The 56,221-nt window shown below is 64.2% G+C and carries 51 protein-coding genes and 2 tRNA genes (1 of these 53 cut by a window edge); 29 read left to right on the top strand and 24 right to left on the bottom strand.

Going from position 1 to position 56,221, the window contains the following annotated elements:
• The 3 genes in view from OIN59_RS08425 to OIN59_RS08415 are tightly spaced (at most 34 nt apart) and all read left to right on the top strand, a layout consistent with a single transcriptional unit that may run on beyond the window.
• Positions 1-469, top strand: partial view of a Bug family tripartite tricarboxylate transporter substrate binding protein gene (locus OIN59_RS08425; protein ID WP_274109190.1) — the final stretch only. Its footprint begins 518 nt before the window's first position; the window shows 469 of its 987 coding nt (coding positions 519-987); its start codon lies beyond the left edge, outside the window; the stop codon is at positions 467-469.
• 34 nt (positions 470-503) lie between these two features.
• Complete coding sequence (locus OIN59_RS08420; RefSeq protein WP_274109188.1) at positions 504-2,066, top strand: amidase; 1,563 nt, start codon at positions 504-506, stop codon at positions 2,064-2,066.
• A gap of 15 nt (positions 2,067-2,081) precedes the next feature.
• Complete coding sequence (locus tag OIN59_RS08415) at positions 2,082-3,227, top strand: NAD(P)/FAD-dependent oxidoreductase (protein WP_274109187.1); 1,146 nt, start codon at positions 2,082-2,084, stop codon at positions 3,225-3,227.
• Positions 3,228-3,252: 25 nt separating this feature from the next.
• Here OIN59_RS08415 and OIN59_RS08410 read toward each other — a convergent pair whose 3' ends face one another.
• From OIN59_RS08410 to OIN59_RS08400, 3 genes are all read right to left on the bottom strand, one after another.
• Positions 3,253-3,468, bottom strand: a complete 216-nt coding sequence (locus OIN59_RS08410) for a YjfB family protein (RefSeq protein ID WP_274109185.1) — start codon at positions 3,466-3,468, stop codon at positions 3,253-3,255.
• Positions 3,469-3,560: 92 nt separating this feature from the next.
• A complete protein-coding gene (locus tag OIN59_RS08405; RefSeq protein ID WP_274109183.1) occupies positions 3,561-4,976 on the bottom strand; it encodes a dihydrolipoyl dehydrogenase in 1,416 nt (471 codons plus the stop codon).
• 153 nt (positions 4,977-5,129) lie between these two features.
• On the bottom strand, positions 5,130-5,723 hold the full coding sequence (locus OIN59_RS08400) for an IMPACT family protein (RefSeq protein WP_274109181.1): 594 nt from the start codon (positions 5,721-5,723) through the stop codon (positions 5,130-5,132).
• 226 nt (positions 5,724-5,949) lie between these two features.
• Between OIN59_RS08400 and OIN59_RS08395 the strand changes: the two genes are divergently transcribed.
• Complete coding sequence (locus OIN59_RS08395) at positions 5,950-6,153, top strand: hypothetical protein (protein WP_274109179.1); 204 nt, start codon at positions 5,950-5,952, stop codon at positions 6,151-6,153.
• Between the two features lie 108 nt (positions 6,154-6,261).
• On the opposite strand, the gene OIN59_RS08390 is transcribed toward OIN59_RS08395, so the two are convergent.
• A complete protein-coding gene (locus tag OIN59_RS08390; protein WP_274109178.1) occupies positions 6,262-7,242 on the bottom strand; it encodes a bifunctional helix-turn-helix transcriptional regulator/GNAT family N-acetyltransferase in 981 nt (326 codons plus the stop codon).
• A gap of 189 nt (positions 7,243-7,431) precedes the next feature.
• Between OIN59_RS08390 and OIN59_RS08385 the strand changes: the two genes are divergently transcribed.
• A complete protein-coding gene (locus tag OIN59_RS08385; RefSeq protein ID WP_274109176.1) occupies positions 7,432-9,843 on the top strand; it encodes a YgiQ family radical SAM protein in 2,412 nt (803 codons plus the stop codon).
• A gap of 19 nt (positions 9,844-9,862) precedes the next feature.
• Here the strand turns inward: OIN59_RS08385 and OIN59_RS08380 are convergent, their stop codons facing one another.
• The 4 genes from OIN59_RS08380 to OIN59_RS08365 all read right to left on the bottom strand — a co-directional run bounded on the left by OIN59_RS08380 (position 9,863) and on the right by OIN59_RS08365 (position 15,161).
• Entirely contained in the window at positions 9,863-12,373 is a 2,511-nt protein-coding gene (locus tag OIN59_RS08380; RefSeq protein WP_274109174.1) for an EAL domain-containing protein, read from the bottom strand.
• Positions 12,374-12,899: 526 nt separating this feature from the next.
• Complete coding sequence (locus tag OIN59_RS08375; protein WP_274109172.1) at positions 12,900-13,361, bottom strand: hypothetical protein; 462 nt, start codon at positions 13,359-13,361, stop codon at positions 12,900-12,902.
• 204 nt (positions 13,362-13,565) lie between these two features.
• The gene (locus OIN59_RS08370; protein WP_274109170.1) at positions 13,566-14,255 is read right to left on the bottom strand and encodes a cold shock and DUF1294 domain-containing protein; all 690 of its coding nucleotides are present in this window, start codon (positions 14,253-14,255) and stop codon (positions 13,566-13,568) included.
• Positions 14,256-14,270: 15 nt separating this feature from the next.
• Positions 14,271-15,161, bottom strand: coding sequence for a CoA transferase (locus OIN59_RS08365; protein WP_274109168.1), 891 nt, complete (start codon positions 15,159-15,161; stop codon positions 14,271-14,273).
• A 176-nt stretch (positions 15,162-15,337) separates the two neighbouring features.
• Here OIN59_RS08365 and ygiD point away from each other — a divergent pair, with 176 nt between their 5' ends.
• Complete coding sequence (gene ygiD / locus OIN59_RS08360; protein WP_456057489.1) at positions 15,338-16,201, top strand: 4,5-DOPA-extradiol-dioxygenase; 864 nt, start codon at positions 15,338-15,340, stop codon at positions 16,199-16,201.
• Between the two features lie 105 nt (positions 16,202-16,306).
• Here ygiD and OIN59_RS08355 read toward each other — a convergent pair whose 3' ends face one another.
• Together OIN59_RS08355 and OIN59_RS08350 are read right to left on the bottom strand one after the other, a co-directional pair.
• Positions 16,307-16,909, bottom strand: coding sequence for a nucleotidyltransferase family protein (locus OIN59_RS08355; protein ID WP_274109166.1), 603 nt, complete (start codon positions 16,907-16,909; stop codon positions 16,307-16,309).
• Position 16,910: 1 nt separating this feature from the next.
• Positions 16,911-18,107, bottom strand: coding sequence for an amino acid aminotransferase (locus tag OIN59_RS08350; protein WP_274109164.1), 1,197 nt, complete (start codon positions 18,105-18,107; stop codon positions 16,911-16,913).
• A 105-nt stretch (positions 18,108-18,212) separates the two neighbouring features.
• Between OIN59_RS08350 and uvrB the strand changes: the two genes are divergently transcribed.
• The 16 genes from uvrB to OIN59_RS08270 all read left to right on the top strand — a co-directional run bounded on the left by uvrB (position 18,213) and on the right by OIN59_RS08270 (position 30,647).
• Complete coding sequence (uvrB, locus tag OIN59_RS08345) at positions 18,213-20,303, top strand: excinuclease ABC subunit UvrB (RefSeq protein ID WP_274109162.1); 2,091 nt, start codon at positions 18,213-18,215, stop codon at positions 20,301-20,303.
• Positions 20,304-20,544: 241 nt separating this feature from the next.
• Positions 20,545-21,081, top strand: coding sequence for a Fe-S cluster assembly transcriptional regulator IscR (iscR, locus tag OIN59_RS08340; protein ID WP_015013980.1), 537 nt, complete (start codon positions 20,545-20,547; stop codon positions 21,079-21,081).
• A gap of 114 nt (positions 21,082-21,195) precedes the next feature.
• On the top strand, positions 21,196-22,416 hold the full coding sequence (locus OIN59_RS08335; RefSeq protein WP_274109156.1) for an IscS subfamily cysteine desulfurase: 1,221 nt from the start codon (positions 21,196-21,198) through the stop codon (positions 22,414-22,416).
• A gap of 39 nt (positions 22,417-22,455) precedes the next feature.
• Positions 22,456-22,857: a Fe-S cluster assembly scaffold IscU gene (gene iscU, locus OIN59_RS08330; protein ID WP_056063045.1), complete on the top strand. Its 402-nt coding sequence runs from the start codon at positions 22,456-22,458 to the stop codon at positions 22,855-22,857.
• 25 nt (positions 22,858-22,882) lie between these two features.
• Positions 22,883-23,206, top strand: a complete 324-nt coding sequence (gene iscA / locus OIN59_RS08325; protein WP_056063043.1) for an iron-sulfur cluster assembly protein IscA — start codon at positions 22,883-22,885, stop codon at positions 23,204-23,206.
• Between the two features lie 85 nt (positions 23,207-23,291).
• Positions 23,292-23,810 carry a Fe-S protein assembly co-chaperone HscB gene (hscB, locus tag OIN59_RS08320; protein WP_274109153.1) on the top strand — a complete coding sequence of 173 codons (519 nt, stop codon included), beginning with the start codon at positions 23,292-23,294 and terminating at the stop codon, positions 23,808-23,810.
• Positions 23,811-23,892: 82 nt separating this feature from the next.
• Complete coding sequence (hscA, locus tag OIN59_RS08315) at positions 23,893-25,764, top strand: Fe-S protein assembly chaperone HscA (protein ID WP_274109151.1); 1,872 nt, start codon at positions 23,893-23,895, stop codon at positions 25,762-25,764.
• Between the two features lie 42 nt (positions 25,765-25,806).
• Entirely contained in the window at positions 25,807-26,145 is a 339-nt protein-coding gene (gene fdx, locus OIN59_RS08310; RefSeq protein WP_056744679.1) for an ISC system 2Fe-2S type ferredoxin, read from the top strand.
• Entirely contained in the window at positions 26,145-26,858 is a 714-nt protein-coding gene (gene dnaQ, locus OIN59_RS08305) for a DNA polymerase III subunit epsilon (RefSeq protein WP_015013987.1), read from the top strand. Before fdx ends, dnaQ begins: the two co-directional genes overlap by 1 nt.
• Before the next feature lie 37 nt (positions 26,859-26,895).
• Positions 26,896-26,970: transfer RNA gene (locus OIN59_RS08300), tRNA-Val, on the top strand.
• Positions 26,971-27,021: 51 nt separating this feature from the next.
• A tRNA-Val gene (locus tag OIN59_RS08295) sits at positions 27,022-27,096 on the top strand.
• Positions 27,097-27,252: 156 nt separating this feature from the next.
• Positions 27,253-28,290: a histone deacetylase family protein gene (locus tag OIN59_RS08290; RefSeq protein WP_274109146.1), complete on the top strand. Its 1,038-nt coding sequence runs from the start codon at positions 27,253-27,255 to the stop codon at positions 28,288-28,290.
• Between the two features lie 37 nt (positions 28,291-28,327).
• Positions 28,328-29,425, top strand: a complete 1,098-nt coding sequence (locus OIN59_RS08285; protein ID WP_274109870.1) for an NAD(P)/FAD-dependent oxidoreductase — start codon at positions 28,328-28,330, stop codon at positions 29,423-29,425.
• A 143-nt stretch (positions 29,426-29,568) separates the two neighbouring features.
• On the top strand, positions 29,569-29,871 hold the full coding sequence (locus tag OIN59_RS08280) for a DUF883 family protein (protein WP_008904788.1): 303 nt from the start codon (positions 29,569-29,571) through the stop codon (positions 29,869-29,871).
• 45 nt (positions 29,872-29,916) lie between these two features.
• Positions 29,917-30,312: a phage holin family protein gene (locus OIN59_RS08275; RefSeq protein ID WP_274109139.1), complete on the top strand. Its 396-nt coding sequence runs from the start codon at positions 29,917-29,919 to the stop codon at positions 30,310-30,312.
• Positions 30,309-30,647 (top strand): hypothetical protein, encoded by a 339-nt coding sequence (locus OIN59_RS08270; RefSeq protein WP_274109137.1) that lies wholly within the window; start codon positions 30,309-30,311, stop codon positions 30,645-30,647. The genes OIN59_RS08275 and OIN59_RS08270 overlap by 4 nt, the downstream gene beginning before the upstream one ends.
• A gap of 126 nt (positions 30,648-30,773) precedes the next feature.
• Here the strand turns inward: OIN59_RS08270 and OIN59_RS08265 are convergent, their stop codons facing one another.
• Positions 30,774-31,826: a quinone-dependent dihydroorotate dehydrogenase gene (locus OIN59_RS08265; RefSeq protein ID WP_274109135.1), complete on the bottom strand. Its 1,053-nt coding sequence runs from the start codon at positions 31,824-31,826 to the stop codon at positions 30,774-30,776.
• A gap of 36 nt (positions 31,827-31,862) precedes the next feature.
• On the opposite strand from OIN59_RS08265, the gene rpiA reads away from it, so the two are divergent.
• Complete coding sequence (gene rpiA / locus OIN59_RS08260; RefSeq protein WP_274109133.1) at positions 31,863-32,552, top strand: ribose-5-phosphate isomerase RpiA; 690 nt, start codon at positions 31,863-31,865, stop codon at positions 32,550-32,552.
• Between the two features lie 132 nt (positions 32,553-32,684).
• Here the strand turns inward: rpiA and OIN59_RS08255 are convergent, their stop codons facing one another.
• From OIN59_RS08255 to OIN59_RS08235, 5 genes are all read right to left on the bottom strand, one after another.
• Entirely contained in the window at positions 32,685-33,341 is a 657-nt protein-coding gene (locus OIN59_RS08255) for a glutaredoxin family protein (RefSeq protein WP_274109131.1), read from the bottom strand.
• A gap of 59 nt (positions 33,342-33,400) precedes the next feature.
• Positions 33,401-35,446: a M3 family metallopeptidase gene (locus tag OIN59_RS08250; RefSeq protein WP_274109129.1), complete on the bottom strand. Its 2,046-nt coding sequence runs from the start codon at positions 35,444-35,446 to the stop codon at positions 33,401-33,403.
• 69 nt (positions 35,447-35,515) lie between these two features.
• Positions 35,516-36,370, bottom strand: a complete 855-nt coding sequence (folD, locus tag OIN59_RS08245) for a bifunctional methylenetetrahydrofolate dehydrogenase/methenyltetrahydrofolate cyclohydrolase FolD (protein ID WP_274109127.1) — start codon at positions 36,368-36,370, stop codon at positions 35,516-35,518.
• A 73-nt stretch (positions 36,371-36,443) separates the two neighbouring features.
• Complete coding sequence (locus OIN59_RS08240; RefSeq protein ID WP_007848524.1) at positions 36,444-37,070, bottom strand: response regulator transcription factor; 627 nt, start codon at positions 37,068-37,070, stop codon at positions 36,444-36,446.
• Positions 37,067-39,628, bottom strand: a complete 2,562-nt coding sequence (locus tag OIN59_RS08235; protein ID WP_274109111.1) for a PAS domain S-box protein — start codon at positions 39,626-39,628, stop codon at positions 37,067-37,069. Before OIN59_RS08235 ends, OIN59_RS08240 begins: the two co-directional genes overlap by 4 nt.
• Before the next feature lie 167 nt (positions 39,629-39,795).
• On the opposite strand from OIN59_RS08235, the gene aceE reads away from it, so the two are divergent.
• The 5 genes from aceE (at position 39,796) to OIN59_RS08210 (ending at position 47,996) form a co-directional block, all read left to right on the top strand.
• Positions 39,796-42,516: a pyruvate dehydrogenase (acetyl-transferring), homodimeric type gene (gene aceE, locus OIN59_RS08230; protein WP_274109109.1), complete on the top strand. Its 2,721-nt coding sequence runs from the start codon at positions 39,796-39,798 to the stop codon at positions 42,514-42,516.
• A 19-nt stretch (positions 42,517-42,535) separates the two neighbouring features.
• Entirely contained in the window at positions 42,536-44,209 is a 1,674-nt protein-coding gene (gene aceF, locus OIN59_RS08225) for a dihydrolipoyllysine-residue acetyltransferase (RefSeq protein ID WP_274109107.1), read from the top strand.
• 19 nt (positions 44,210-44,228) lie between these two features.
• Positions 44,229-46,088 (top strand): dihydrolipoyl dehydrogenase, encoded by a 1,860-nt coding sequence (lpdA, locus tag OIN59_RS08220; RefSeq protein WP_274109105.1) that lies wholly within the window; start codon positions 44,229-44,231, stop codon positions 46,086-46,088.
• Positions 46,089-46,134: 46 nt separating this feature from the next.
• The gene (locus tag OIN59_RS08215) at positions 46,135-46,359 is read left to right on the top strand and encodes a DUF3079 domain-containing protein (RefSeq protein WP_274109103.1); all 225 of its coding nucleotides are present in this window, start codon (positions 46,135-46,137) and stop codon (positions 46,357-46,359) included.
• A gap of 215 nt (positions 46,360-46,574) precedes the next feature.
• Complete coding sequence (locus OIN59_RS08210; RefSeq protein ID WP_274109102.1) at positions 46,575-47,996, top strand: aspartate kinase; 1,422 nt, start codon at positions 46,575-46,577, stop codon at positions 47,994-47,996.
• Positions 47,997-48,080: 84 nt separating this feature from the next.
• Here the strand turns inward: OIN59_RS08210 and OIN59_RS08205 are convergent, their stop codons facing one another.
• The 7 genes from OIN59_RS08205 to OIN59_RS08175 form a co-directional block, all read right to left on the bottom strand.
• Positions 48,081-49,430 (bottom strand): four-carbon acid sugar kinase family protein, encoded by a 1,350-nt coding sequence (locus tag OIN59_RS08205; RefSeq protein ID WP_274109100.1) that lies wholly within the window; start codon positions 49,428-49,430, stop codon positions 48,081-48,083.
• Positions 49,431-49,433: 3 nt separating this feature from the next.
• Complete coding sequence (locus tag OIN59_RS08200) at positions 49,434-50,714, bottom strand: ribulose-bisphosphate carboxylase large subunit family protein (RefSeq protein ID WP_274109098.1); 1,281 nt, start codon at positions 50,712-50,714, stop codon at positions 49,434-49,436.
• Positions 50,715-50,801: 87 nt separating this feature from the next.
• Positions 50,802-51,344, bottom strand: a complete 543-nt coding sequence (locus OIN59_RS08195) for a VOC family protein (protein WP_274109096.1) — start codon at positions 51,342-51,344, stop codon at positions 50,802-50,804.
• Between the two features lie 96 nt (positions 51,345-51,440).
• On the bottom strand, positions 51,441-52,235 hold the full coding sequence (locus OIN59_RS08190) for a transporter substrate-binding domain-containing protein (protein WP_274109094.1): 795 nt from the start codon (positions 52,233-52,235) through the stop codon (positions 51,441-51,443).
• Between the two features lie 56 nt (positions 52,236-52,291).
• Positions 52,292-53,080 carry an amino acid ABC transporter ATP-binding protein gene (locus OIN59_RS08185; protein WP_274109092.1) on the bottom strand — a complete coding sequence of 263 codons (789 nt, stop codon included), beginning with the start codon at positions 53,078-53,080 and terminating at the stop codon, positions 52,292-52,294.
• Between the two features lie 14 nt (positions 53,081-53,094).
• The gene (locus tag OIN59_RS08180; RefSeq protein ID WP_274109090.1) at positions 53,095-53,784 is read right to left on the bottom strand and encodes an amino acid ABC transporter permease; all 690 of its coding nucleotides are present in this window, start codon (positions 53,782-53,784) and stop codon (positions 53,095-53,097) included.
• On the bottom strand, positions 53,781-54,464 hold the full coding sequence (locus OIN59_RS08175) for an amino acid ABC transporter permease (RefSeq protein ID WP_274109088.1): 684 nt from the start codon (positions 54,462-54,464) through the stop codon (positions 53,781-53,783). The genes OIN59_RS08180 and OIN59_RS08175 overlap by 4 nt, the downstream gene beginning before the upstream one ends.
• Positions 54,465-54,734: 270 nt before the next feature.
• Here OIN59_RS08175 and OIN59_RS08170 point away from each other — a divergent pair, with 270 nt between their 5' ends.
• Positions 54,735-55,802: a LacI family DNA-binding transcriptional regulator gene (locus OIN59_RS08170; protein WP_274109086.1), complete on the top strand. Its 1,068-nt coding sequence runs from the start codon at positions 54,735-54,737 to the stop codon at positions 55,800-55,802.
• A 175-nt stretch (positions 55,803-55,977) separates the two neighbouring features.
• Here the strand turns inward: OIN59_RS08170 and OIN59_RS08165 are convergent.
• Positions 55,978-56,221: hypothetical protein (locus OIN59_RS08165; protein WP_274109084.1), on the bottom strand; the 244-nt coding region annotated here is incomplete at its 5' end.

The following is a 56,221-nucleotide window of genomic DNA, read 5'->3' as shown; positions in this document are numbered from 1 at the left end:
CGAGATGTTCTTCCATGCGGCGGGTCTCAAGATCCAGCATGTGCCTTACAAGGGCAGTGCGCCTGCGATGACCGACCTGCTCGGCGGGCAGATCCCGTTCACGGTGGACACCGTCTCGGCCGCGCTGCCACAGCTCAAGGACGGGAAGATCAAGGCCATCGCGGTGACCTCCGGCAAACGCTCGGCCTTGCTGCCCAAGGTGCCTACTTTGGCCGAGAGCGGCTATCCGGGCCTGGAGATGGACACCTGGCTGGCCATGGTGGCGCCTCGTGGGCTGCCACCGGCCGTGAAGGCGCGGCTGGAGCTGGCGCTGGCCCAGGTGGTGTCGGACCCCGAAACGCGTGACAAGATGATCGCGGTGGGGTTCGAGCCGTCCTATGCTTCGTCCAAGGTGTTGGCCGAGCTGATCGACAAGGAGCTGCCGCTGATGCGCGCCATTGCACAGCGCGCTGCTATCACCGCAGACTGAACCCGTGTGACCAGAACAAGGAGACAAGCCCGAGATGACCACAACAAGCCCCCAAGCCCTGGTTGAGCTGACCGCCAACGAACTGCGCCATCACATCGGCACGCGCGAGATTTCGCCGGTAGAACTGCTCGATGCCTGCATCGAGCGCATCGAGGCGGTGAACCCGCAGGTGAATGCCGTCACCGCCACCTGCTACGACCGTGCCCGCACCGAAGCCAAAGCGGCCGAGCAGGCGGTGCTGCGCGGCGAGCCGCTGGGCCTGTTGCACGGCCTGCCCATGGGCGTGAAGGACCTGGAGGCCACGGCTGGGTTGCTGACCACCTATGGGTCGCAGATTTACCGCGATCACATTCCTGCCGAAGACAACGTGCTGGTGGCGCGCTTGCGCGCGGCGGGCGCCATCGTGGCGGGCAAGACCAACATCCCCGAGATGGGCGCGGGTGCCAATTCGCGCAACACCGTGTGGGGCGCCACGGGCAATCCGTTCAACCCGAACCTGAACGCCGGGGGCTCGTCGGGCGGCTCGGCCGCTGCGCTGGCGTGCGACATGCTGCCGGTGTGCACGGGCTCGGACACAGGCGGGTCGCTGCGCATTCCGGCATCCATTTGTGGTGTGGTGGGCTTCAGGCCCTCGCCCGGCGTGGTGCCCAGCTCGCGCAAGCTGCTGGGCTGGACGCCGATTTCGGTGGTGGGCCCCATGGGCCGCACGGTGGAAGAGGCCTGCCTGCAACTGGCCGCATCGGCGGGCATGTCGCCCGGCGACCCGCTGAGCTACCCGCTGGACCCGATGAGCTTCTTGCTGCCCGAAGCGGTGGACCTGAGCCGCCTGCGCGTGGCCTACACCGAAGACTTTGGTGCCTGCGCGGTGGACAACGGCATCCGCGCCGTGTTCCGCCGCAAGGTACAGGCCATGAAGCACTTGTTTGCCCGATGCGATGCCGTCGATATCGACCTGGGCGATGTGCACCGCTGCTTTGACGTGCTGCGCGCCGAAGCCTTTGTGGCCAGCACGCGCGAGGCCTACGAGCGCGACCCCGCCAGCCTGGGGCCCAACACCCGCGCCAACTACGAAATGGGCGCCGCCATGACGCTGCTGGACAGCGCCTGGGCGCAGGCCGAGCAGACGCGCATCCTGGCGCGCTTCCAGAAGCTGTATGAACAGTACGACGTGATCCTGGCGCCCACCACGCCCGTGTCGCCGTTTGCGTGGACCGAGCTGTTCGCCAGCCATATCAACGGCGAGCCGCAGGCCAACTACTACCGCTGGCTGGCGCTGACCTATGTGACCACGCTCACCACCCACCCGGCGCTCAGCCTGCCTTGTGGGCTGGACGATGCGGGCTTGCCATTTGGCCTGCAGATCGTGGGCCGGTTCCGTGCCGACCGCCACACGCTGGGCGTGGGGCATGCGCTGGAGCAGGCGTTCAAGGGCGTTGCAGGGCTGGCACGGCCGCGGCCCGACATCGCCAAGCTGGTGCAGACGCGCGCCGAGCCCGCGCTGACCTCCATCGTGACCATGGCACCGGACTCCCGCGACGCCCGCAGCCTGCCGCGCGACGACCGTGCGGCATCGGCTGCGCAGGTTTCGGCGGTTTAGAAGGAGACATAGACCATGCAAACCGTGGACACCATCGTGATCGGCGCAGGCATTGCCGGGGCCTCCCTGGCTTGGCAACTGGTGCAGCCCGGCGCCGCAGAGCAGGGCGCCAGCGTGCTGCTGCTGGAGCGCGAATCGCAGCCCGGCTACCACACCACAGGCCGCTCGGCAGCGCTGTACATGGCGACCTATGGCACGCCCAACATCCAAGCGCTGACGCGGGCCAGCCGTGCGTTTTATGACGCACCGCCGCCGGAGTTTGGCGACAGCCCCATCCTCTCGCCCCGGGGCGTGGTCTATGTGGCGGGGCCAGACCAGCTGGATCTGCTGAAACAGACCTTCGACGAAGCGCACGCCGCCTCGCCCAACGTGCAATGGGTGGAGCGGGCCGATTTGCTGGCGATGCTGCCCTGCCTCAAACCCGAGGCTGTGGCCGCAGGCATGAGCGAGCCCGAGGCGGCCGATATTGACGTGAATGCTCTGCACCAGGGCTACCTGCGTGGCCTGCGCCAGCGTGGCGGCCAGGTGCTGACGCATGCCGAGGTCACGGCTGTAAGACGCGAGGGCAACGGGTGGCAGGTGACGCTGGCCGACGGGCGGGTGTTTGCGGCCCCGACCATCGTGAATGCTGCGGGCGCCTGGGCCGATGTGGTGGCGGGCCTGGCGGGCGTGCCGCCCATCGGGCTGGAGCCGCGTCGGCGCACGGCGTTTACCTTTCCCGTGCCCGAAGGCATGGACGCCACCCACTGGCCCGCCGTGATCGGCATTGACGAAAGCTTTTACTTCAAGCCCGATGCGGGGCAACTGCTGGGCTCGCCAGCCAATGCCGACCCCACGCATCCGCACGATGTGGTGCCCGAGGAGCTGGACGTGGCCACCGGCATTTATCACATCGAGGAAATGACCACCTTCCAGATCCGCCGCCCGTCGCATACCTGGGCCGGGCTGCGTTCGTTTGTGCCCGATGGCGACATGGTGATTGGCTGGGACAACCATGTGCCCGGCTTCTTCTGGCTGGCCGGGCAGGGCGGGTATGGGATTCAGAGCGCGGCGGGCGCCTCGTTGCTGGCGCGGCAGCTGTTGCGGGGCGAGCCGCTGGCCGAAGAGCTGGTGCGTGAGGGCGTGCGGCTGGAAGGGCTGTCGCCCGCGCGTTTGCGCTGAGCCGCGCAAGCGGAGGCTTAGCCCCTCAGGCGAAAGTATTGACGTTGGTGCCCAGCGTGCCGCTAGTGGCCAGTGCGGGCTGCGGCATGGACTGCTGCATGGCGTCGATCATGGTGGCGGCAGAGACGGCCTGCATGTCGAGCGCCTTTTTCAGCACCACCATATTCAGGGCGTCCGACGTCTTGGCGCTGGCCAGATTGGTAGCGGTGTTGACGATGCTGTTGGTCAGGGCGACGTCCATGGGGACTCCTTGGGGCAATGGTAGGTTATCGGCATGCCAGCACGAGGCTTGAGCGTTGTTACACGTTCAGTGGTCTCTGGCTCTGGCGTCAGTTAGTCCAGCGCTGGCACACCAAGGGCTGCGCAGGCGGCCAGGTCGGAGGCGCGGGCGTGAGGCAGTTGGCGGGCGGCGTCGCGCAATGCGGTACGCAGGCCTTCTTCCAGGGTGGGGTGATAGAAAGGCATGCCCAACAGGTCCTGCACCGTCAGTTGCTGCTGCACGGCCAGGGCCAGCAGGTGTGCCAGGTGCTCGCCATCAGGGGTACACAGCTCGGCGCCCAGCAGGCGACCGCTGGCATGGTCTGCATAGACGCACAGGCGCCCGTGGTTGCGCTGGGCGGTGCGGGCGCGGCCTTGGGTTGCGTAGCTGGCGGTGCCGGTGACGGTGCTGTGCGGGTCCATGTCGGCCACGCGCGGCCCCACGACGGCGACGTTGGGGTCGGCAAAAACGATGGACAGCAAGGTGCGGCGCCGAAAGCGTGTGGGTGTGGTGGCCAGGGCGTTCATGCCCGCAATATGGCCTTCGTCCGCAGCCTCATGCAGCAGCGGGGTGTGGGCATTGGCGTCACCCGCCAGAAACACCGGCAAATCGCCAATTTGCTGGGTTTGCGGGTCCACGGTGGGCAAGCCGCGCTGGTCCAGGGGCACGCCCAGTGTCTCCAGGCCCAGGTGTTCCATGTTGGGCACCCGGCCCATGGCGGCGATGACCTGGTCCACTACCACGCGGTTGGCGCCGCTGGCGACTTCAATGCCTCCGGGCACTTCGCGCAGTTGCGCTTTGGCGCCCATGTGCAGCACCATGTCTTGCTTGAGCAGGGCTGTCAGTTCGGCGTTGAGCGCCGGGTCGCTCAGGCCGGCCAGCGTGTGGCTGGTGGTGAATGCCGCCACCTGCAAGCCCAGCCGGGCAAGGGCTTGCGAAATCTCCACCCCGATCGGGCCCATGCCGATCACGGCAATGCGCGGGCCGAGGCTGGGCTGCTCGAACAAGGTGTCGGTGGTGAGCATGCGGTCGCCAAACGCGAGCCATTTGTCTGGCACGCGGGGGCGTGACCCCGTGGCGATGATGATGCTGCGCGTGGCGTAAGCCGTACCGTCGATGTCCACCAAACGTGGCCCCAGCAGCGTTGCGCGCCCTGACACTTGGGTGCTGCCCAGCTCACTGGTGGCTTGGAGGGCTCCCGCTACAAAGTCGTCGCGCAGGGCGCGCACGCGCTGCAGTACGGCAGGCAGGTCGGCGGTCAATGCGTTTGCGCCCCGCAGGCCAAATTCTTCAAAGGTGTGGCGACGGTGGAAGGCGTTGGCTGCCTCGATCAGTGCCTTGGACGGCATGCAGCCCACGCGGGCGCAGGTGGTGCCCCAGGGGCCTTCGTTGACGATGAGATAGCGGTTGGTGCGTTTGCGCACTTCGCGCAGGGCGGCCAGGCCCGCCGTGCCTGCGCCAATGATGAGGGTGTCGAGCAGTTGGGCCACGGGGCTTCCTCGGAAGTCTGCAAAGCCGCAGTGTGAAGCGCGCGCCGCCACACTGCTGTAGGCGCACAGGCCGTTTGGGTGAAGCCGCGTTGGGCGATTGCGCACCTGGAGCTGCAGGCCGCACAGGCTTTGAGGGCGAGGTGTGGCGTGTGGTCAGGCGTCGGGGGCCGTCCAGCCCACACGGCCTTGCCCTTGGTCGTTGATGCGTTGCACAAAGTGGGCGGCCTGCGTTTGGGGCAGGCGCAGTTGCAGGCTGACCAGCGTGCCATGCTGCACGGCCACCAGTTCGGCGCCTGCGGCCTCAATCTCACGGCGCAGCAGCCCCTCCAGCGCATAGGGCACCATGCATTGCAGCGTGGTCATGCGTTGCAGCGTGACCTTGGGGGCAGTGAGCAGTGCCTGGGCAATGGTGTCGGTATAGGCGCGCACCAGGCCACCCGCACCCAGCTTGACCCCGCCAAAGTAGCGCACCACCGTGGCCAGCACGCCTTCCAGGTCCTGGTGACGCAACACGTCCAGCATCGGGCGGCCGGCGGTGCCACCCGGCTCGCCGTCGTCCACCGCAGCCGACTGGCCGCCTGCCAGCAAGGCCCAGCAGATGTGGGCAGCGCCGGGGTGCTGCTTCCACAGCGCATCTACCGTCGCCTGTGCGCTGGCGCGGTCGGCCATGGGTTGCACGCAGCCGATGAACCGGCTTTTCTTGATGATGAGTTCGCTGTGCGCGGGCGCAGCCAAGGTCTGGGGCATGGGGCGGTGAGTGTACGGCGGTGCGCGACGGTGCGAGCCAGTGGCAGACTGTGATGAAAGTCACAGGCCGCGCCGCGGATGGCGCTGAACGCTACGAACCCTGTTCGAAATGTGCGTTCTGTCACACACGCCATTGGCATGCGTTCCTACACTGCGGACTTGTTGCTGTGGCCTACGTTGTTGCTACGCATTTGAAAGCACTCGGGCCATCAGAAAAGGAACCGCCATGTTTGCCACGCCGCTCTCTGCACCTTTGCCTACCTCCCTCGCCAGCCATTTGTTTGGCCGTTTCATTTCACCCTCGGGCTCCGAAGCATCCAGCATCAACTCGGTCGCGGCGGGGTGTGCGGCGACCAGCCAGGCGGTAGAACTGGACGATGACGCGATGCCGGACCTGGCGCAGCGCGTGCGCGAAGTGGGTGAGTGGTAGCGCTGCGCCTTGTTGGTGGTGACGCAGCGCGCGGCGGTGGGCCCCATCAGCCGACGTTGACTTTGCCGCCATCGCCGGAGATCAGGTTGCCTGCTATGAGCACGCTGGTCAAAGCTTCAGCTCCCAGGTTTCTCCCACCAGCTGCTGGCCAAAGCCTTCGTAGGGCTCGGTTTTGACCAGCTGGAAACCGCGCTGCCCGTAGATGCCGCGTGCGGCTGTCAGGCAACTGTTGGTCCACAACACCATCTTTTTGTAACCTTTTGCGCGCGCAAAGGCGATGCATTCGTCGGTCAGCCGTGCGCCCAGGCCGAGGCCTCGGGCTTTGGGGCTGAGGATGAGCATGCGCAACTGCGCGGTGGTGGCCGATTTGCGCACCAAAAACACCGAGCCCACGCGCTCGCCATCCAGTTCAGCGATCCAGGCTTTCTCCCACGCGGGCTGGAACTTGCGCAAAAACTGCGCTGCGATGTCCGCCACCAGCGCCTCAAAGCGGCTGTCCCAGCCGTATTCGCGCCAATAGATCTCGCCATGCTGCTGCACCACCCAGCCCATGTCGCCAGGTTGTGGGTCGCGCAACACGGCGACGCGGGTTCCCTCTGCTGCGTTGGTGGTGGGGGACAGAAGGGTTTCAATCCGTTCCATCGCATCCACCACCTCTTGACGCCGCGCGGGGGGCAGGGGGGCGAGCAGGGCGGCGGCCTCGTCGCGTGAGCGCTGCTGCAGCGGTTCGAACGCCTCGCGCCCGGCAGGGGTGAGCGTGACCAGGCTCTGCCGCGCGTCCTGGGTGCTGGCGCGGCGCTCTATCCAGCCAGTTTGCTCAAAACGCCGCAGTATCCGGCTGATGTACCCGCCGTCCAGTCCTAGGTCGCGCGCGAGTTCGCTGGCCACAGGGGCATCCCTGTGGGCCAGCTCGTAGAGCACACGTACGTCAGTCAGCGACAGTTTGCTGCCCAGATACGGGTCCAGCACGCCAATGCGGCGGGTGATAAAGCGGTTGAACCGCCGCACCGCCTTGACGGCACTGGCGGGCACCGGGGCGGGAGATGCGGTGGGTGCTGATGGCTGAGAGGAGTCGGTAGGTGCTTTCATAAATGCCTTTGTCATGTAATTGATTGACTTTGGCAAGTATATGCGCCCCGTGGGGCAAGACCTCCATGGCGCAGGGGCAAGGCAGGTGCAGCGACAAAAACGGCTTGCCACCGTAAAATCGCGGGTTACCCACCACAGCCGCGCCCCACGATGCCCCGTTGATCCATGGGGTGGCCGCCCTCCCACTGCATGAACGCCCCCGTTGACGTCTCCTTTTTTGCGCGCGCCGCAAAGCCCTTGACCAGCTACCGTCCGTACTGGGCCAAGCGCTTTGGCACGGCCCCGTTCTTGCCAATGAGCCGCGCCGAGATGGAGAAACTGGGCTGGGACAGCTGCGACATCATTCTGGTCACAGGCGACGCCTATGTGGACCACCCCAGCTTCGGCATGGCCGTGATCGGCCGCACGCTCGAAGCCCAGGGCTTTCGCGTGGGCATCATTGCCCAGCCCGACTGGCAGAGCGCTGACCCCTTCAAGGTGCTGGGTAAGCCTAACCTGTTCTGGGGCGTGACGGCGGGCAACATGGATTCGATGATCAACCGGTACACCGCCGACCGCAAGATCCGCAGCGACGACGCCTACACCCCCGGAGACATTGGCGGCAAGCGCCCCGACCGCGCAGCCATCGTCTACAGCCAGCGCTGCCGTGAGGCGTACAAGGACGTGCCCATCGTCCTGGGCGGCATCGAGGGCAGCCTGCGTCGCATTGCGCACTACGACTACTGGAGCGACAAGGTGCGCCGCAGCATCGTGGTGGACAGCAAATGCGACCTGCTGCTGTACGGCAACGCCGAGCGCGCGCTGGTCGAAGTGGCCCACCGCATTGCAGCGCGTGAGCCGGTCGAGAAGATCACGGACGTGCGCGGCACGGCGTTTGTGCGTCGGCCGGACGATGAAAGCGGCAAGGGCTGGTTCGAGATCGACTCCACCAGCGTGGACGAGCCTGGCCCGGTGGAAGCGCACATCAACCCCTACATGACCACGAGCGAGCAAGCCGCCGCGCAAGGGGCCAGTTGTAGCAAGGACGATGCTCCTGAATCAGGAGCTGCTGCCGCATGTGGGACGGGCGCCAGCGGCCAAAATGAGTCCAATCCGGTGATCCAGCCCATCCAGTTTGTGCCCAACCCGGCACTGCGGGCCAAGCTGAAGGTGCCCCCGCGCGAGAAGACCGTGATCCGCCTGCCTAGCTACGAGCAGGTGAAAAGCGACCCTGTGCTCTACGCCCACGCCAACCGCGTGATGCACCTGGAAACCAACCCCGGCAACGCCCGCGCCATGGTGCAGGCGCACGGCGAGGGGGTCACGGCGCGCGACGTGTGGCTCAACCCGCCACCCATCCCGCTGACCACGGCCGAGATGGACTACGTGTTTGATTTGCCCTACGCGCGTGGCCCGCACCCCAGCTATGCCGACGAGAACGGCAGCCACGACCACGGCACCAAGATCCCCGCGTGGGAGATGATCCGGTTCTCGATCAATATCATGCGCGGCTGCTTTGGCGGCTGCACCTTCTGCTCCATCACCGAGCACGAAGGCCGCATCATCCAGAGCCGCTCCGAGGATTCCATCATCCAGGAGATCGAGGACATCCGCGACAAGGTCAAGGGCTTCACCGGCACCATCAGCGATCTGGGTGGCCCCACGGCCAACATGTACCGCCTGGGCTGCCGCAGCCCTGAGATTGAAGCCGCCTGCCGCAAACCGAGCTGCGTGTACCCCGGCATCTGCCAGAACCTGACCACCGACCACGGCCCGCTCATCAAGATCTACCGCCGTGGCCGCGCGCTCAAGGGCATCAAGAAGATCCTGATCGGCTCGGGCCTGCGCTACGACCTGGCCGTCAAGAGCCCCGAGTACGTGAAGGAGCTGGTACAGCACCACGTGGGTGGCTACCTCAAGATCGCGCCCGAGCACACCGAGCAGGGGCCGCTGTCCAAGATGATGAAGCCGGGCATTGGCAACTATGACCGCTTCAAGCAGATGTTCGAGAAGTTCAGCGAAGAGGCGGGCAAAAAGCAGTTCTTGATCCCGTACTTCATCGCCGCGCACCCAGGCACGAGCGACGAGGACATGATGAACCTCGCCGTCTGGCTCAAGAAGAACGGCTTTCGCGCCGACCAGGTGCAGACCTTCTACCCCAGCCCCATGGCCACGGCCACGGCCATGTACCACTCGGGCCGCAACACGCTGACCCGCGTGCGCCGCGAGATGCGCGATGCGGCCGAAGAGTCGGTGGACATCGTGCGCGGTGAGAAGCGCCGCCGCCTGCACAAGGCCTTCCTGCGCTACCACGACCCCAACAACTGGCCGCTGCTGCGCGATGCGCTCAAGGCCATGGGCCGGGCGGACTTGATCGGCAATGGCAAGCACCACCTGATCCCGACGTTTCAGCCCCTGACGGATGGCGGTTACCAGAGCGCGCGCCGCAAGAACTCCACCCCGGTGGGCAAACCTGCGGTGGGTGCGCAGCCCAAGGTGGGGCAGCCCCAGAAGGGCCGAATGCTGACCCAGCACACGGGCTTGCCGCCCCGGGTGACGGGCTCTGCTGCAGCAGCCCCCAAGCCATCTGGCGGTGGCAAGGCTTTCAAGAAAGCGCGTTGACGGCGCAGGTCGCGGCCCATCAGGCCTGCTGCTGGGGGCGTGCAGAGGTGTGCGGCGGTGCTTGCCCTGGAGCCATGCCTGCACTTCGTGCAGGCCCCGGCCAGGGAGGATTGCCAAGGGTGAGGTAGTCCTGCAGCGGCTTGGGCCGCGCCAGCGCATAGCCCTGCGCGTAGTCCACGCCAATGTCCCGCAACGCATCCACAATGGCCTGGGATTCTGCAAATTCCGCAATTGTCTGTTTGCCCATCACTTGGCCGATGTGATGGATCATCTCCACCATCGCCCAGCTGGCAGAGTCGTGCAGCATGTCTTTCACAAAGCTGCCGTCGATCTTGAGGTAGTCGACCGGCAGGTGTTTGAGGTAGTTGAAAGACGACATCCCCGCGCCAAAGTCGTCGAGCGCAAAGCGGCAGCCCAGTTGCTGCAATTCCTTCATCAGCCGCGCGGCGTTGGGCAGGTGGGATATGGCGCTGGTTTCCGTGATCTCGAAGCACAGTATGTGTGGGTCCACCTCCGATTCGGCCAAGGCGCTGCGGATCAGCTTAAGCAGACTGTCGTCCCCCAGGCTGGTGCCTGAGAGGTTGATGGCGCAGGTGTGCACCGGGAGCAGGCCCGGCTGGTGCTGACGCCGTGCCAGGGCTTCCAGCGTGTGGCGGACCACCCAGCGGTCGATGGAGGTCATCATGCCGTAGTGCTCGGCCGCCGGGATGAAAGACCCAGGCGCAATCAACTGGCCGTCGTCTTCGCGCAGGCGCAGCAGCACCTCCATGTGCAGGCCGGTTTCGCCACTGGGTTGCAGGGGGGCAATGGCCTGGGCGTGCAGCTCGAATTGGTTGTGCTCCAGCGCCAGGCGCAGTCGCCGCACCCAGTCCATCTCACCCTCGCGGCGACTCATTTCAATGTCTTCCGGCTGGTAGATGACAACGCGGTTGCGTCCGCCCTCCTTGGCGCGGTAGCAGGCCATGTCTGCCACGCGCATGGCCTCCTGGATTGTGGTGAGCGCTGGGATGAGTTGCACCATGCCGATGGACAGGCCGGTGGTGAATTGCTGGCCTTCCCAGGTGAAGCGCAGATCCTGCGCGGCTTGGCGTAACTGCTCGGCGATACGGGCCGAGGGCCCGGTCGGGCAGTCCTTGAGCAGAATGCCGAACTCGTCGCCACCCAGGCGCGCCAGCGTGTCGCCCTCGCGCAGGTGGCTTTGCAGCATTCTGCAGACCTCGCGCAGCATCTCGTCGCCCGCCTGGTGGCCGCAGGTGTCGTTAATGAGCTTGAACTGGTCCATGTCCACATACAGCAGCGAGCCCTCGCGCCCCGAGGGGCGGGGCTGCGCGAGCAGGGCTTCGAGGCGGTGCTCGAACTCGCGCCGGTTGACCAGGCCTGTGAGCGCATCATGGGTGGCCTGCCAAGACAGCTGCTCTACATAGTGCTGCTCGCGCGTCACATCGTGCAGCACCAGCACAGCCCCGGTGAGCATGCCGCGGTGGCGAATGGGCGAGCCCACGAGCTTCACCGGCACGACGGTCTGGTCAGGCCGCACCAGGGTGGTGTGCACGTTGCCCAGGGGCGCGCTGCCGCTGCTGCGCAGAATGTTCTGCACCAGCGTGTCGGCAGACAGAGGCGGTGCCTCGCCATCAAACACCAGCAACTGTGCCAGCGGCTGGCCGGTGGCCTGGGTCGCTGGGCGGGCCAGCAGCACCTCGGCGGCGGGGTTCATGTACATCACCTGGCCCTGGGTGTTGGTGGTCACGACCCCGTCGCCAATGGCGGTGAGGGTGGTGCGCGCCTGCTCGCGTTCAGCCTCCAGTGTCCGTTCTGCCCGGCGGCGCTGCTCCAGCAGACCATGCGTGTGCCACAGGGTCAGCACAATCAGTACGGCCGCCATGCCCGTGTTGGCCCACATCAGCAGCAGCACAATCTGGCGTGAGCTTTCGCCCAGTGCCTCGCTGAAGTTCCTGGCCGCCGGGGTGACGCCCGCATTGATGTCGCGGATGGTGTTCTGCCATCGTTCGCGCGTGGGGGCATCCGCCGTACCCGCAGTGTTGCGCTGGTGGATTTCGTGCGACAGATCGCGCAGCGCACGGATGTACTCGTCACCCACCAGCCATTGGTCCACGGGCTTCTTTACCAGATCGAAGTCGTCGAAGTAGCGCAACAGCCAGATCAGGCTGTCGATGTCGTCCGGGTGGTTGCCGCCGCGCAGAAAGCCCTCGTGCGCCACATCGGTCTGCACCTGGCCGGGCTGCAGGGCCAGCCGGGCTGCCCGGTCGCCCAGCGGGATTTCCATGGCGCGGGTGAATCCTTCAAAGGCCTGGGGCGATCCATTGATGGCGTACTGGTTCAGGAAATAGATCGCGTCCTTCTGGCCTTTGGTCCACAGGCTTTCGCCTGCCACAAAGGCGCGTACACCCGACAGGATCTGGAGGCTGGCCGTGGCGCAGGCGGCTAGCAGCAGCACCATGACAATGAATGGCCAGGTCACCCGCAGTGTCAATGGCACTGGTTTGCGGTCGACTGGCTGCAATACATCCATGGATGGGTCCCTCACCTCATGCGCCGGTGATGCCTGATGGCCTTGTCCGGCGCGCCCTCATCAAAGTGTCCGCACCTCATGCTGAGCGTTGCCGTCCAAATGTCCTGAACGCGGCGGCAGGGCCCATAGAGCCTGTTGACGATCTCGCAGGCGACCCCTGGGAGATTGTTAACAAATTCTTGGCGGTGCGATGTTGTCAGCCCACTATATAGCGATCAATTCACCAACGCATGCAAAGTTTGGCACCACTTCGTTCCTCGGGAGGTGTCGTGTGTCCAGTGCGCGCTAGGGCTGCGGATCACGAGGCGGCTGTTTTCTAGACCTCTTCACGAGGTGTTTTGTGAGCCTGACTAAAAAGGCGAAGGCCCATGGGAACATTGTGGTTGGTTGTGTTTTTGCGACGCCCAGACGCAGCACGGCCGGAGGGGGCCGACCACAGATCCAGCACCATGCGCTGTGTGAGCCCCTGGTTGGCCCAACCAAGCCCATCCGAGCCGTTCGTTATGCAGGCCAAGATCAAGTGCGCTCAGGGCGCGGCAGCGTGGGTGCCCACCACAACGGATTGCGGGCTATCGTCTGCGGGTTGAGAGATCAGGTCTTCGATGACGAAGGTGCGGTAATAAAAAGCGGTGACTGCGCCCTCGGGGGCGATGGCTGCAACCAAGGTGTCAGCGTCGTCCTTGTCGGCCATGGCGATCAACAGGCCGTGGTGGCCTTTGCCAGCCAGATCGGCAATGCGGCGCACCATGTCGCCTTCGGCGCCCACTGACGGCAGCGGTGCATCTGCCGTGCCCAGCGTGTGCACGATCTCTTGCAGGATGGCCTCGGGGCTGGCGTAGGCGGTTTCACCCTGGTGGCCAACCGCTTGCAGCGCGGCGGCTGCCTGGCGCACGCAGTCCTCGTCGGGGAAGAGGGCGAACACGTGGCCGGTGGGGTAGAAAACTCCGCCCAGGTTGGTCATGGTGGAATCAAGTACGAGGGGTTTCATGGGCTTCTCCCGAGGTGGTTCAGACCTCTTCGATTGAAAACCGTGGCCCCGGCGCGTGGTGTAGGCCAGCGGGCAATCTGCGCGTCAGCGCCCCTTGCGGCGCAGGGGAAGTGCCAGAAATATGACTAAAACAGCCTCTGGCGCTTATCCGTAAAGCGCGAGCAGCTATCAAAATTGATATGCGATTTTCCAGTTGCGGCGCATCTATCGAAGCCACCCGCCCACCCAGGCTCCAAGCGCCCCGCAGTGCAGCACCACGGTGGTCCAGTACACCGCGCGAAACTCCAGCTTGCGGGATTTGTGCCGCAGCCATTGCTGGGCAAACCACGCGCCCGGCCAGCCGCCTGCCAAGCTCAGCAGGTGCAGGTGGCTTTCCTTGGTGCGCCACTGGCCGTTTTGCGCGGCGCTTTTGTCGATGGCGTAGACCAGAAAGGTGAGGAGATTGATGGCCACAGCCGCACTCATCACCCACCACGGGAGCCTGCCCGCCCAGAGGCCCCACGCCAGCAGCGCCAGCCAGCCCAGCATCAGCACCAGCGCCGGGCCCGCATGGGTAGGCGGGCCGCTGTTAGCTGCGGGACGCCGACGGCGTTGGGTTTGCGGCTTGGTAACCCGCTGCGCCGGTTCGTGTCGAGCCCGCTGTGGGGGTGATTTGGCCGATGGGCGGGGCTGGGGGGCGTGCCCTTGCTGGGCCATGGGCTGCACCGCCATGGCCCGAGGCCCTTTGCCCCCCCCGTGGATTTCTTCGTACACCACGGCCAGCCCTTCGCGGGGCGCAGCGCTGCCACGGTAGTCCCGCACGTGAAAGAATACATCGGCCGAGGTGTCCGGGCTGCGGATGAAGCCGAAGGCGCGGGTGGCGTCCCAGCGGATGACGGTTCCCTGTTTCTGCATCGGCGAAAGGGGTTCTCAGGCCAGGGTGTGCAAGGGAATGTCCTGGCCCACCGCCAGCGCATCCAGCTGTGCGCGTGTCTGCGTGCGCAGGAACGTCGCCACAGCCGTGTGGGTGGCGGGGGCGCGCAGCACTTGCGGGTCGCCCGTGGCGGACAGGCCTGCGGCGGCGCACAGGCTGGCGGCAAAGTGGGGTTCCAGCGCGGCCAGGGCCACGCGGCCATCGGCGCAGGGGTAGATGCGGTAGCCCGCGTGGTTGCCACCCACGTCGCCCTCGGGCGTGGTCAGGCCCCAGTCGCGCGGCTGGGCCAGCCAGGCGGCGGCGTCAGCCAGTGCCACTTCAATGCACACGCCGCTGCCAGTGTGGGCGCGCTCCAGCAGGGCTTGCAGCACGGCCTCGCTGGCCATCAGCGCGCCGCCCATGTCGGCGTACAGCGTGGGGGGCATCTCGGTGCCGGTGACCAGCCCGGCGTCGGCCAGGTAGGTGAGGTCGTGGCCGGGCTCCTCGGCCCGCTCGGCCGCCGCACCCACGATGCGCACCAGCGACAAGCGCGGGTATTTGGACTGCAGCGCCTCCCAGCCCAGGCCCAGCTTGGCCAGGGCCGAGGGGCGGAACGAGGTGATCAGCACATCCGTGCGGGCCAGTTCTGCGTGCAGCGTGGCCTGGCCTTCGGCGGTCTTGAGGTGCGCATGCACCACGCGCACGCCGCTGTGAAGCGTGGCATAGGCCGCCGGGCTGTAGATGCCCATGGGGTCTGCGCTGGGGTACCCGGCCGGTGGCGGCGGTTCGAGTTTGGTGCAGTCGGCGCCCATGCGCGCGCAGCGCATCAGGGCGGCGGGGCCGGGCAGGTTGAGCGCGAGGCTGAGGACGCGGACATTGCGCAGGGGCTGGGGCAGGGCGTTTGTCATGGGTGGGGGCTTGTCTCGGCGTTGTGGTTTTGAAAGGAAGGCGCGGCGCCGGAACTTCAGGGGCGTGCGCGGGCTCACTCCCTGCGTTATACATAATTTGTTACGCTCTCTGACCCATGCAACGCAGAACCTCTTTGGCCGCCCTCACGGGCCTGGCCGCCTTTCCGGGAGCTTTCATGACCACGTCCCTGAGCAGCGCCGCCACGGCCTCTGCGTTGCAGGCGCTCAAGCCCTCACCCCGCATGCCGGTGCTGTTTGTGGGCCACGGCAGCCCCATGAACGCCATCGAGGACAACGCCTGGCGCCGCAGCTGGCAGGCCGTGGGGGCCGAGTTGACGGCGCGCGCCGTGCAGCCGCAGCTCATCCTGTGTGTGTCGGCCCATTGGCTCACGCGCGGGGGCTGGCAGCTGACCGGCATGGCCAATCCCAAGACCATCCACGACTTTGGCGGTTTTCCGCAGGCGCTGTTTGATCAGCAGTACCCGGTGCCGGGCGCACCGGCGGTGGCACGCAGCCTGGCCAAGGAGCTGAAATCCCCCGCCACGGGCGCCGCACTGGGCGTGGACGAGGGCGAGTGGGGGCTGGACCATGGCACCTGGTCGGTGCTCAAACCCATGTTCCCGCAGGCGCGCATCCCGGTGATGCAGCTCAGCATGGACTACAGCCGCGCACCGGCCGAGCACTATGCGCTGGGCCAGCAGCTCAAGGGCCTGCGCGAGCGGGGCGTGCTGATCGTGGGCAGCGGCAACATCGTGCACAACCTGCGCGCATCCCGCCGTGGCTCGGCCGCCAACGAAGCGTATGACTGGGCCACCGAGTTCGACACCGTGGTGCAGGAGCAGATCAAAAAGGGCCAGCTGGGCGCCCTGCAGGACTTCCAGAAACTGGGCGCCGTGGCCCAGCAGGCGCACCCCACGCATGAGCACTATCTGCCGCTGCTGTATGCGGCGGGGGCCGTGTTGCCCAGTGAGATGCCGCGTTTCTTCAACACGGGCTACCAGTCGGCGTCGATCTCAATGCGGTCGGTGCTGTGGGGGTGATGGGGGGGCGCTGGGTTGTGCAAACTGCTTCTGTTTTGATAGCTGGTGGCGCTTATTCATCAAGCGCTGGAAACCAAAAAGGCCAAAAAATGGCTGCTTGACCGATCAGGCAACCATGTCACCCGCCTGGATCGTCAGCCACGGCCAACGCTCGCGGTAGCTTTGTGCCTTGGCCTCAAAAAGTGGCAGGTGCGGGCAGGCCGGGTTGGGTTTGAGCTGCCCTGCGTACAGCTCTTCCAGCCCATAGGGCGCGTACAGCGTGGGCTCCTTACCGCTGACGGCGGCAGCAGGTTGCAAGCCCACGCAGGTGCAGGGCACCAGAAAACGCTCGATCCCGTTGCGCGCCGATTGCAGCGGCGCATAGGGGTAACCAAACCAGCGCTCGTACCAGAGGTGCACCCGGGCCTGGTTCTTGGCTTCTACGGTGATGGGCAGGTCGGCGAAGAGGGAGGTAGCGCGGGCCTGCGCGGCCTGTTCAGCGGCCTCGGACAAGTCCGACGCATCGAAATAGAACAGGTCGTAGTCCTTGATATTTGCAGTGGGCGCCAGGCCGGAATGCAGATTCCACACCGTCTGAAACAGGCAACCCGCCACCAGCCAGGCATCGGGCAGTCCCAGAAACGGCAAACGCTCCAGAAGGGCCGCGTTGTGCGGGTTCTGGAGCGCTTCGCTCACAAAGCGGCGCGCGAGCGCCGCTTTAGTGTCCAACTCAGACTACCTTGGCGATAGATTGGCAGACGTAGTCGATGTTTTTGCTGTTGAGCGCTGCGACGCACATGCGGCCGGTGTCGGTGCCGTACACGCCGAACTCATTGCGCAGGCGCACCATCTGGTCCTTGGTCAGGCCCGAGTAGCTGAACATGCCGATCTGGGTGGTGATGAAGCTCATGTCCTGCTTCACACCGGCGGCCTTGAGGCCATCGACCAGCTTCTGGCGCATGGCCTTGATGCGCACGCGCATTTCGGCCAGTTCCTTTTCCCACATCGCGCGCAACTCGGGGTTGTTCAGCACTGCAGCCACCACCGCGCCACCGTGGATGGGTGGGTTGGAGTAGTTGGTGCGGATCACGATCTTGAGCTGGCTCAGCACGCGGCCGGCTTCTTCCTTGTCGGCGCACAGCACTGACAGGCCGCCCACGCGTTCGCCGTACAGGCTGAAGCTCTTGCTGAAGGACGTGGAGACAAAGAAGTTCAGACCGGCAGCCACAAACTTGCCGATCACGGCGCCGTCTTCGGCGATGCCGTGGCCGAAGCCCTGGTAGGCCATGTCCAGGAAAGGCGTCAGGCCCTTGGCCTTGACGGCAGCGATGACCTGGTCCCACTGGGCGGGCGTGATGTCGTAGCCGGTGGGGTTGTGGCAGCAGGCGTGCAGCACAACGATGGTGCCGGGGGCTGCGGCGTTCAGGCTGGCCAGGAAGCCTTCGAAGTTCACGCCGCGCTTTTCAGCGTCGTAGTAGGCGTAGGTGTCGACTTCAAAGCCGGCGTTGGTGAACAGCGCGCGGTGGTTTTCCCAGCTGGGGTCGGAGATCAGCACCTTTGCATTAGGGCTGAGTTTCTTGAGGAAGTCGGCCCCGATCTTCAGGCCGCCCGTGCCACCCACCGCTTGCACGGTAGCCACGCGGCCAGAGGTGACGGGTTCGCTGTCCGCGCCGAACACCAGGGCCTTCACGGCGTTGTCGTACGCGACGATGCCATCGATGGGCAGGTAGCCACGGGCCGTGGGGGTGGACATCATGGTCTTTTCTGCGGCCTGCACACATTGCAGCAGGGGCAGCTTGCCGTTGTCGTCGAAATAAACGCCGACGCCCAGGTTGACCTTGTTGGGGTTGGTGTCGGCGTTGAATTGCTCGTTGAGGCCCAGGATGGGGTCGCGGGGGGCCATTTCGACGGCGGTGAACAGAGACATGAAAATCCTTGAAAGGTTGTCAGTAGCGAAGAATCCGGGCGTGGTGTACTGTGCCGGGTTCGGCCGATTTTAACGGCCTGCCTCTACCAATCGTTGACCGCACCTATGCCGGATCTCACAGAAGTCATAACGGAAAAGCAAGACGGCGAGTTCGTCCATTTCCCTAACTCTCCTTTCGAACTGTTCCAGCCGTATCCACCGGCAGGCGACCAGCCCGAGGCCATCAATAAACTGGTGGAAGGGCTGAATGACGGGGAGACCTTCCAGACGCTGCTGGGAGTGACGGGCTCGGGCAAGACGTTCACCATGGCCAATGTCATCGCCCGCATGGGTCGCCCGGCGATCGTGTTTGCGCCCAACAAGACGCTGGCCGCGCAGCTGTACAGCGAGTTCCGCGAGTTCTTCCCCAAGAACGCCGTGGAGTATTTCGTGAGCTACTACGACTACTACCAGCCCGAGGCGTACGTGCCGCAGCGTGATCTGTTCATCGAGAAGGACTCTGCGATCAACGAGCACATCGAGCAGATGCGGCTCAGTTGCACCAAGAGCCTGATGGAGCGCACGGACGTGGTCATCGTGGCCACCGTGTCGGCCATCTACGGCATTGGCGAGCCCGAGAGTTACCACCGCATGGTGATGACGCTGCGCACCGGCGACAAATTGGGCCAGCGCGATGTGATTGCCCAGCTGATCCGCATGCAGTACCAGCGCAACGAGGCGGATTTCTCGCGCGGCAAATTCCGTGTACGGGGCGACACCATTGACGTGTTCCCGGCCGAACATTCCGAGCTGGCCATCCGCATCGAGCTGTTTGACGACGAGATCGAGAGCCTGCAGCTGTTCGACCCGCTCACGGGCCGCGTCAAGCAGAAGATCCCGCGTTTTACCGTGTACCCCAGCAGCCACTACGTGACGCCGCGCGACAAGGTGCTGGCGGCGGTCGAGACCATCAAGCTGGAGCTGGCAGACCGTCTCAAGCAGCTCGTGGCTGACGGCAAGCTGGTGGAGGCGCAGCGGCTGGAGCAGCGCACGCGGTTTGATCTGGAGATGCTCAGCGAAGTCGGGCACTGCAAGGGCATCGAGAACTACACGCGTCACCTGTCGGGCGCTGCGCCGGGCGACCCGCCGAGCACGCTGACCGACTACATGCCCAAGAACGCCATCATGTTCCTGGACGAAAGCCACCAGATGATTGGCCAGCTCAACGCCATGTACAGCGGCGACCGCTCGCGCAAGACCACGCTGGTCGAATACGGCTTTCGCTTGCCGTCGGCGCTGGACAACCGGCCCCTCAAGTTTGAGGAGTTCGAACAGCGCATGCGCCAGGTGATCTTTGTATCGGCCACGCCCGCCGACTACGAAAAGACCCATTCAGGGCAGGTGGTGGATCAGGTGGTGCGCCCCACGGGGCTGGTGGACCCGGTGGTGGAGGTCCGTCCTGCCACCCATCAGGTGGATGATGTGCTGCAAGAAATACGCATTCGTGTTGAAAAGCATGAACGTGTACTCATTACGACGCTGACCAAGCGCATGGCGGAGCAGTTGACCGACTACCTCACCGACAACGGCGTGAAGGTGCGCTACCTGCACAGCGATGTGGACACTGTGGAGCGGGTGGAGATCATTCGCGACCTGCGTCTGGGGGCGTTTGACGTGTTGGTGGGCATCAACCTGCTGCGTGAGGGGCTCGATATCCCCGAGGTGTCGCTGGTGGCCATTCTCGACGCGGACAAGGAAGGCTTCTTGCGAGCTGAGCGCAGCCTGATCCAGACCATCGGCCGTGCAGCGCGCAACCTGAACGGCCACGCCATCCTGTACGCCGACCGCATCACCGACTCCATGAAAAAAGCCATGGGTGAGACGGAACGTCGGCGCATCAAGCAGATCGCACACAACGAGGCCCACGGAATCACGCCGCGCAGTATTGTCAAGCGGGTAAGAGACCTGATTGACGGCGTGTACAGCGAAAAAGCGGGCAAAGATGCCGAGCGTTTGGAGCAGGAGGCCCTGCAGCGCGCGCAGGTGGAGGACATGTCTGAGAAAGACGTGGCCCGCGAGATCAAGCGGCTGGAAAAGCTCATGCTGGAACATGCGCGCAACCTGGAGTTCGAGCAGGCAGCCCGGGTGCGCGACCAGCTCACGCGGCTCAAGGACCAAGCCTTTGGTGCGCACGGCAGCGATTCTGTGGCCTTGTAAGGGGCGAAAAACAATCGAATAAAACGATCTGGTCGATTAAAAACTAGCTGGTTTTTTAACCCGACAGATTCGATAGGGATTTGTGTTATACTCACACAAAATACTCAACAAAACAGCCCAACGATGAAGGGCTCCGCAGCAATCAACGATGCGGAGTAAGGGGCGGAGACGGTGCCTCGCTGGCAAACAGTCAGCGCTGGCGGTTTCTTCAACGAACAAGCCTTAGCACAAGGAGCTTGCGATGCGTCTCACAACCAAAGGCCGTTTTGCGGTCACCGCCATGATTGACCTGGCCCTGCGCCAGAACAACGGCCCCGTCACGCTGGCTGCCATCAGCCAGCGCCAACAGATTTCGCTGTCGTACCTGGAGCAACTCTTTGGCAAGCTGCGCCGCCATGAGCTGGTGGAATCCACCCGTGGCCCCGGCGGCGGCTATACGTTGGCCCGCAAGGCAGGCGATATCACGGTGGCCGACATCATTGTGTCGGTAGACGAGCCCATCGACGCCACCCAATGTGGTGGCAAGGAAAACTGCCTGGGCGAAGCGGGTCGTTGCATGACGCATGAACTGTGGGCCTCGCTCAATCAGCGCATGGTCGAGTTTCTGGATTCGGTCACCTTGCAAAAGCTGGTGGACGAGCAGCTCGCCAAGGGCGTGCAGATCGAAGACAAGCCGGTTGTGCGCCGCGCCATCTCGACGACCCCGGTGGTCAAGCCCATTCGCGTCAATGCACCGAATTCGGTGTTTGCGCTGGGCAACGTCTTCGCCAAATCCTGATGCTGGGTGCGCCGTGCTGACCCTGGGGTCAGCGCCGCCCTGACCGCGTTGTAATCGTTTTCTTGTTTGTTCTGCTTCTCTGTTTGCCAGCCAGAACCCTTTACTGAGCCAGCCATGGACATGACCCCGCACTTTCCCATCTATCTCGACTATGGCGCCACGACCCCGGTAGACCCCCGCGTGGTGGATGCCATGATCCCCTGGTTGCGTGAGCACTTCGGCAACCCGGCGTCGCGCAGCCACGCCTGGGGCTGGGAGGCCGAAGAGGCCGTGGAAAAAGCGCGCGTGCAGGTGGCAGACCTGATTGGTGCCGACCCCCGTGAAATCGTCTGGACCAGTGGTGCCACCGAGTCCATCAACCTGGCCTTGAAGGGCGCCGCGCAGTTCTACAAGGGCAAGGGCAAGCATCTCATCACGCTCAAGACCGAACACAAGGCCGTGCTCGACACCATGCGCGAGCTGGAGCGCCAGGGCTTTGAAGCCACCTATTTGGACGTGCAGGAAGACGGCTTGGTCAACATGGATGCCCTGAAGGCTGCCATTCGTCCCGACACCGTGCTGATCAGCATCCTGTTCGTGAACAACGAAATCGGCGTGATCCAGGACATCCCTGCCATCGGCGCGTTGTGCCGCGAAAAGGGCATCCTGCTGCATGTGGACGCAGCCCAGGCGACGGGCCGTGTCGAGATCGGCATGAACGTGTTGCCCATCGACCTGATGAGCATGACCGCCCACAAGACCTACGGCCCCAAGGGCATCGGCGCGCTGTACGTGCGCCGCAAGCCCCGCGTGCGCCTCGAAGCCCAGATGCATGGCGGCGGTCATGAGCGCGGCATGCGTTCGGGCACCTTGCCCACGCACCAGATCGTGGGCATGGGCGAAGCCTTCCGCATTGCCAAGGAAGAAATGGCCGAAGGCAATGCCAAGGCCCGTGCCTTGCAGCAGCGCCTGCTGGACGGCCTCAAGGACATCGAACAGGTCTACATCAACGGCAGCCTGGAGCGCCGTGTGCCGCAGAACCTGAACATGAGCTTCAACTTCGTTGAAGGCGAATCGCTCATCATGGGCATCAAGGGCCTGGCGGTGTCGTCGGGCTCGGCCTGCACCTCGGCCAGCCTGGAGCCCAGCTATGTGCTGCGCGCCCTGGGCCGCAGCGACGAGCTGGCGCACAGCAGCCTGCGCATGACCATCGGCCGTTTTACGACCGAAGAAGAGATCGATTACGCCATCTCCACCATCCGTGAGAACGTGGCCCGCCTGCGTGAGCTGAGCCCGCTGTGGGAAATGTACAAAGACGGCATCGACATCAGCACCATTCAGTGGGCTGCGCACTGATTCCGCAAAGATTCTGGACGTATTGAAGAGGTACACATCATGGCTTATTCAGACAAAGTGGTTGACCATTACGAAAACCCCCGCAACGTGGGTTCGTTCGACAAGGGTGACGATTCGGTGGGCACCGGCATGGTGGGCGCACCTGCTTGCGGCGACGTGATGAAGCTGCAGATCAAGGTGAACCCCGAGACCGGTGTGATCGAAGACGCACGCTTCAAGACCTACGGCTGTGGCTCGGCGATTGCCTCCTCGTCGCTGGTGACCGAGTGGGTCAAGGGCAAGACGCTGGACGAAGCCGCAGCGCTCAAGAACAGCGAGATCGCCGAAGAGCTGGCCTTGCCGCCCGTCAAGATCCACTGCTCCATCCTGGCGGAAGATGCCATCAAGGCAGCTGTGCTGGACTACAAGACCAAGCACGCCACCACGGCCACTGCCGCCTGATTGTTTGACAGATAGATCGAGAGACATGGCCATTACGCTGACAGAAGCTGCAGCTCGTCACGTCAACCGTTACCTTGCCCGCCGTGGCAAGGGGCTGGGCGTGCGTCTGGGGGTCAAGACGACCGGCTGCTCGGGGCTTGCCTACAAGCTGGAGTACGTGGATGCGAGTGAGCCCGAGGACATCGTGTTTGAAAACCACGGTGTCAAGGTGCTGATCGACCCCAAGAGCCTGGCCTACATCGACGGTACGGAGCTGGACTTTGTGCGCGAGGGGCTGAACGAAGGCTTCAAGTTCAACAACCCCAACGAGCGTGACCGCTGCGGTTGTGGGGAGAGCTTCCGCGTCTGAGCGTCTTCAGCCTATGTAACGCCAAACCGCCAACGCGCTCTGTGCTGGCGGTTTTTTCTTGGACTTTCCCCTCGTCCCTTCGCGCATGAACCTGCAATCTGACGACTTTGAACTGTTTGGCTTGGCTCGCCGCTTTGCGCAGGAGCGCAGCGCCATCGACGCGCGCTGGAAGGAACTGCAGCGCGAAGCCCACCCCGACAAGTTTGCGGCGCAAGGCGCTGCGGCGCAGCGCGTGGCCATGCAATGGTCCGTGCGCATCAACGAGGCTTACCAACGCCTGAAGGACCCGATGCGCCGGGCGGCCTATCTGTGCGAACTGCACGGAGCGCCCATCCGTGCCGAAGACAACACCGCCATGCCCGCTGCCTTTCTGATGCAGCAGATGGAGTGGCGCGAGGCGCTGGAAGATGCCCGCGCAGACAGCGAGCTGGACGCACTGGATGATGAGGTCGGGCAAGCGCGCCGTGCCGCACTGGCGCAGTGCGAGCAGCTCATCGACCAGCAACAGGACTATGCGGGGGCGGCCCGCCAGGTCAGAGCCCTCATGTTCATTGCGCGATTTGCGGACGACATAGAACGTCGCCGAGAGCAACTGGGACAATAGAGCGGTTTTGCTTTCCCCTTGGGGCCCTATCGCCTGCTGAGGTGAGATGGCTTTGCCCCACCACGTTGAGACCCGAAATTTCATGGCGCTTTTGCAGATCTCCGAACCCGGCCAGTCCCCCGACCCGCACCAGCGGCGCATCGCGGTAGGCATTGACCTGGGCACCACTCATTCTTTGGTTGCCGCTGTGCGTAACGGTGTGTCCGAATGCCTGCCCGATGCACAGGGCAGGGTGCTGCTGCCCTCGGTGGTGCGCTACTTGGCCAACGGTGGTCGCCAGATCGGGTATGACGCCGTGGCGGCGCAAGCCCAGGATGCACGCAACACCATCGCCTCGGCCAAACGCTTCATGGGGCGTGGCCTCAAAGATGTGGCGGAAGCAGGCAAGCTGCCCTATGACTTTGTGGTACCTGCTGACGGGACCGAGGGGGGAATGGTCAGTCTGGCCACGGTGGATGGCAACAAATCGCCCGTCGAGATCAGTGCCGAGATTCTGGCCACGTTGCGCTACCGGGCCGAAGACACCTTCAATGACGATCTCTACGGCGCGGTCATCACCGTGCCCGCGTACTTCGACGACGCCCAGCGCCAGGCCACCAAGGATGCGGCCAAGCTCGCCGGCATCAACCTGCTGCGCCTGATCAACGAGCCCACGGCGGCAGCGATTGCCTATGGCCTGGACAACGCCAGCGAGGGCGTCTACGCCGTGTACGACCTGGGGGGGGGCACGTTTGACATCTCCATCCTGCGCCTGACGCAGGGTGTGTTCGAGGTGATCGCCACGGGTGGCGACTCCGCCCTCGGGGGCGACGACTACGACGCCGTGCTGGCGGACTGGGTGCTGCAGCAACTGGGGCAACAGGCGGTCACGCCTGCCGACAAGTCGGCCGTACGCATGGCGGCGCGCGCCTGCAAAGAGGCTTTGACTGCTACTGATTTGGTAGCATTCAAGGCAGAACTATCTAGCGCTTCTGTGCAATTTGACGTCAAAAGGTCGGACTTTGACTCGGTGACGGCCGATTTGACCGCCCGCTCCATGGCGGCTGTGCGCCGTGCCCTTCGCGATGCGCATCTGGCCCGCGACGAAGTGCAGGGCGTGGTCATGGTGGGTGGCTCCACGCGCATGCCCCAGGTGCAACGTGCTGTGGCGGAGTTTTTTGGCAAGGCGCCGCTGACCAACCTCAACCCGGACGAAGTGGTGGCGCTGGGTGCTGCCATCCAGGCGAACCAGCTGGCCGGCAACAACACAGCGGGCGACCTGCTGCTGCTGGACGTAATTCCGCTGTCCCTGGGTATCGAAACCATGGGCGGACTGGTGGAGCGCATTGTTGCGCGCAACGAGACCATTCCCACCGCCAAGGCGCAGGACTTCACGACCTACAAGGACGGGCAGACAGCGCTGGCAATCCATGTGGTGCAGGGCGAGCGCGACCTGGTGCAGGATTGCCGCAGCCTGGCTCGTTTTGAGTTGCGCGGTATTCCCCCCATGGCTGCGGGCGCCGCGCGCATCCGCGTGACCTTTACCGTCGATGCCGATGGCCTGTTGAGCGTGGCTGCGAAAGAGCAGGGCAGCGGGGTGGAGGCGCGCATTGATGTGAAGCCATCGTATGGCCTCACGGACGATCAGATCGCGCGCATGCTGCAGGATGGCTTTGCCACGGCCGCGCAGGACATGAAAGCCCGCGCCGTGGTCGAGGCCCGCGTGGACGCCGACCGCATGCTGATCGCCACTCAGAGCGCGCTGGATGCAGATGGTGACGTGCTCAGCCCCAAGGAGCGCGCTGCCATCGACGCCCTGATGGTGGCCTTGCGCCACCAACGCGATGCCGACGATGCCGCCGCTATCGAAGCAGCCACCGAAGCACTGGCCAAGGGCACCGAGGCGTTTGCAGCCCAGCGCATGAACCGCGGTATCCAGCAGGCCCTGGCCGGCAAGAACGTCGCGAGCCTGTGATACGAGCCAGCGCATCCCTCTGAACAAGAAGAAAACTACCCCATGCCCGTCATCAAGATCCTTCCCCATCCCGAATACTGCCCCGCAGGCACTGAGATTACGGCGCCCGCAGGCACCTCGATCTGCGAAGCCCTGCTGGACAACCACATCAACATTGAGCATGCCTGCGACATGAGCTGTGCCTGCACCACCTGCCACGTCATCGTGCGCCAGGGGCTGAATTCGCTGAATGCGGCAGAAGAAGAGGAAGAGGACCTGCTGGACCGCGCCTGGGGTCTGGAGCCGCAGTCGCGCTTGTCGTGCCAGGCCATCCTGGCGCAGACCGATCTGATCGTTGAAATTCCGAAGTACACGATCAATCACGCCAAGGAAAACCACTGATGTCCCGGCAAATTGTTCTGGACACTGAGACCACCGGCCTTTCGGCCGAAGGTGGTGACCGCATCATTGAACTGGGTTGTGTGGAGCTGCTCAACCGCAAGCTGACCGGCAACAACCTGCACCTGTACTTCAACCCTGGCCGTGACAGCCATGAAGACGCGCTGAAGGTGCACGGCATCAGCAACGAGTTCCTGAAGGACAAGCCCAAATTTGCCGACGTGGTGGACGACATCCTGCAGTACCTGCAGGGCGCCGAGATCATCATCCACAACGCAGCGTTCGACGTAGGCTTCCTCAACAAGGAACTGGAGCTGGTGGGGCGCCCGGCGTTTGGCACCTATGTGCAAAGCGTGACCGACACGCTGGCCATGGCCAAGGAGATGTACCCGGGCAAGCGCAACTCGCTGGACGCCTTGTGCGACCGCCTGGGCGTGGACAACTCGGGCCGTACGCTGCACGGCGCCTTGCTCGACGCCGAGCTGCTGGCCGACGTCTACATCAATCTCACACGCGGGCAGGATGCCCTGCTGATCACCGACGATGGCCATGACAGCGCTGACGGCGTGAAGGTGGCAGCCATCGATTTGCGCGGCCTTGCGCTGCCGGTGCTGCGGGCGAGCGAGCAGGAGCAGGCGGCTCATGCCGAGGTGCTCACGCAGATCGACAAGGCCAGCGGTGGCAAAACAATTTGGCGAACTCTCCAATCGGCCTAAAAAGCTGTGCCATAATAGAAGGCTGTCGCAGCGACAAGGGTGATTAGCTCAGCGGTAGAGCACTGCCTTCACACGGCAGGGGTCACATGTTCGATCCATGTATCACCCACCATGTTGCTGCCAGACTTTTCGCAGTGGTATCTTTCTCCAAGGTGCTTGCGACGGGTGATTAGCTCAGCGGTAGAGCACTGCCTTCACACGGCAGGGGTCACATGTTCGATCCATGTATCACCCACCAATTTGAAAACCCCTGCAGGTTCCTGACCTGCAGGGGTTTTTTCTTGGCTTGTCCGGCTGCCCACAAGCCGCAAAAGTGCTGCCCACATCCGTTGTAGCAGCGTACAACGCGGGTTGGCGCGCTACATTTGTCGGCCGTACCTGCAACGCAGCATCCATGATCACCTTCCACAATCCCTTGCATCAGGGGCATGCACCTGTCCACGAATTTTTCCGGGGCGAACGCGTGCCCTGTTTTGAAAAGCCCGAACGCGTGGACTACGTGGAAGGCGCTCTGCGCACACGCGGCCACGCCATGGTGGCGCCCGATGTGGACAGCAGTGCTGTGCTGGCGCAGGTGCATGCGCAGCGCTATCTGGCCTTTTTGCAGACCGCCTGGCAACGATGGCTGGCGCTGGACCCAGCGAATGCGTCAGTGCAGCCCTTTCCGTCCGTGTGGCCGGTGCGTACGCTGCGCAGCGACGTAGAGCCCGACAACTTCGTCGCGCGGCTGGGCTTGTACTCGATGGACAACGGTACACCCATGGCCGCAGGAACCTGGGCCGCAGCCAAAGCCGGGGCCGATGCGGCTGCCAGCGCGGCAGCACGCGTTGCTCTGGGGACGCGTGCCGCGTTTTGCTGCACGCGACCGCCAGGGCACCATGCGGGCCCGGACTTCATGGGGGGCTATTGCTTCTTGAACAACGCCTCTGTAGCTGCGCAGACCTTGCGCAACCAGGGCGCCCAGCGCGTGGCGGTGCTTGACGTGGACTACCACCATGGCAACGGCACGCAGAGCATCTTTTACGACCGCAGCGATGTGCTGTTCATCAGCATGCACGGTGATCCGCGCACGGAGTACCCGTTCTACCTGGGCCACGCCGACGAGACAGGGCAGGGGGCAGGTGCAGGTTTCAACCTGAACCTGCCTTTGCCCGCAGGCACCAGTGCTGCGACCTGGTTCGATGCGCTGGAGCAAGCCTGCCTGCGCACGGCGGAGTACCGCGCCGACGGGCTGGTGATATCGCTGGGGCTTGATGCCTTTGAGGGCGATCCCATCTCGCGGTTTGCACTGGCCTCGTCAGATTTCACCCGCCTGGGCGAACGACTGGCACGGCTAAGTTTGCCCACGGTGTTCGTGCTGGAAGGTGGTTATGCGGCTGCCGAACTGGGTACCAATGCCGTCAATGTCCTCGATGGTTTTGAGCAGGTTTGACGCAGCTGTACAGGCGGTGATGCACGGAGACGCACAGATGATCGATACGGTGGATTGTGTTGTGGTGGGCGCGGGCGTCGTGGGCCTGGCGGTGGCCCGAGCGCTGGCGCTGCAGGGGCGAGAGGTCATGGTGCTGGAGGCGGCGGACGCTATTGGCACTGGCACCAGTTCGCGCAACAGCGAGGTGATACATGCGGGGCTGTACTACCCCGCAGGGTCGCTCAAGGCCCGCCTGTGTGTGCGTGGCAAGGAGCTGCTCTATGCCTACTGCGCAGAGCGCGGTGTGCCCCACCGCCGTTGCGGCAAGCTGCTGGTGGCTACCTCTGCCGCCCAGCTGGACAGCCTGGAAGGTATCCAGGCGCGGGCCCGCGCCAACGGGGTGCTGGACCTGCAGCGCCTGAGCCGGGAAGAAGCCCTGGCGCTGGAGCCCGCGCTGGCCTGCGTGGGGGCCTTGCACTCGCCCAGCACCGGCATCGTCGATAGCCATGCGCTCATGCTGGCACTACAAGGCGATCTGGAGCATGCAGGCGGCCTTGTGGCACCGAATTCGCCGCTAGCGCTAGCATCTATTGGCTCTAGTGCTATTGATTTAGAAGCGATGGATGGCACCCGCATCCGTGCGCGCACCGTGGTCAACGCCGCAGGGCTGCATGCCCCCGCGCTGGCTGCGCGATTCGCCGGGCTGGCCCCGCAGCATGTGCCCACCGCCTACTACGCCAAGGGCAACTATTTCACGTTGACGGGCAAGGCGCCTTTCAGCCGCCTGATTTACCCGGTACCCGAGGCTGCTGGGCTGGGGGTGCACCTCACGCTCGACCTGGGCGGCCAAGCCAAGTTTGGCCCAGACGTGCAATGGGTGGACTCGCCCGACGATCTGCTGGTGGACCCCGCGCGAGGCGACGCCTTCTATGCCGAGGTGCGCAAATACTGGCCGGCCTTGCAGGACGGTGCGCTGGCACCCGGCTATGCAGGGATTCGCCCCAAGATTCACGGGCCTGATACACCTGCCGCCGACTTTGTCATTCAGGGCTCCTCGGTCCACGGGGTGGCGGGACTGGTCAACCTGTTTGGCATCGAGTCTCCCGGCTTGACAAGTGCCCTGGCCATTGCGGAGCATGTGGCTGCGCTGGTTTGATCTACGGCAAGCCGTTTGCAATCAGTAACCTCTTGCGTCCCCGTCCTACGAGGGGTTTCTGCGCGGATGGCTAAGATGAACTTCAGCCCCAACGTTCGCGTACGGGTTTCCCATCATTTTTTGCACTACACAGAAAGGCTTGTATGACTGCTTCTGACACCACGACCACCCAGGGCGAACTGGAAAAGCTGGTTTCCGATCTGCGGGGGCTGTTGGCCAACAAGGATCTGGATGCAGTGCCTGAAATCAAGCTGCTGCGCCAGCGCCTGGACGATGGCATGCACAACGTGCGCGAATCCGCTGTGCGCGCTGCCCAAGACGCCGCCCGCCAAGCCAAGGAAGCTGCCCTGGCAGCCGACCGCTACGCCCATGACGAGCCGTGGCGTGTGGCCGGTGCCGCACTGGCCGTGGGTGCACTGGTCGGTTTCCTGCTTGCGCGCCGTTGATCGCCGCTGCAGCTTCATGACGGCACGCCACAGAGGCAACAAGACATGAATTGGCTCTCGCTGCTGGGGCTGGAAGGGTTGGCCGCCCGCTGGCGTGCCAACCTGATCGAGGGCGCAATCGCCGCCGAAGACCGGATGGATCTGGCCCGTCTGGAGTGGGTGGACCTCAAGCAGCGGCTGCAGCAACTGCTGGTGCTGACCATTCTGGTCGTTGGGCTCACGGTGGTGGCCCTGATCATGGTGTCGCTGGCGGTGCTGGTGCATTTTTGGGATTCACCGCAGCGCACACTGGTGGCATGGCTGGTCGCTGCCGTGTGGGCTGTGGGCTGGGCCGCTGCCACGGTGTCCTTGGTGTCCGTGGCGCAACGCGCGGGCAGTGGATTTGCCCTGACGCGGCGTGAGCTGGCGCAGGACTGGCGTGACATCAAGGAGCGCTTGTGAGTACACCCCACTCAACCACTACACCGCAGACTGCGCCCACGGCAAGGCTCGTACCTACGCCGCAGCAACAGCGTGTGCTCGACCGTATCGAGCTGCAGCGCGAGCGGCTGCGTGCCCGCCGCGTAGCCCGGGCTCAGGCCCGTGCGCTGGCGGAGCAGGCCGGAGGAGCCGCGGGCGGCGCAGATGCATCGTTGGCGTTGCGTGCTGCCGGGTTTGCGCGCGAGCATCCGCTGGCGGTGGCGGCCATGGCTGGTATCGGCTTGGTGGCTGGCCCGCGCAGGTTGATCCGGTGGGCGGGCATTGTGTTGCCGATGCTGATGCGCTTGCGACGCTGACCGCAGCCGGGGTGACAGAGGGCTGTGTCCCGCTGCTGAACCCATGGTCCAAACGAAACGGAGCCCTGTTGCCAAAGGCTCCGTTTTTTATGGGGCTGCGCGGTTAGACGGGCGTGGCCCGAGGGTTCAGCGCAGGGCCTTGATGGCCTTGGCGGCCTTCACGACCAGCGCCGGGCCTTCGTAGATCAGACCGGTGTAGATCTGCACCACGTCTGCCCCTGCGCGAATCTTGCTCACTGCATCGTCGGCGCTCAGGACGCCGCCCACACCGATGATGGGGTAGCCAGCTCCGAGGGCTGCGCGCAGCTGCCGAATCACCTGGTTGCTGGCCTCCAGCACGGGAGCACCGCTCAGTCCGCCAGTCTCCTCCGCGTGGCGCATGCCCTGCACCGCTGTGCGGCTGATGGTGGTGTTGGTGGCAATCACGCCGTCCATGCCGTGGCGCTGCAGCGTCGCAGCGATGACCGCCACCTGGGCTTCGTCCAGGTCAGGTGCAATCTTCACGAAAACTGGAACGCGCCGTTGGTGCTGGGCGGCCAGCGCCTCGCGCCGCTCGGCAATCGCCCCCAGCAGGGCGTCCAAGGCGGCATCGCTTTGCAGCGCGCGCAGGTTCTGCGTGTTGGGCGAGCTGATGTTGACCGTCACGTAGTCGGCATGGGGGTACACGCCCTCCAGGCAGATCAGGTAGTCGCTGGTGGCGTTCTCGATGGGGGTGGTTGCGTTCTTGCCAATGTTCAGGCCCAGCAGCATGGGGTGCTGGCGGTTTTGCTTGCGAAACTGCGCCTGCTGTACGTTGCGCAAGAACGCATCCAGGCCCTCGTTGTTGAAGCCCAGGCGGTTGATGAGGGCGCGAGCCTCGGGCAGGCGGAACATGCGGGGCTTGGGGTTGCCCGGCTGTGCCTTGGGGGTGACCGTGCCCACTTCTACGAAGCCGAAGCCCATGGCGCCCAGTGCATCAATGCAGCGCGCGTTTTTGTCCAGCCCCGCCGCCATGCCCACGCGGTTGGGAAACTTCAGTCCCGCCAGCGTGATGGGGTCGTTCACGGTCTCGTTGCACCAGGCCCATTGCAGGGGCGTGCGCTGCCCGCGCGCCAGCATGTCCATGGTGAGTTCGTGGGCTGCCTCGGCATCCATGCCGAAGAGAAAGGGGCGGGTGAGGGCGTAGGGGATCAAGGACATGGGGGGATAATTCAGGATTACCCCCGATTTTCTCCCATGACGACCACCACTCCCCTGACCCAAGACGAACTCAAGACCCTGGTAGGCCAAGCCGCGCTGCAATATGTGGTGCCTGGCGAGATTGTGGGGGTGGGCACCGGCTCCACCGTCAACAAGTTCATTGACGCCCTGGCGGGCACGAAGGACCAGATCAAGGGCGCTGTGTCCAGCTCTGTGGCTAGTACCGAACGCCTGAAAGCGCTGGGCATTGCTGTGTTCGATGCCAACGAGGTGTCATCGCTCTCCGTCTACATCGACGGCGCCGATGAGATCGACGGCCAGGGCCACATGGTCAAGGGCGGCGGCGCAGCACTGACACGCGAGAAGATCGTGGCAGCATTGGCCGAGCGGTTTGTGTGTATTGCTGACGAGTCCAAGCTGGTCAAGGCCTTGGGCCAGTTTCCGCTGCCGGTGGAGGTGATCCCGATGGCTGCCAATCACATTGCGCGCCGTTTTGCCGCAATGGGTGGGCAGGCCAGCCTGCGACTCAAGGACGGACAGCCACTAGTGACTGACAACGGCCAGCACATTCTGGACGTGAAGGACCTGTCCATCACCGATCCGCTGGCATTCGAGTCTGAGATCAACCAGTGGCCCGGCGTGGTGACCGTTGGGGTGTTTGCCCACCAGAAGGCATCCGTGTGCCTGCTGGGTACGGCGCAGGGCGTGAAGACGATCACCTATTGACGAATGACGGCGGGGGGAGACCAGCCAAGCCTACCTCGCACTCCATTGTCTGCCAATGCAAAAAGGGGCCTATGAAGGCCCCTTTTGTTTGGTGGATGGACCAACCGCCCGGTGGCGGTAGCCACATCGGCGTCAGAACCGGATACCCGCTGGATTGCTCGGCGTCGGGCCGTCCTTGACCGGTGGTGGGGGGACTGGCCGTGTCGGCGCTTTGGGTTCGGCCGCTGGTGCAGCCTCTACAGGCTTGGCCGCAACCAGTGGTGTGGGCACTGGTTGGCGGTAGTTGCTGGGCAACTGGGATTGTTTAGGGTAGCCCGCGGCATCGAGGTACTGGATCCACTCGGCGTCTGAAAACCCCACCAGTTGCTGGCCGCCAATGGTGCCAAAGGGCAGGCTGGAGCTACCGCTCAGGCGTTGCAGTGCGGTGATGTCCTCATTGCTGGCCACTGTGCGCTCGGTGTAGGGCACGCCGCGCGATGTGAGCAGGTTGCGCACGCTCACGCAGGGCGCGCAGTCGCTGCCGGTGTAGATGGTCACCGGATACCGGTTGGCCACCTGGCGCAGTTCGTAAGGTAACGCTCCGTTGGCTGCAGCAGGGCTTGCTGTGGCAGTGGCTGGGGCTGCACTGCTGCGCGCAGGCTGCGCACTGGTCTCTGCGGGAGGTCGGTCCGAAAAGGTCACCTTGCCATCGGGTCCGACGATGCGATAGACGCTTTGGGCCTGCGCACCCACACAGGCCAGGGCCATCAACAAGGAAGCGGCGGCAGGGGCGAACGTAGGATGGGACATGCGGGTTCTCCTCATTCTGGTGGGGCTGTGGTTCTTATGGGTCAGGCTGCGGGCCGCACTCAGGCCGTCAGTTCTTCTGCCATGCCCTGGTGGCGCAGCAGGGCATCCAGACTGGGCTCCCGGCCACGGAAGGCCTTGAACGACTCCATGGCGGGGCGGCTGCCGCCCGCTTCCAGGATGGCCTCGCGGTAGCGTCGCCCGGTTTCGGTGCTAGGCAAGCCGTCGCTGCCTGCGGTTTCTTCAAAGGCGGCGTAGGCGTCGGCGCTGAGCACCTCGGCCCACTTGTAGCTGTAGTACCCGGCCGCGTAGCCGCCTGCAAAGATGTGGCTGAAGGTATGGGCCGTGCGGCTGAACGCAGGCGGTTGCAGCACGGCCACTTCCTGGCGCACCTGGGTCAACAAGGGCATGAAGTCTTGTGCGGGGTCGTGTTCGGTGTGCAGCAGCATGTCGAACAACGCAAACTCGATCTGGCGCAGGGTCTGCATGCCGCTCTGGAAGTTCTTGGCGGCAATCATCTTGTCGAACAACGTGCGTGGGAGCGGCTCGCCGGTGTCCACATGGGCGGTCATGTGCCGGAGCACATCCCATTCCCAGCAGAAGTTTTCCATGAACTGGCTGGGAAGCTCCACGGCGTCCCATTCCACGCCGCCGATGCCGGAAACATCGCGTTCGTTCACCTGGGTCAGCATGTGGTGCAGTCCATGGCCAAACTCATGGAACAGCGTGATCACGTCGTCGTGGGTCAACAGTGGCGGCTTGCCATCCACACCGTCTGCAAAGTTGCAGACCAGGTGGGCGACAGGCGTTTGCAACACCCCCGTGTCGGGGCGCTGCCAGCGCGTGCGCACGTCGTCCATCCAGGCGCCGCCCCGCTTGCCGGTGCGGGCGGGCTGGTCAAGGTAGAACTGGCCCACCAACTGACCATTACGCTCGATGCGATAGAACTCCACGGCGGAGTGCCAGACGGGCGCCGAGTCGCGGCGGATGGACACTTCAAACAGCGTCTCGATGATCTTGAACAGACCCGCCAACACCTTGGGGGCAGTGAAGTAGGCCTTGAGCTCCTGCTCGCTGAACGCGTAGCGGGCTTCCTTGAGCTTTTCAGAGATGTAGGGCCAGTCCCAGGGCTGTGGGTCGTTCAGGCCCAGTTGTTCTGCCGCAAAGGCGCGCAGGTCGGCCACGTCCTTTTCTGCGTAGGGTCGGGCGCGGCGGGCGAGATCGCGCAAGAACTGCACGACCTCGGCAGGCGACTGGGCCATCTTGGGCACCACAGACACTTCGCCAAAGTTGGCGTAACCCAGCAGTTGGGCTTCTTCGCGGCGCAGGGCCAGGATTTCGCCAATCAGCGCCGTGTTGTCGAACTTCTGGCCGTCGCCTTCGGCCTGGTCCGAGGCTCGGGTGACATAGGCGTGGTACAACTTGGCGCGCAGGTCGCTGCGGGTGGCAAACTGCATCACCGGCAGGTAGCAGGGCATCTTGAGCGTGAGCTTGTAGCCGGGTTTGCCGTCCGCCTGTGCTGCAGCCAGGGCCGCTTGCTGCACATCGGCGGGCACACCGTCCAGTTCTTCCTCGGTGGCGTAGTAGGCAAAGGCGTCGGTGGCATCGAGCGCGTTTTCGCTGAACTTCTGGCTCAGCTCGGCCTGGCGTTCCTGGATCTGAGCGAAGCGCTCTTTGGCCGCCCCGGTCAGCTCGGCGCCGCTGAGCACGAAGTTGCGCACGGCGTTGCGGTGGGCTTGGCGCTGCTCGGATGTCAGCGTGACGGGGTCGATGGCCTTGTACTTGGCATAGAGGCGTTCGTCAGCGCCCAGCCGGGTCCAGAACTCCGTGACGCGGGGCAGGGCGGCGTTGTAAGCCGCGCGCAGTTCGGGGGTGTCGGCAACGCTGTTGAGGTGGCTGACAGCCCCCCAGGCGCGCCCGAGTTGTTCGGTGGCTACATCCAGCACCTTGGCGATGGCGTCCCAGCGGGCAGGAAAGTCGGGCGCCGTGACGGTCTCCAGGGCCTGGTTGGCACGTTCCAGCAGCACATCGACCGCAGGGGCTACGTCCTGCGGGGTGATGCGGTCAAAGGCGGGGAGGTCGGAGAAGTCGAGGAGGGCGTTGCTCATGCGAGATTAGATGGCGCCAGGCGGCGCAGGTTCAAGTTGCAAAGCGGCTGGCGTCTTCCCCGGGCGCAGTCAGCGCGCGGCGGCCCGCTCGGCGGCTTCGATGGTGTTCACCAGCAGCATGGTAATGGTCATGGGGCCAACCCCGCCAGGGACGGGGGTGATCCAGCCTGCCACCTCTTTGACGCCCTCAAAGTCCACATCGCCGCACAGCTTGCCGTCGGCCTTGCGGTTGATGCCCACATCGATCACGATGGCGCCGGGTTTGACCATGTCGGCTGTGAGCGTGTTGGCGCGGCCGACCGCTGCCACCACGATGTCTGCCTGGCGGGTGTGGTAGCCCAGGTCGGGGGTGCCGCTGTGGGTGACGGTGACCGTGGCGTTGGCCTGCAGCAGCAGCAGGGCCATGGGCTTGCCCACGGTGTTGCTGCGCCCGATGACCACGGCATGTTTGCCTTTGATCGACTGGCCCGTGGACTCGATGAGCTTCATGCTGCCGTAAGGCGTGCAGGGGCGGAAACCGTCCAGCCCGGCCATGAGTTCACCGGCCGACAGCACCGAGTAGCCATCCACATCCTTGGAGGTGGCAATGGCTTCGATGACCTTGTGTGGGTCGATGTGTTTGGGCAGGGGCATCTGCACCAGGATGCCGTGCACCGCCGGGTCGGCGTTGAGGGCCTCGATGCGCGCCAGCAGGGCGGCTTCGCTCAGGTCGGCATCGTACTTTTCAAAGATGGAGCGCACGCCGCTGTCTTCGCAGGCCTTGACCTTGTTGCGCACATAGACGGCGGAGGCTGGGTCTTCGCCCACCAGAATCACCGCCAAACCGGGCTGATGGCCACGGGCGGTGAGGGCGGCAGCGCGTTGCGCCACCTCGCTGCGAAGTTGGCGGGAAAGGGCGTTGCCGTCGATGAGTTGGGCTGTCATGTCAGAAAATACAAGTCAAAATGGCCAATGGCGCTAGTGCGATATGCGCTGGTAGCTATCAAATTGGGAGCAATCAGCCCTTGGGTGCGTTCTGCCCCAGTGCGATCTTGAGCAGGTCGGCCACCGTATTGGCGTTGAGCTTTTCCATGATGTTGGCGCGGTGCGCCTCCACCGTCTTGATGCTGATGCCCAGGTCGTCGGCGATCTGCTTGTTCAGGCGCCCGGCGACGATGCGCTCCAGAACCTGCGCTTCGCGGCTGGTGAGCTTGGACAGCAGCGCATCACGGCTGGCGGCCTGCTGGTAGCCTGCAAAGGCTTCGCGTGCGTGGTCCAGCATGCGCTCGACCAGGCCCACCAGTTCTTCTTCGTCAAAAGGCTTCTGGATGAAGTCCAGTGCGCCTTTCTTCATGGTGTTCACGGCCATGGGCACATCGCCGTGGCCGGTGATGAACACGATGGGCAGGGGCGATTTGCGCTCGATGAGACGGTCCTGCAGTTCCAGGCCCGTCATGCCGCCCATGCGGATGTCCACGATCAGGCAGGCCACTTCGCGTGGGTCGTAGCGTGAGAGAAAGGTCTCGGCCGAATCAAAGCAACGTACCCGGTAGTCCTTGCCTTCCAGCAGCCACTGCAGGGAGTCGCGAACTGCTTCGTCGTCGTCCACAACGTAAACAGTGCCTTTTTTCGGAATCAAGCTCATGCAACAGTCCTTGGGTTTTGTTCGTTTGCTACAGAATTTGTAGTGGCATCAGCAGGCTTGGCGAGCGGCAGCCAGAAGGAGAACCTGCAGCCTGTGACCTCCGGTCCATTGTAGAGGTTCTCCGCCTGCATCCTGCCCTGGTGAGACTCGACGATGCTGCGGCACAGATTGAGGCCCATGCCCATGCCTTCCTGCTTGGTGGAGAAGAAGGCCTCGAACAGGCGCTCCAGCACCTCAGGGGCCAGGCCCTTGCCAGTGTCCTGCACCGAGAACTCGACCACCTGGCGGTCGTCGATCTGCTTGGGCACCACGCGCAGCTCCACGCTGCGGTTGGCTGCGGGGCGGTGAGCGTGCTGGATGGCCTCGGCGCCGTTCTTCATCAGGTTGACGAGCACCTGCTCGATCAGGATGGTGTCGGCCATCACCTGCGGCAGGCGCGCGGCGACGTAGTGCGTCAGGCGCACGTTGTGGCGGCGCAGCTCGATGTCGGCCAGCTCGACGGCTTCGTTCACCATCGAATGCACATCGGCCAGCGTGCGGTTGGGTTCGCTCTTTTTCACGAACGAGCGGATGCGCTGGATGATCTGGCCCGCGCGTTGTGCCTGGTGGGCTGTCTTCTGCAGGGCCGTGAGCAGCGCCTCTTCGGTGAGCTGGCCGCTCTGGATGCGCGAAACCATGCCGCTGCAGTAGTTGTTGATGGCGGTGAGGGGCTGGTTGAGTTCGTGCGCCACGCTGGACGCCATCTCGCCCATGGTGATGAGGCGGCTGACCGACTGCGCGCGCTCGGCCTGCCGCTGGGCCTGCTCTTCAGCCAGGCGGCGGGGGGTGATGTCGGTGGCAATCACCATCTGGGCCAGACGGCCGTCCACCCAGTTCAGGTAACGCGAGCGCACTTCCAGCCACTTGCCCAGGTCGGGCAGGTAGATTTCGGCGTTTTCGCTGCGGGCGCTGGTCAGGGTGTCGGTGGGCAGGCCCATCAGGCCATCTTCATCGTCCATGCCGCTTTGCTCTTTGCCCGCAATCGGCACCACGCCCGCCTGCGCCACCAGTTGCAGGTGCCCGCCGGTTTGCGACCCGAACCACTGGCGGTAGAGCTTGTTGGCAAACAGCAGTTCTTCACTGCCCAGGGGCGCTACCGACACCGAGGCGTCCAGCGACTCGAGAACGATGGTGAAGCGCTCGTGTGACGCTGACAGCTGTTCACGGATGCGGTTGGGCTCGGTGATGTCGGTCATCGACGTCATCCAGCCGGTTTGCTGGCCATGGGCGTCGATCAGGGGCGACACGTAAAGGCGGGCGTCGAACAGCGTGCCGCTCTTGCGCTTGACGCGCACCTGAAAGCCTCCCGCCATCGTGTTGCCGCGCAGTTCGTCGCGCAGCTTGGCCTGCAGGGTTTCGTGGTCGGCCTCGGGCCAGTAAGGGAAGGGCGCCCTCAGGCCCACCAGCTCTTCAGCGCTCCAGCCTGTCATCTGGCAGAAGGCGGCGTTCACGTAACTGATACGGCCTTCCATGTCCAGGGCGCGCATGCCGGTGAGGATGGAGTTCTCCATGGCCCGGCGAAAGTTGGTTTCGGCCACCAGTGCTTCTTGCGCCTGCATGCGGCGGCGGGTGTGGCGCCAGGTGGCGATCAGCATCCAGGCGGTCATCGCGCTCAGCGTGCCCACCAGCCAGAACAGGCCACTGCCCACCACCCCGAGCGATGTGCGGTAGGCCTGTGCGCGCAGCACCAGCCCGTTGCCGACGGGGGATACAGGCACCTCGTACTCGTTGGCCTTGGGTGTCCAGGGCAGCAACTGCGTGGCCTTGTTGCGCGGGCCCAGCGGTGTGCCCGCCAGCACCTGGTTTTTGCTGTCGAGCAGCGTTACCGCGTAGCGCGCCAGCACCTCGGTCGGAGTGCCATAGCGCAGCAGGCTGTCGATGGAGTATTCGCCCAGCACAACGCCGCTGAACTTGCCCTGGTTGTTGAGGGGCACCTGTAGCTGCAGCAGTGGGGTTGCGTCGCCCGATGTGGCGGCGGGCTGCGCGTACACCGGTTGCTGCAGGTCCCGCGCCAGGCCAAAGGTGTCGGCGGTGTCGCCGGGTTTGAGCACTTCGCCTGCAATGCGCAGTTCGCCGCTGGCCAGCGTGGGGGCGGCTTGGCTGGCGCGGATGCGTCGGCGGTCGTCGATCCAGGTGATGGCCTGCAGCTCGGGGTACTGGCTGATGAGGGCCTCGGCGCGGCTGATGAACTCGGCGCGGCCCAGGTCCTGGTTGGACACATCGCGTGCGATGCGCATGAGCTGCTCCTGGCGCTCCAGCAGGCGCAGGCGTACGCGCTGCTGGGCGTATTCCACATCGCGCCGCAGGGCTTCTTGCTCGCGCTCCGCCTCTTCTGCACGCAGGTACCAGAACGCCGCGACGATTGCGGCCAGAAACATCAGCACTGCCGCCAGGGGGGCGAGTGCGGCAAAACGGTCTTGCCGGGTGGGGGACAAACCGCGCCACCACTTGCGCCACAAGCGTATTGGCGCAGCCACGGTCGTGGCCGTGGGGGAGGGGGCTGTGGGCATCGAATCCATATAGGGAGTGTAGAGGAGCCCCGGCGGCGCCTACGCCTTCTGGGGAATGTGCATTCGCAGCAAATTATTGCAATATGAAATGAATAGGCACCATTTGAAATTTCAGAAAAATATGCGAAACTAGAGCCAACGTACTAAATTGCTGCCACACCTACAGGAGACAAAGCATGTCAGCTCAGCCCGACCCTCAGGCCGGTTTCGGCATCGGTTCCGATACCGACCAGCAAGAAACCCGTGAATGGATGGACGCGCTGTCCGCCGTGATCGACAAGGAGGGCCCTGAGCGCGCCCACTTCCTGTTGGAACAACTTCTTGAACACGCCCGCCAGAGCAGCATCGATCTGCCGTTCTCTGCCAACACGGGTTACGTCAATACCATCGAGCCCGAAAAAGAGGCGCACTGCCCCGGCAACATCGCCATCGAAAAGCGCCTGCGCGCCTACATGCGCTGGAACGCCATGGCCATGGTGGTGCGCGCCAATCGTTTGAACCCCGCTGACGGCGGCGACCTGGGTGGTCACATTGGCTCGTTCGCTTCGGTGGCCAGCATGTTCGGTGCCGGCTTCAATCATTTCTGGCACGCCGAGGATGAAAATCACGGTGGCGACCTGCTGTACATCCAGGGCCATAGCGCCCCCGGCATCTACGCCCGCGCCTACCTCGAAGGCCGCCTGAGCGAAGAGCAGCTCGACAGCTTCCGTCAGGAAGTGGACGGCAAAGGCCTGTCCAGCTACCCGCACCCCAAGCTGATGCCCAAGTTCTGGCAGTTCCCAACGGTGTCCATGGGCCTGGGCCCATTGATGGCCATCTACCAGGCCCGCTTCCTCAAATACCTGCACGCCCGTGGCATTGCCAACACCGAAAACCGCAAGGTGTGGGTGTTCTGCGGCGACGGTGAGATGGACGAGCCCGAATCCTTGGGCGCCATCGGCCTGGCCGCACGCGAAAACCTCGACAACCTGGTTTTCGTCATCAACTGCAACCTGCAGCGCCTGGACGGCCCGGTGCGCGGCAACGGCAAGATCGTGCAAGAGCTCGAAGGCGAGTTCCGTGGCGCGGGCTGGAACGTGATCAAGCTGCTGTGGGGCAATGGTTGGGACGAGCTGCTGCGCCGCGACAAGAGCGGCAAGCTCAAGCAACTGATGATGGAAACGCTGGACGGCGACTATCAGGCCATGAAGGCCAACGACGGTGCCTTCGTTCGCAAGAACTTCTTCGGCAAGTACCCTGAGACGCTCAAGCTCGTCGAGCACATGACCGACGAAGAGGTGTTCGAGCTGCGCCGTGGTGGCCACGAGCCCGCCAAGGTGTACGCCGCCTTCCACGCTGCCAATGAGCACAAGAACCAGCCCTCCGTGCTGCTGGTCAAGACCGTCAAGGGTTATGGCATGGGCAAGGCCGGTGAAGGCAAGAACACCGTGCACCAGACCAAGAAGCTGTCGGACGAGGACATCAAGTACATCCGCGACCGCTTCGCGATCCCGATTCCAGACAGTCAGCTGGCCGATATCCCGTACTACAAACCGGCCGACGACACGCCAGAAATGCAGTACCTGCATGAGCGCCGCAAGGCGCTGGGCGGCTACCTGCCCAAGCGTCGCCCCAAGGCTGAAGAGCACTTCACCGTGCCCGCCATCGAAACCTTCAAGGCCATCCTGGAGCCCACGGCCGAAGGCCGCGAAATCTCCACCACGCAGGCCTATGTGCGTTTCATCACGCAACTGCTGCGCGACCAGGCCCTGGGCCCACGTGTGGTGCCCATCCTGGTGGACGAGGCCCGCACCTTCGGCATGGAAGGCCTGTTCCGCCAGATCGGCATCTACAACCCCAAGGGCCAGCTGTACACCCCGGTCGATCGTGACCAAGTGATGTACTACAAGGAAGACAAGGCTGGCCAGATCTTGCAGGAAGGCATCAACGAAGCCGGCGGCATGGCCAGCTGGATCGCTGCCGCCACCAGCTACAGCACCAACAACCGCATCATGGTGCCGTTCTACGTGTACTACTCGATGTTCGGCTTCCAGCGCATCGGCGACCTGGCCTGGGCAGCGGGTGACATGCAGGCCCGTGGCTTCTTGCTGGGCGGCACCTCGGGCCGTACCACGCTCAACGGCGAAGGCTTGCAGCATGAAGACGGTCACAGTCACATCCTGGCCAACACCATCCCCAACTGCGTGAGCTACGACCCCACCTTTGCCCATGAAGTGGCGGTGATCATGCACCGTGGCCTCAAGCGCATGGTCGAGCAGCAAGAGAACGTTTTCTACTACATCACGCTGCTCAACGAGAACTACGCCATGCCCGGCCTCACGGCAGGCACTGAAGAGCAGATCATCAAGGGCATGTACCTGTGCAAGCCCGGTGCCGAGGGCGACAAGCGCGTGCAACTGCTGGGCTCGGGCACCATCCTGCGCGAGTCGCTGGCCGCACAAACCCTGCTGGCCGCCGACTGGGGCGTGCAGGCTGATGTGTGGAGCTGCCCCAGCTTCAACGAACTCACCCGCGAAGGCCAGGACGCCGACCGCTGGAACCTGCTGCACCCCCTGGAGACGCCGCGTGTGTCGTTCGTTGCACAGCAACTGGGCAGCAGCACCGGCCCCGTGGTCGCATCTACCGACTACATGAAGGCCTATGCCGAACAGATCCGCCCCTTCGTGCAGAGCTCGGCCAAGGGTGGCCGCAACTACAAGGTGCTGGGCACCGACGGTTTTGGCCGCAGCGACTTCCGCAGCAAGCTGCGCGAGCACTTCGAGATCAACCGCCACTACATCGTGGTCGCGGCTCTCAAGGCGCTGAGCGAAGACGGCGTGTTGCCTGCCACCAAGGTGGCGGAGGCCATTGCCAAGTACAACATCCAGGCCGACAAGGTCAACCCGCTCTACGCATAAACCGAACGGAGACAGAACAATGGCATTGGTCAACATTCAAGTCCCGGACATCGGGGACTTCGACGAAGTGGGCGTGATCGAGTTGCTGGTCAAGGTGGGTGACACCGTGAAGGCCGAGCAGTCGCTCATCACCGTCGAATCGGACAAGGCATCGATGGAGATCCCGTCCAGCCACGCTGGCGTGGTCAAGGAGCTCAAGATTGCGTTGGGCGACAAGGTCAAGCAAGGCTCGGTGATTGCCGTGGTGGAATCCGCTGACGCGGGCGCTGCAGCCGCGCCAGCAGCGGCTCCGGCCCCCGTGGCGGCCGCAGCACCAACACCAGCACCGGCTGTACCAGCCGCAGCGCCTGCGGCGGCTGCAGCTGGCCCGGTCGAAGTGCGCGTGCCTGACATCGGCGACTTCAAGGACGTGGCCGTCATCGAGATGCTGGTCAAGGTGGGCGACACCATCAAGGTAGAGCAATCCCTGTTCACCGTCGAATCCGACAAGGCCTCGATGGAGATCCCATCGCCTGCTGCTGGTGTGCTCAAGGAGCTCAAGGTCAAGATCGGTGACACCGTCAACATCGGCGACCTGATCGCCGTGCTCGAAGGCTCGGCCACTGCTGCAGCACCGGCAGCCGCACCCGTTGCGGCCGCTGCACCTGCACCAGCCCCGGTGGCTGCAGCCGCCCCTGCAGTCGCTGCTGCAGCACCCGCCGTTGCCACCGCCTCCGTGCCGGTCCCTGCTTACCAGCCGGGCACGCCTACTGCTGGCTTGCCCCACGCATCGCCTTCGGTGCGCAAGTTCGCCCGCGAACTGGGCGTGCCTATTGACGAAGTCAAGGGCACCGGCCCCAAGGGCCGCATCACGCAAGACGACGTGGCTGCCTTCACCAAGCAGGTGATGGCAGGCGCCGTGCAGACCAAGGCCCAGGTGGCCAAGGCGCCTGCTGCGGCGTCCGGCGGCTCCGGCGTGGGCCTGGACCTGCTGCCCTGGCCCAAGGTGGACTTCACCAAGTTCGGCCCGGTTGAGCGCAAAGACCTCTCTCGCATCAAGAAGATCAGCGGCGCCAACCTGCACCGCAATTGGGTCGTCATCCCGCACGTCACCAACCACGACGACGCGGACATCACCGACCTCGAAGCCTTCCGCGTGCAATTCAACAAGGAGAACGAGAAGAGTGGCGTCAAGGTCACCATGCTCGCCTTCATGATCAAGGCCGCCGTGGCTGCGCTCAAGAAGTTCCCCGAGTTCAACAGCTCGCTCGACGGCGACCAATTGGTGCTGAAGAACTACTTCCACATCGGCTTTGCGGCCGACACGCCCAACGGCCTTGTTGTGCCTGTCATCCGTGACGCCGACAAGAAGGGCATCGTCCAGATCAGCCAAGAAATGGGCGACTTGGCCAAGAAGGCACGCGACGGCAAGCTGGGCCCGGCCGACATGACCGGCGGCTGCTTCTCCATCAGCTCGCTGGGCGGCATTGGTGGTCGTTATTTCACGCCCATCATCAACGCGCCTGAAGTCGCCATCATGGGCGTGTGCAAGAGCAGCCTGGAGCCCAAGTGGGACGGCAAGCAGTTCGCCCCGCGCCTGATGCTGCCCCTGAGCCTGAGCTGGGACCACCGCGTGATCGACGGCGCCAGCGCTGCGCGCTTCAACGTGTACTTTGCCTCGCTGCTGGCGGACTTCCGCCGCATCGTGATGTAACGAAAGGGCAAGACACACCATGGCAATCATCGACATCAAGGTGCCCGACATCGGCGACTTCGCCGAAGTGGCCATCATCGAAGTGCTGGTCCAGCCCGGCGACACCATCAAGGCCGAACAAAGCCTGATCACCGTGGAGTCTGACAAGGCCTCCATGGAGATCCCCTCCAGCCACGCCGGCGTGGTCAAGGAGCTGAAAGTGAAGCTCGGCGACAAGATCGCCGAAGGCTCGGTGGTGCTGACGCTGGAGGTGCAGGGCGCAGGCGCTGCAGCCCCGGCAGCCGCACCAGCCCCTGCGGCCCTCGTGGCAGCGGTGGCTGAGAAAAAATCGGCTCCAGCGCCCGCACCACAAGCGCAAGCAGCTATCAATCCAGTAGCATCCAGCTTTGCGGGCACGGCCGACCTGGAGTGCGATGTGCTCGTGCTCGGCGGCGGCCCCGGCGGCTACAGCGCCGCCTTCCGTGCGGCCGACCTGGGCCTCAAGGTCGTCATCGTCGAGCGCTACGCCACCCTGGGCGGCGTGTGCCTGAACGTGGGCTGCATCCCCTCCAAGGCACTGCTGCACGTGGCCGCTGTCATGGACGAGGTCAGCCACATGGCCGACCTGGGCGTGGACTTTGGCGCACCGGCCGTCAACATCGACAAGCTGCGCGGCCATAAGGAAAAGGTCATCGGCAAGCTGACCGGTGGTCTGGCCGCCATGGCCAAGATGCGCAAGGTGACCACCGTGCGTGGCTATGGTGCCTTCGTCGGTGCCAACCACCTCGAAGTGGAAGAAACCACCGGCACGGGACAAGAGAAGACGGGCACCAAGAAGGTCATTGCCTTCAAGAAGGCCATCATCGCCGCTGGCAGCCAGGCCGTGCGCCTGCCCTTCATGCCCGACGATCCACGCGTGGTCGATTCCACCGGCGCCCTGGCGTTGAAGGAAGTGCCCAAGCGCATGCTGATCCTGGGCGGGGGCATCATTGGCCTCGAAATGGGCACGGTGTACAGCACGCTGGGCGCACGCCTCGATGTGGTCGAGATGATGGATGGCCTGATGCAGGGCGCCGACCGCGACCTGGTCAAGATCTGGCAGAAGATGAACGCCAAGCGTTTTGACAACATCATGCTCAAGACCAAGACGGTGGGGGCCAAGGCCACGCCCGAAGGCATCGAGGTGACGTTTGCTGCAGCGGAAGAGGGCGGTACCGCCCCGGCCCCACAAACCTACGACTTGGTCCTGCAGGCCGTGGGCCGCACGCCCAATGGCAAGAAGATCGCTGCCGAGAAGGCTGGCGTGGCGGTGACCGACCGTGGCTTCATCAACGTCGACATCCAGATGCGCACCAACGTGCCGCACATCTTCGCCATCGGCGACATCGTGGGCCAGCCCATGCTGGCGCACAAGGCGGTGCATGAGGCGCATGTTGCGGCAGAAGTCATCGCCGGTGAACTGCAGGGCAACAAAGAGCTGGCAGCCGCCGCCTTCAATGCCCGCGTGATCCCGAGCGTCGCTTACACCGACCCCGAAGTGGCATGGGTTGGCCTGACCGAAGACCAAGCCAAAGCCCAAGGCATCAAGGTCAAGAAGGGCCTGTTCCCCTGGACCGCCTCCGGCCGTGCCATCGCCAACGGCCGCGACGAAGGCGTGACCAAGCTGCTGTTCGACGACTCGCCCGAGGCCCATGGCCACGGCAAGATCCTGGGCGGTGGCATGGTCGGCACGCATGCGGGCGACATGATTGGCGAGATTGCCTTGGCCATCGAGATGGGGGCCGACGCCGTGGACATCGGCAAGACCATCCACCCGCACCCCACGCTGGGCGAGAGCATCGGCATGGCGGCGGAGATTGCGCACGGCAGCTGCACGGACGTACCGCCGCAGAAGAAGTGATCTGACGATCTGACGGCAGCAGTCGCCAGCCCACCAGAGCGCCCCCATGGCCGCAGCCAAAAGGTTTCCCAAGGCACCCGCTCACCCTGAGCGGGTGTGCTGGGGCTGCGATCTGTACTGTCCGGCCAAAGCCATGCGCTGCGGCAACGGTTCAGATCGCACTCAGCACCCGGCGGAGCTGTTTGGCGAGGACTGGGACCAGTGGGGACTGGCAGCCGAAGAGGCATTGCCAGTACCTCCCCTCGTGGCGGGAAACACGGCCCGATCTTGATACGGGTCTAGAGATACATGGTCCTGCGCAGACCATGCCAACCCATCCCACCCACTCAGAAGTCACGCCAACTCGCAACCGCGTGTGCCTCTCCCACAAGGCTACGCCAAAGTGCCCAGACAAAAGTCGTGGAAAATAGAGGGCTTTCTGCCGCACCCCATGGGGCAGAACATCCACCCGGCCTCCCAATCCTTTTTGCTCCTCTGAGCCTGTCCATGTCAGACGTCCACTCCTCCAAGATCTCTGTCGAGAAAATCGGCGGCACTTCCATGACCGCCTTTGGCGATGTGCTGCGCCACATCATGCTGCACGATCCCAAGCGCATCTACGGCCGGATCTATGTGGTGTCCGCCTACTCGGGCGTGACGAACCAGTTGCTGGAGCACAAGAAGACGGGCGAACGTGGCATTTACGCACTGTTTGCAGAAGGCAAGGGCTACCAGGACGCATTGACCCAATTGGCCGCCAGCCTGAAGAAGCTGAACGCGGGCTATGCCGACCTCGGCCTGCCGCTGGATGTGGCCGATGCCTTCATCGACCAACGCGTGGGCCAGGCCCGTGAGTACCTGAACGCCATGCAGCACGTGCTGGCCAGCGGTTACTTGAGCCGCAAGGATGTGCTGCTGGCCGCGCGTGAAGTGCTGGCCTCCATCGGCGAGTCGCACAGCGCGTTCAACTCGGTTGAGATCCTCAAGGTCAATGGCGTCAACGCCATGTTGATGGACCTGGCCGGTTTTGACGACAACGAAGCCTGGACCATTGACGAGCGCATTGCGCAGAGCTTCAAGGGCCTGGACCTGAGTGACAAGGTGGTGGTGGCCACCGGCTACACCAAGGGCACCGAAGGCATCATGCGCGAGTTTGACCGGGGTTACTCCGAGGTCACGTTCAGCAAGATCGCCGTGGAAGTGCGCCCCGCTGAGGCCGTGATCCACAAGGAATTCCACCTGTCGTCCGCTGACCCCAACCTCGTGGGCCTGGAAAACGCCATCGTGGTGGGTGCCACCAACTACGACGTGGCCGACCAGCTGGCCGACGTGGGCATGGAAGCCATCCACCCCAAGGCCGCCAAGCCCATGGAGCTGGCGGGCATCCCCATCCGCCTGAAGAACACCTTCGAGCCCGACCACCCCGGCACGCTCATCACCAAGGACTTTGTGGGTGAGCGCGCTCGTGTCGAGATCGTCACCGGCACCGACAAGGTCACGCTGATCGAGATCCACGACCCCAGCATGGTGGGCACGGTGGGCTTTGATGCGGGCCTGATGAACGTGTTCTGCAAACACGATGTGAGCTACATCCTGAAGGCGACCAACGCCAACTCCATCGCCCACCTGGTGTGGGACAACCAGGTCACGCCCGAGCTGGTGGCCGAGCTGCAAGAGGCCTACCAGGTCGTGACGATCAAGCCCAGCGCGATTGTGTGCACCATCGGCTCCAACATCGGCATCCCTGGCGTGCTGGCCAAGGCAGCCCAGGCGCTGGCCGATGCGCGGGTCAACGTGAACTGCGTGTCCCAGACGCTGCGGCAGGTGAACATGCAGTTCGTGATCGAGCGCGAGGACTACAAGACTGCCATCAAGGCGCTGAACCTGGCGCTGTGCGTGAACTCAGGCACTCCGGTTCCGCGCGTGTGACGAAATTGCGGCAGGTGCGCCTGCCGCAATGCCCGACACCAGCCCGCCACGCGCGGGCTTTTTTATTGCCTGTATGTCTCTCCGTCAGACGGCGCCGAGCAGTCTTTGGAACAGATCCGTTCCCCCCATCTGTCCACCCTTGAGCATCAGTTCAAGCCCGTCGCGCGACGGGTCTGCACTGTGCGCGCGGCTCAGCGTGACGCCGGGGCATACCGTGGTTTTGTACGACAGCCCCCACAGCTGCAGCGCCTGCACGGCGTGGCTGGAGGTGTCCCCCCCCGCGATGCCAATGCGCCGCAGGGGCGTGCCGTGGTCGACCTGCGCCTGCACCACACGGGCTACCAGGGCCGCGCTGGCGGGGGCGACAGCGGCCGAGGCGCCACCACTGGCCGGGCTGGATGATCCGTCCGCAGGACCGGTGTAGGCCAGTACGTGATGGCCCTGTTGCAGCCCAGCGCATATCGCGCGCTGGGTGGCCTGGGTGTAGGCCGCGTCGTTCTCCAGCCGGTGCGCGTCCACAGGGATGCGTTGATAAGACGTTGCAGCCTGGACCTGGGCCGCAGTGATGGGTGACAGGCTGCCAGCCCAGGCGAACACAGGGGCGGGTGATGGCGCCAAGGCGGGGGCTGATTGGCTTGTGTGGGCTTCCCAGCACGCGATCAGCGCTTGTGCCACGGAGCTGGGCCCCACGGCGAGCAGGCGGGCGTGTTGTGCCTGTTGCCACAGCAGGCGCCCCACACTGGTCAGCTGGTCTGCACTGGTCAGGTCCAGCAACGTGGGCAAGAACGGCAGATCGGCAGGGCCCGTGCTCAGAAGGGCGCCGAGGGCGGTGGGCAGGGCGGCTGCGTCGTTGCTGGTATCTGCTTCGTACAACGGGTAGTGCAGTGCCGCGATGCCCTGCAATCCTTGTTGGGCCAGGTGCAGCCGCAAGTCAGCTTCGCCCATGGGGGTCACCGGGTGCCGGTGCATGGTCGGGTGCCGGTCAATGCGGTAAACCGCGCCACCCGTCCCGGCCGCGGCAAACAAGTTGCTGAACGCGCAGTATCTGCCCAGGCTGGGCTGGCCTCCGAGGATGGGCACCCAGCGGTTGTCCACACTGGGGTGCAGCGTCTGGATGGCACACGCAATGTTGCCGACGTGTGGTGCGCTGTCGAAGGTGGAACACACCTTGTAGTGCAGCACGGTGGGCGCGATCTGTCTGAAAAATCGGCCCACGGGCGCTAGTTCGGCGCGCATGGCTTCGGGCGCCATGGCGCGCGCAGCGCCTGCAATGCCCACGGCGTCCAGCGGCCCTGCTGCGGCCAGGGCGCTGGCGCTGGGCACGCCCATGAACAGCATGGACCGCAGGCCCGCCTGCGCCAGCACGGCCAGGGTGTCGGTGGCGCCGGTGAAGTCGTCGCCGTACCAGCCAAACCGGGGAGCGGTGGTGGTCATGGTTCAGGACTTCTTGCCGAAGAAGTCGATGGCGCGGCGCAGCTCTGGGGCATGTGCCGCGCGTTCGGCCAGCGTTTCGCCTTTTTGCACCGCGTCCCAGGCCTGCTGCAGGCTGGCCACGCCCGCAGCAGGGCCGTCCGGGTGCGCCAAGATGCCGCCGCCCGACATGAACAACAGGTCGTTGGACCGGATGCTGTCCCAGGTGGCGGGCACCGTACCGGCCCACTGGCCGTTGGAGAAGGCGGGCAACACGCGGTCGTCCAGGCCTTCGCACAGCGGGGCCAGGGTGTCGTGGGCGGATTCGATCACTTCTTCATCGGTCTGCGAGAACTTGCCCTGCAGGCCATGCACGTGCATGTGGTCCACACCGGCCAGGCGCCACAGCGTTTGCCAGGCGTTGAACGAGAAGCCCAGCAGCGGGTGGCGAGACAGCGCGCCATAGCCGTTGCGGTGACCGTGCAGCGCCAGCGGGGTGTGGCGGCGCAGGGTTTGCACGCTGGAGTAACCGCACCAGTTCAGGCTGACCATCACACAGCTGCCACCCTCGGCCGCGATCAGGTCGGCGTGGCGGCGCATGGCGTCGGTCTCGTCGGTGATGTTGAAGGCCACCATCACCAGCTTGCCGGTTTTGTCCTGGTGGGCGCGCACCCGCCGCATCACGGCTTTGACGCGGTCGGCCAGCGGCGCATGCACCGGGTTCGCGCAGACCTCGTCGTCCTTGATGAAGTCCACGCCCGCAGCGCACAGGCGGCCTGCCAGGTCGCCGGTTTCTTCGGCCGACAAACCCACGTTGGGCTTGATGATGGTGCCGATGAGCGGGCGCCCCTGCACGCCGGTTAACGCGCGGGTGCCGCTGATGCCGTGGCGGGGCATGTCGAACTGCGCGCGGTAGGCGCTGGGCAGTTTCATCGACTCCAGGCGCAGGCCGGTGACCTCGCCCAGGTCGTACAAGTTGCCCGACACCGTGGCGGCCAGCGTGGGCAGGTTGGGGCCGATGTTGTCGCACGGAAAGCTCACGCGCAGACGGGCGCGCTGCCAGGTCTGCGGCGTGTCGAACATGCCGCGCCGCTGCATCCAGCCGTTGGGCAGCGAAGGGGCGGGCGCCACGTCCAGCAGCTCCACCGATTCGACCGTGGCGCGCGCACGCTCGCGCAGCGCGTCGGTCTCGCCCTCCACCCGGGTGAAGGTGCCACACGATTGTTCGCCTGCCAGCACTTCGGCCACGTGGGCCGGGTCCAGCGGGGTCTCGATCAGGTAGGTGGCTTCAAAGCGGTCTGGGGACATGGTTGAGGTGTTACTACTGTTTTAATAGCTGCTAGCGCATATGGAATAAGCGCTAGAGGTCAATTTGGCTTGAAATTCTGGGCGTCTTCAGATCTTGGACAGGTCAGGAAACGGCCGCACCGGGTCCGTCTTGCCATCCCAGGTTTCCGACTCCGCACGAATCAGGTCGAACATGCGGCCCTTGGGGCCTGCCACTTCCGACAGCTCGATCACCGTGCCGGGGTGGTACTCGGTGTCGAAGTAGACAAACCGGCCCTTTTCGCCCACCTCGCCGCTCATTACCGTCTTGAAGCCCTGGGCCGTCAGCCGCGCCAGGTCCGCGTCGTAGTCGCTCGTCCAGTACGCCACATGCTGCAGCCCGGTGCGCCCGGCTTGCAAAAAGTCGCGGTACATCGACGGCACGTCGTTGCGCGTCTGGATCAGCTCGACCTGCACGTAACCCGAGTTGGCAAGGGCCACCGAGTTGTGCGGCTCGTAGTGCTCGCCCTTGTAAACGTAGTTCTTGATCGGAACCTTGGGGTTGTAGAACCACGGGCCCACGCCCAGGGTCTTGCTCCAGTAGTCCATGGCGGCTTCGATGTCGTGGACCACATAGCCAAGTTGGCGGATGGCGCCGAAATGACGGCTCATAAAAATTCCTTTTGGTGGTGATGCGTCTGGGCAGGGCGCAGCCGGGCGGGGCCCATCAGGCGCCGCCCAGGTTGCAGGCTTGGCTTGCTTGTTGGCTTACTTCGCGCCGTCGATGATTTCTTTGGGGATCGGCACGCCTGCGTACTTCACATGGATGTCGTTGAGCTTGCCGTTGGCCAGGTTGGTCTTGATCCAGCCGTTGACGGCGGCCATCAGCTCGGGCTGGCCTTTGCGCATGGCCACGCCCAGCTGGTACGACTGCAGGATGAACTTGGTCTCAAAGTCGCGCGACGGGTTCTTCTTGGCGATGGCCGCGATGATCGGCGGCGTGATGGCAACGATGTCGGCCTGGCCGGTGGCGGCGGCGGTGATGGAGGCGGATTCATCGTCAAACCGCACCACCTTGGCCTGCGGTGCGCGCTCGGTCACGATCTTGTCTTGGGGGCCACCGCGCGTCACGGCCACGGTCTTGCCGGCCAGGTCTTCGATGCTGGTCAACTTCAAGCTCTTGGGCGCGCCCACCGCGGCCTGGATGGCGCCGTAGGGGATGGAGAAGTCCACGGCCTTCTGGCGCTCTGGCGTGATCGACAGCGACGAGATGATCAGGTCCACTTTGTTGGACAGCAGGTTGGGGATGCGCGCGGAGTTGGTGGTGTTCACGATCTCCAGCGTCAGGCCCAGGTCCTTGGCCAGCAGCTCGGCCGCTTCCACGTCCGAGCCCACGGGCTTCATCTTTTCGTCCACGTAGCCGTAGAACGGCGCGCCAAAGTCGATGCCCACGCGCAGCTTGCCAGCGGATTTGATCTCGGCCAGGTCTGCCATGGCGGGCAGGCACAGGGCGGCGGCGCCCACAGCCAGCAAGGTGCGGCGGAAGATGAGGGATGCGGTCATGGTGGTTGTCTCCTGGTGGTTTTTGGCTAACGAATCGAAAAGGGCAGGCCTGAAACTCAAAGCCCGTGAGAAAGAAAATCGCGCAGCTCGGCGGTCTGCGGGTTCTTGAGCATGTCGCCTGGGCCCGTCTCCCACACCTTGCCTTCGTGCATGTAGATGATGGTGTCGGCCACGCGGGCGGCAAACTCCATCTCGTGGGTGACCAGCACCATGGTCATGCCGCCCTGGGCCAGGGCCTCGATCACGCGCAGCACCTCGCCGGTCAATTGCGGGTCTAGCGCTGATGTCACTTCGTCAAACAGCATCACCTGCGGCTCCATCGCCAGCGACCGGGCAATCGCCACGCGCTGCTGCTGCCCGCCCGAAAGCTGCTCGGGGTACGCCTGCGCCTTGTCGGCCAGGCCCACCTGCTGCAGCGTGCGCGCAGCAATGGCGCGTGCCTGGGCGGCAGGCATGTTTTTGACCGCCTTGGGTGCGAGCGTGATGTTCTGCTCTACGGTGAGGTGCGGGAACAGGTTGTAGCTCTGGAACACGATGCCCACGTCCTGGCGCAACTGGCGCAGGTCGATGGCCGGGTCGTGCACCGCGTGGCCACAGACGTTGATGGTGCCGCTGTCGATGATCTCCAGCCGGTCGATGCAGCGTAGCGCCGTGCTCTTGCCCGAGCCGCTTTTGCCGATGATGGCCACCACCTGGCCTTTGGGGATGGCAAACGACACGCCCTTGAGCACCTGGTTGCTGCCAAAGCTTTTGTGCACGTCTTTCAGTTCAACCACGGGCTGTTGTTGTGCATACAAAGCAGCTTGCGCAACAGGTTGCACAGCAGCGTCTCGGGCGAGGTTCATGGTGTCTTCTCGTTTCATGCGGTGGTCACAGAAGGGGGGGCTGTGCCTCGGTTGTTACCAAACTGCTGGCGCTGCTCCAGCTTGCGGCTCCATACCGACAGCGGGTAGCACATCGCAAAGTAGACGATGGCGATCAGCAGGTACACGGTGAAAGGCTGAAAGATCGAGTTGTTGATGAGCTGCCCCGCACGCACCAGCTCGATAAACCCCACGATGGACGCCAGCGAAGTGTTCTTCACGATCTGCACCATGAAGCCCACCGTGGGCGGCGTGGCAATGCGCACTGCCTGCGGCAGCACCACCAGCCGCATGCGCTGGGTGCGCGACAGGGCCAGGCACTCGGCCGCCTCCCACTGCGTGCGCGGCACCGATTCAATGCACCCGCGCCAGATCTCGCCCAGATACGCGCTGACGTAAACAATCATCGCAATGCTGGCCGCCACAATGGCGGGCAGTTCCAGCCCCATGATGGACAGGCCGAAGTAGCAGAGAAACAGCACCACCAGCAGCGGCGTGCCCTGGATGATCTGAATCCACGCAATCGTCGCCCAGCGCACCGCCTTGATGGGGCTGACGCGGCACAGCGCAATCACGCCCCCGGCCAGACCACCGCCCACAAACGCAATCAGCGACAGGCCAATGGTCCACAGCGCGCCCCACAGCAGGTACTGCAGGTGATACGAGTTCAGTCCACCGTCAATCATTTGGCATTCCCCAATTTGCGTTGGCGCGTGAACACGATCTGCCCGAACACCCACAGCCCTAGCCGCATCAGCAGCGACAGCGCCAAATACGCCACCGCCACCAGGATGTAAGCCTCAAACGGGCGGAAGGTCTCGGACTGCACCCTTGCCGCCACGGCCGTGAGTTCTTCTACCGAAATCTGCGAGGTGATGGACGAGGCCAGCATCAGCAGCACAAACTGGCTGGTGAGCGCGGGGTACACCTTCTCCATCGCCGGGCGCAGCACCACGTGCCAGTACACCTGCCGGCGCGTGAGGCCCAGGCACTCGGCCGCCTCGATCTGGCCCTTGTGGATCGAATCCATGCCCGCCCGCATGATTTCGCAGGTGTAGGCCGCCACGTTGATCACCAGCGTCACCAGCGCCGCAGCAAACGCCGACACCTTGAAGCCCAGGCTGGCCAGGCCAAAGAAAACCAGAAACACCTGCACCAGCAGCGGCGTGTTGCGCAGCACCTCTACATAGGCGCCGCAGGCCCGCACCAGCCAGCGCTGGTCGCTGCGGCGGCCAATGGCCAGCAGCGTGCCGCCCACAAAACCAATCACGGTGGCCGGGAAGGACAGCAGGATGGTCATCCAGGCCCCTTCCAGAAACTGGGGCCAGTTGGCCAGCACGCTGGCAAAGTCGAACTCGTACGTCATGAGTGCAGCAACCGTGCGCGTCAATCAGCGGGTGCTGGCGCGGCGGCCAAAAACCGGCGGCTTGCCCTGTGGACGCAGGCGAGCGTGAGCGGAAATACCAGGCATGTCTTTGTCTCCTGTGTGATCGGTATGGCAAGGGTGCCAGCCGTCACAACCTAGGGTTTGTACTGATGGGTTCTGATGCCTTTCAGCACCGAACGCCGAGTGATAGTATCCGCAGAATCCATCAAATACCAGCAAGCGGAATGATGGTTTTTGATTGAATCGTACATGGCCCAAATCCCGCCCAACCCCAGCAGTCCCCGCAGTCCGCGCATCCCCGACATTGCCCAGCTGTCCGGCGTTTCCACCGCCACGGTCGACCGGGTGCTGAACCAGCGATCGGGCGTGCGCAACGCCACCGCGCAGCGGGTGCTGCAGGCCGCCGCCACCCTGGGCTACCTGCCGCAGGCCGAGCTGCACGCAGCACTGCAACCCCAGCCCTTGCGGCTGATGGTGCTGATCCCCGAGGGCAGCAACCGCTTTCTGCAAATGCTGGGCGACGTGATCGGCTACGCGCAAGACCACTGGGCACCGTTCAACGTGCGCTGCCAGGCGGCATATATCGAAAGCTTTAACCCCGACGCGCTGGCCAAAGCGCTGCTGCACTACGGCAAGCGCTGTGACGGCATCGCCTTCATGGCGCTGGAGCACCCCGTGGTGCGCGAGGCCGTGGCCCAGCTGGCCGAGCAGGGCGTGCCCACGGTCACGCTGATCTCCGATTTATCCAACTCACGCCGCGTGGCCTATGTGGGCCTGGACAACCGCGCCGCCGGCCGCACCGCCGCCTACCTGATCGCCCGCTTCATGGGCCCGCTGGCCCACAGCCGCAAGGCGCATGTGGCGATGATTGTTGGATCACTGCGCTACCGCGCTCACGAGGAGCGCGAAGCGGGCTTTTTGCACCTGTTTGAAGAACAGTTCCCCCTGGTGCAGGTGGTGGGCGTGCGCGAAGGCCAGGACGACGCCGAACGCAACTACCGCCAGGCCCGCGCGCTGCTGGAGCAGCACGACGACCTGGCAGGCATCTACAACATCGGCGGCGGGGCCGAAGGCATCGGCCGGGCGCTGAAAGAAGCCGGTGCAGACCGCAAGATCGTGTTCATCGGCCATGGCCTCACGCCGGATACGCGGGCGCTGCTGATCGACGGGACGATGGACGCGGTGATCACGCAGAACCCGCAGGGCGCGGTGATGAATTGCGTGCGGATTTTTGCGAATCTGCGGGATGGGCGGGAGCCGACGAGCGGGGTGGAGACGACGCGGAGTCAGGTGATTTTTCGGGAGAATTTGCCGTAGGGGTGGTGCTGCGCCGCGTTGGCGGCAGGCCAACAGGCGGGCGAAGGCGTGCTCTGTATGGGGAAACCTATGCAGAGCTGGGTCATTGACCGCTCAAGGCTGGTTGCAGTCGTACGCTTCGCGTTCGCGAATGAGTACTATCGGCCAAAAGCGGCCACTTCAGGAGCTTGGACAACTACATGGATGCGCTGTTTGAACTGGCTTTAATTCTGACGCTGCACTGGCGTATTGGGCTCTTAATGTTGGTGCCGATGCAATCTTGACCAGCTAAACCGCAAAGTGCCAATCCAAAATTGACCAGGGTGTTCCACTGACCTGCTGAGAATTTCAGCAGGGATTCAAGGTGATCACCATGGACATGATTGGCAAGGTCAGGCGCATGAGGCTGCGCGACCAACTCTCCCTCAGCGAGATCGCAA

Origin of the sequence: Acidovorax benzenivorans (genome assembly GCF_028680575.1) — a bacterium.
Taxonomy (GTDB): Bacteria; Pseudomonadota; Gammaproteobacteria; order Burkholderiales; family Burkholderiaceae_C; genus Acidovorax; species Acidovorax benzenivorans.
This window is presented reverse-complemented; position numbering and strand designations above follow the sequence as displayed.

Excerpts from the sequence above, each read along its gene's own strand:
- hscA (WP_274109151.1), top strand. The coding sequence starts at position 23,893 with ATGGCGCTTTTGCAGATCTCCGAACCCGGCCAGTCCCCCGACCCGCAC.
- OIN59_RS08400 (WP_274109181.1), bottom strand. The coding sequence starts at position 5,723 with ATGCCCCAGACCTTGGCTGCGCCCGCGCACAGCGAACTCATCATCAAG.
- lpdA (WP_274109105.1), top strand. The coding sequence starts at position 44,229 with ATGGCAATCATCGACATCAAGGTGCCCGACATCGGCGACTTCGCCGAA.
- OIN59_RS08275 (WP_274109139.1), top strand. The coding sequence starts at position 29,917 with ATGAATTGGCTCTCGCTGCTGGGGCTGGAAGGGTTGGCCGCCCGCTGG.
- OIN59_RS08335 (WP_274109156.1), top strand. The coding sequence starts at position 21,196 with ATGGACATGACCCCGCACTTTCCCATCTATCTCGACTATGGCGCCACG.
- OIN59_RS08180 (WP_274109090.1), bottom strand. The coding sequence starts at position 53,784 with ATGATTGACGGTGGACTGAACTCGTATCACCTGCAGTACCTGCTGTGG.
- OIN59_RS08385 (WP_274109176.1), top strand. The coding sequence starts at position 7,432 with ATGAACGCCCCCGTTGACGTCTCCTTTTTTGCGCGCGCCGCAAAGCCC.
- OIN59_RS08410 (WP_274109185.1), bottom strand. The coding sequence starts at position 3,468 with ATGGACGTCGCCCTGACCAACAGCATCGTCAACACCGCTACCAATCTG.
- rpiA (WP_274109133.1), top strand. The coding sequence starts at position 31,863 with ATGACGACCACCACTCCCCTGACCCAAGACGAACTCAAGACCCTGGTA.
- fdx (WP_056744679.1), top strand. The coding sequence starts at position 25,807 with ATGCCCGTCATCAAGATCCTTCCCCATCCCGAATACTGCCCCGCAGGC.
- OIN59_RS08375 (WP_274109172.1), bottom strand. The coding sequence starts at position 13,361 with ATGAAACCCCTCGTACTTGATTCCACCATGACCAACCTGGGCGGAGTT.
- OIN59_RS08185 (WP_274109092.1), bottom strand. The coding sequence starts at position 53,080 with ATGAACCTCGCCCGAGACGCTGCTGTGCAACCTGTTGCGCAAGCTGCT.
- OIN59_RS08380 (WP_274109174.1), bottom strand. The coding sequence starts at position 12,373 with ATGGATGTATTGCAGCCAGTCGACCGCAAACCAGTGCCATTGACACTG.
- dnaQ (WP_015013987.1), top strand. The coding sequence starts at position 26,145 with ATGTCCCGGCAAATTGTTCTGGACACTGAGACCACCGGCCTTTCGGCC.
- OIN59_RS08210 (WP_274109102.1), top strand. The coding sequence starts at position 46,575 with ATGTCAGACGTCCACTCCTCCAAGATCTCTGTCGAGAAAATCGGCGGC.
- OIN59_RS08280 (WP_008904788.1), top strand. The coding sequence starts at position 29,569 with ATGACTGCTTCTGACACCACGACCACCCAGGGCGAACTGGAAAAGCTG.
- OIN59_RS08365 (WP_274109168.1), bottom strand. The coding sequence starts at position 15,161 with ATGACAAACGCCCTGCCCCAGCCCCTGCGCAATGTCCGCGTCCTCAGC.
- OIN59_RS08290 (WP_274109146.1), top strand. The coding sequence starts at position 27,253 with ATGATCACCTTCCACAATCCCTTGCATCAGGGGCATGCACCTGTCCAC.
- OIN59_RS08250 (WP_274109129.1), bottom strand. The coding sequence starts at position 35,446 with ATGAGCAACGCCCTCCTCGACTTCTCCGACCTCCCCGCCTTTGACCGC.
- OIN59_RS08205 (WP_274109100.1), bottom strand. The coding sequence starts at position 49,430 with ATGACCACCACCGCTCCCCGGTTTGGCTGGTACGGCGACGACTTCACC.
- hscB (WP_274109153.1), top strand. The coding sequence starts at position 23,292 with ATGAACCTGCAATCTGACGACTTTGAACTGTTTGGCTTGGCTCGCCGC.
- OIN59_RS08195 (WP_274109096.1), bottom strand. The coding sequence starts at position 51,344 with ATGAGCCGTCATTTCGGCGCCATCCGCCAACTTGGCTATGTGGTCCAC.
- OIN59_RS08350 (WP_274109164.1), bottom strand. The coding sequence starts at position 18,107 with ATGTCTCTGTTCACCGCCGTCGAAATGGCCCCCCGCGACCCCATCCTG.
- OIN59_RS08200 (WP_274109098.1), bottom strand. The coding sequence starts at position 50,714 with ATGTCCCCAGACCGCTTTGAAGCCACCTACCTGATCGAGACCCCGCTG.
- OIN59_RS08370 (WP_274109170.1), bottom strand. The coding sequence starts at position 14,255 with ATGCAGAAACAGGGAACCGTCATCCGCTGGGACGCCACCCGCGCCTTC.
- OIN59_RS08190 (WP_274109094.1), bottom strand. The coding sequence starts at position 52,235 with ATGACCGCATCCCTCATCTTCCGCCGCACCTTGCTGGCTGTGGGCGCC.
- OIN59_RS08390 (WP_274109178.1), bottom strand. The coding sequence starts at position 7,242 with ATGAAAGCACCTACCGACTCCTCTCAGCCATCAGCACCCACCGCATCT.
- OIN59_RS08175 (WP_274109088.1), bottom strand. The coding sequence starts at position 54,464 with ATGACGTACGAGTTCGACTTTGCCAGCGTGCTGGCCAACTGGCCCCAG.
- OIN59_RS08415 (WP_274109187.1), top strand. The coding sequence starts at position 2,082 with ATGCAAACCGTGGACACCATCGTGATCGGCGCAGGCATTGCCGGGGCC.
- folD (WP_274109127.1), bottom strand. The coding sequence starts at position 36,370 with ATGACAGCCCAACTCATCGACGGCAACGCCCTTTCCCGCCAACTTCGC.
- iscR (WP_015013980.1), top strand. The coding sequence starts at position 20,545 with ATGCGTCTCACAACCAAAGGCCGTTTTGCGGTCACCGCCATGATTGAC.
- OIN59_RS08170 (WP_274109086.1), top strand. The coding sequence starts at position 54,735 with ATGGCCCAAATCCCGCCCAACCCCAGCAGTCCCCGCAGTCCGCGCATC.
- OIN59_RS08235 (WP_274109111.1), bottom strand. The coding sequence starts at position 39,628 with ATGGATTCGATGCCCACAGCCCCCTCCCCCACGGCCACGACCGTGGCT.
- OIN59_RS08255 (WP_274109131.1), bottom strand. The coding sequence starts at position 33,341 with ATGTCCCATCCTACGTTCGCCCCTGCCGCCGCTTCCTTGTTGATGGCC.
- OIN59_RS08215 (WP_274109103.1), top strand. The coding sequence starts at position 46,135 with ATGGCCGCAGCCAAAAGGTTTCCCAAGGCACCCGCTCACCCTGAGCGG.
- iscA (WP_056063043.1), top strand. The coding sequence starts at position 22,883 with ATGGCCATTACGCTGACAGAAGCTGCAGCTCGTCACGTCAACCGTTAC.
- aceF (WP_274109107.1), top strand. The coding sequence starts at position 42,536 with ATGGCATTGGTCAACATTCAAGTCCCGGACATCGGGGACTTCGACGAA.
- iscU (WP_056063045.1), top strand. The coding sequence starts at position 22,456 with ATGGCTTATTCAGACAAAGTGGTTGACCATTACGAAAACCCCCGCAAC.
- OIN59_RS08420 (WP_274109188.1), top strand. The coding sequence starts at position 504 with ATGACCACAACAAGCCCCCAAGCCCTGGTTGAGCTGACCGCCAACGAA.
- ygiD (WP_456057489.1), top strand. The coding sequence starts at position 15,338 with ATGACCACGTCCCTGAGCAGCGCCGCCACGGCCTCTGCGTTGCAGGCG.
- OIN59_RS08395 (WP_274109179.1), top strand. The coding sequence starts at position 5,950 with ATGTTTGCCACGCCGCTCTCTGCACCTTTGCCTACCTCCCTCGCCAGC.
- OIN59_RS08285 (WP_274109870.1), top strand. The coding sequence starts at position 28,328 with ATGATCGATACGGTGGATTGTGTTGTGGTGGGCGCGGGCGTCGTGGGC.
- OIN59_RS08265 (WP_274109135.1), bottom strand. The coding sequence starts at position 31,826 with ATGTCCTTGATCCCCTACGCCCTCACCCGCCCCTTTCTCTTCGGCATG.
- OIN59_RS08240 (WP_007848524.1), bottom strand. The coding sequence starts at position 37,070 with ATGAGCTTGATTCCGAAAAAAGGCACTGTTTACGTTGTGGACGACGAC.
- uvrB (WP_274109162.1), top strand. The coding sequence starts at position 18,213 with ATGCCGGATCTCACAGAAGTCATAACGGAAAAGCAAGACGGCGAGTTC.
- aceE (WP_274109109.1), top strand. The coding sequence starts at position 39,796 with ATGTCAGCTCAGCCCGACCCTCAGGCCGGTTTCGGCATCGGTTCCGAT.